The organism is Pseudomonas sp. JQ170C, assembly GCF_035581345.1.
Classification (GTDB): Bacteria; Pseudomonadota; Gammaproteobacteria; order Pseudomonadales; family Pseudomonadaceae; genus Aquipseudomonas.
Window position 1 is genome coordinate 2,121,646 of the sequence record NZ_CP141608.1, and the last position, 56,577, is coordinate 2,178,222.

General features: G+C 62.5%; 52 protein-coding genes and 1 riboswitch (2 of these 53 cut by a window edge). Of the genes, 14 read left to right on the forward strand and 38 right to left on the reverse strand.

Translation table 11 applies throughout. The features are described 5' to 3' along the window. A protein-coding gene (locus U9R80_RS10020) for an autotransporter family protein (RefSeq protein ID WP_442964969.1) crosses the window boundary here: on the reverse strand, positions 1 to 2,505 show its 5' portion. The gene continues 144 nt to the left of window position 1, outside the view; 2,505 of the gene's 2,649 nt are visible here — the first part of the coding sequence; its start codon is at positions 2,503 to 2,505; its stop codon lies off the left edge, out of view. A gap of 432 nt (positions 2,506 to 2,937) precedes the next feature. On the opposite strand from U9R80_RS10020, the gene U9R80_RS10025 reads away from it, so the two are divergent. Beyond that, positions 2,938 to 3,360, forward strand: coding sequence for a PA0061/PA0062 family lipoprotein (locus U9R80_RS10025; protein ID WP_301841405.1), 423 nt, complete (start codon positions 2,938 to 2,940; stop codon positions 3,358 to 3,360). A 6-nt stretch (positions 3,361 to 3,366) separates the two neighbouring features. Here the strand turns inward: U9R80_RS10025 and U9R80_RS10030 are convergent, their stop codons facing one another. After that, entirely contained in the window at positions 3,367 to 5,598 is a 2,232-nt protein-coding gene (locus tag U9R80_RS10030) for an LTA synthase family protein (protein WP_301841403.1), read from the reverse strand. Positions 5,599 to 5,847: 249 nt separating this feature from the next. Here U9R80_RS10030 and U9R80_RS10035 point away from each other — a divergent pair, with 249 nt between their 5' ends. Next, entirely contained in the window at positions 5,848 to 6,744 is an 897-nt protein-coding gene (locus U9R80_RS10035) for a hypothetical protein (protein ID WP_301841401.1), read from the forward strand. Between the two features lie 66 nt (positions 6,745 to 6,810). Here the strand turns inward: U9R80_RS10035 and U9R80_RS10040 are convergent, their stop codons facing one another. The 5 genes from U9R80_RS10040 to yghU form a co-directional block, all read right to left on the reverse strand. Next, a complete protein-coding gene (locus U9R80_RS10040; RefSeq protein WP_301841399.1) occupies positions 6,811 to 7,848 on the reverse strand; it encodes an ABC transporter substrate-binding protein in 1,038 nt (345 codons plus the stop codon). Between the two features lie 352 nt (positions 7,849 to 8,200). Further along, complete coding sequence (locus U9R80_RS10045) at positions 8,201 to 8,425, reverse strand: hypothetical protein (protein ID WP_301841397.1); 225 nt, start codon at positions 8,423 to 8,425, stop codon at positions 8,201 to 8,203. A gap of 26 nt (positions 8,426 to 8,451) precedes the next feature. Further along, positions 8,452 to 8,661, reverse strand: coding sequence for a hypothetical protein (locus tag U9R80_RS10050; RefSeq protein ID WP_301841396.1), 210 nt, complete (start codon positions 8,659 to 8,661; stop codon positions 8,452 to 8,454). Between the two features lie 185 nt (positions 8,662 to 8,846). Beyond that, entirely contained in the window at positions 8,847 to 9,488 is a 642-nt protein-coding gene (locus tag U9R80_RS10055; protein ID WP_324804859.1) for a histidine phosphatase family protein, read from the reverse strand. Positions 9,489 to 9,513: 25 nt separating this feature from the next. Continuing rightward, positions 9,514 to 10,353 carry a glutathione-dependent disulfide-bond oxidoreductase gene (gene yghU, locus U9R80_RS10060; protein WP_301841394.1) on the reverse strand — a complete coding sequence of 280 codons (840 nt, stop codon included), beginning with the start codon at positions 10,351 to 10,353 and terminating at the stop codon, positions 9,514 to 9,516. 224 nt (positions 10,354 to 10,577) lie between these two features. Here yghU and U9R80_RS10065 point away from each other — a divergent pair, with 224 nt between their 5' ends. Then, positions 10,578 to 12,026: a sensor histidine kinase gene (locus U9R80_RS10065; RefSeq protein ID WP_301841392.1), complete on the forward strand. Its 1,449-nt coding sequence runs from the start codon at positions 10,578 to 10,580 to the stop codon at positions 12,024 to 12,026. Between the two features lie 63 nt (positions 12,027 to 12,089). Here U9R80_RS10065 and U9R80_RS10070 read toward each other — a convergent pair whose 3' ends face one another. From U9R80_RS10070 to U9R80_RS10085, 4 genes are all read right to left on the reverse strand, one after another. Then, positions 12,090 to 13,442, reverse strand: a complete 1,353-nt coding sequence (locus U9R80_RS10070) for a glutamine synthetase family protein (RefSeq protein WP_301841391.1) — start codon at positions 13,440 to 13,442, stop codon at positions 12,090 to 12,092. Positions 13,443 to 13,465: 23 nt separating this feature from the next. Then, positions 13,466 to 14,023 carry a helix-turn-helix domain-containing protein gene (locus tag U9R80_RS10075; RefSeq protein WP_028944292.1) on the reverse strand — a complete coding sequence of 186 codons (558 nt, stop codon included), beginning with the start codon at positions 14,021 to 14,023 and terminating at the stop codon, positions 13,466 to 13,468. A 12-nt stretch (positions 14,024 to 14,035) separates the two neighbouring features. Then, entirely contained in the window at positions 14,036 to 15,325 is a 1,290-nt protein-coding gene (locus U9R80_RS10080) for an NAD(P)/FAD-dependent oxidoreductase (RefSeq protein WP_301841390.1), read from the reverse strand. Between the two features lie 118 nt (positions 15,326 to 15,443). Next, on the reverse strand, positions 15,444 to 15,893 hold the full coding sequence (locus tag U9R80_RS10085) for a multidrug/biocide efflux PACE transporter (protein ID WP_301841388.1): 450 nt from the start codon (positions 15,891 to 15,893) through the stop codon (positions 15,444 to 15,446). A gap of 92 nt (positions 15,894 to 15,985) precedes the next feature. Between U9R80_RS10085 and U9R80_RS10090 the strand changes: the two genes are divergently transcribed. Further along, entirely contained in the window at positions 15,986 to 16,849 is an 864-nt protein-coding gene (locus tag U9R80_RS10090; RefSeq protein ID WP_301841386.1) for a LysR family transcriptional regulator, read from the forward strand. Positions 16,850 to 16,875: 26 nt separating this feature from the next. On the opposite strand, the gene U9R80_RS10095 is transcribed toward U9R80_RS10090, so the two are convergent. Further along, entirely contained in the window at positions 16,876 to 18,063 is a 1,188-nt protein-coding gene (locus U9R80_RS10095) for a GGDEF domain-containing protein (protein WP_301841384.1), read from the reverse strand. 139 nt (positions 18,064 to 18,202) lie between these two features. Between U9R80_RS10095 and U9R80_RS10100 the strand changes: the two genes are divergently transcribed. The 3 genes from U9R80_RS10100 (at position 18,203) to U9R80_RS10110 (ending at position 21,387) form a co-directional block, all read left to right on the forward strand. Then, positions 18,203 to 19,090 (forward strand): LysR substrate-binding domain-containing protein, encoded by an 888-nt coding sequence (locus U9R80_RS10100; RefSeq protein ID WP_301841383.1) that lies wholly within the window; start codon positions 18,203 to 18,205, stop codon positions 19,088 to 19,090. Between the two features lie 93 nt (positions 19,091 to 19,183). Next, positions 19,184 to 20,296, forward strand: coding sequence for an agmatine deiminase (aguA, locus tag U9R80_RS10105; RefSeq protein ID WP_301841382.1), 1,113 nt, complete (start codon positions 19,184 to 19,186; stop codon positions 20,294 to 20,296). Next, positions 20,293 to 21,387 carry an extracellular solute-binding protein gene (locus U9R80_RS10110; protein WP_301841381.1) on the forward strand — a complete coding sequence of 365 codons (1,095 nt, stop codon included), beginning with the start codon at positions 20,293 to 20,295 and terminating at the stop codon, positions 21,385 to 21,387. The genes aguA and U9R80_RS10110 overlap by 4 nt, the downstream gene beginning before the upstream one ends. On the opposite strand, the gene U9R80_RS10115 is transcribed toward U9R80_RS10110, so the two are convergent. Together U9R80_RS10115 and U9R80_RS10120 are read right to left on the reverse strand one after the other, a co-directional pair. Further along, entirely contained in the window at positions 21,376 to 22,596 is a 1,221-nt protein-coding gene (locus tag U9R80_RS10115) for an amidohydrolase family protein (RefSeq protein ID WP_301841379.1), read from the reverse strand. The two genes, U9R80_RS10110 and U9R80_RS10115, sit on opposite strands and share 12 nt — an antisense overlap. Positions 22,597 to 23,566: 970 nt before the next feature. After that, on the reverse strand, positions 23,567 to 24,256 hold the full coding sequence (locus U9R80_RS10120; protein ID WP_301841378.1) for a GntR family transcriptional regulator: 690 nt from the start codon (positions 24,254 to 24,256) through the stop codon (positions 23,567 to 23,569). A gap of 470 nt (positions 24,257 to 24,726) precedes the next feature. Here U9R80_RS10120 and U9R80_RS10125 point away from each other — a divergent pair, with 470 nt between their 5' ends. Further along, on the forward strand, positions 24,727 to 26,256 hold the full coding sequence (locus tag U9R80_RS10125; RefSeq protein ID WP_301841377.1) for an NCS1 family nucleobase:cation symporter-1: 1,530 nt from the start codon (positions 24,727 to 24,729) through the stop codon (positions 26,254 to 26,256). A 24-nt stretch (positions 26,257 to 26,280) separates the two neighbouring features. Further along, a complete protein-coding gene (locus tag U9R80_RS10130; RefSeq protein WP_301841376.1) occupies positions 26,281 to 27,009 on the forward strand; it encodes an aspartate/glutamate racemase family protein in 729 nt (242 codons plus the stop codon). 60 nt (positions 27,010 to 27,069) lie between these two features. Here U9R80_RS10130 and U9R80_RS10135 read toward each other — a convergent pair whose 3' ends face one another. The 5 genes from U9R80_RS10135 to U9R80_RS10155 all read right to left on the reverse strand — a co-directional run bounded on the left by U9R80_RS10135 (position 27,070) and on the right by U9R80_RS10155 (position 31,031). Next, positions 27,070 to 27,495, reverse strand: a complete 426-nt coding sequence (locus U9R80_RS10135) for a glycine zipper domain-containing protein (RefSeq protein WP_301841375.1) — start codon at positions 27,493 to 27,495, stop codon at positions 27,070 to 27,072. Between the two features lie 53 nt (positions 27,496 to 27,548). Then, on the reverse strand, positions 27,549 to 27,794 hold the full coding sequence (locus U9R80_RS10140) for a hypothetical protein (RefSeq protein ID WP_301841374.1): 246 nt from the start codon (positions 27,792 to 27,794) through the stop codon (positions 27,549 to 27,551). Between the two features lie 423 nt (positions 27,795 to 28,217). Next, on the reverse strand, positions 28,218 to 28,496 hold the full coding sequence (locus U9R80_RS10145) for a hypothetical protein (RefSeq protein WP_324804867.1): 279 nt from the start codon (positions 28,494 to 28,496) through the stop codon (positions 28,218 to 28,220). Between the two features lie 493 nt (positions 28,497 to 28,989). Then, entirely contained in the window at positions 28,990 to 30,324 is a 1,335-nt protein-coding gene (locus tag U9R80_RS10150) for an ATP-binding protein (RefSeq protein WP_301840625.1), read from the reverse strand. Then, on the reverse strand, positions 30,321 to 31,031 hold the full coding sequence (locus U9R80_RS10155; RefSeq protein ID WP_301840626.1) for a response regulator: 711 nt from the start codon (positions 31,029 to 31,031) through the stop codon (positions 30,321 to 30,323). Before U9R80_RS10155 ends, U9R80_RS10150 begins: the two co-directional genes overlap by 4 nt. A 164-nt stretch (positions 31,032 to 31,195) precedes the next feature. On the opposite strand from U9R80_RS10155, the gene U9R80_RS10160 reads away from it, so the two are divergent. Both U9R80_RS10160 and U9R80_RS10165 read left to right on the forward strand, forming a co-directional pair. After that, positions 31,196 to 31,519, forward strand: coding sequence for a hypothetical protein (locus U9R80_RS10160; RefSeq protein ID WP_301840627.1), 324 nt, complete (start codon positions 31,196 to 31,198; stop codon positions 31,517 to 31,519). Continuing rightward, positions 31,512 to 32,219 carry a DUF3313 domain-containing protein gene (locus tag U9R80_RS10165; RefSeq protein WP_301840628.1) on the forward strand — a complete coding sequence of 236 codons (708 nt, stop codon included), beginning with the start codon at positions 31,512 to 31,514 and terminating at the stop codon, positions 32,217 to 32,219. Before U9R80_RS10160 ends, U9R80_RS10165 begins: the two co-directional genes overlap by 8 nt. Here U9R80_RS10165 and U9R80_RS10170 read toward each other — a convergent pair. Continuing rightward, complete coding sequence (locus tag U9R80_RS10170; RefSeq protein WP_301840629.1) at positions 32,191 to 34,020, reverse strand: SLC13 family permease; 1,830 nt, start codon at positions 34,018 to 34,020, stop codon at positions 32,191 to 32,193. The two genes, U9R80_RS10165 and U9R80_RS10170, sit on opposite strands and share 29 nt — an antisense overlap. Before the next feature lie 186 nt (positions 34,021 to 34,206). Between U9R80_RS10170 and U9R80_RS10175 the strand changes: the two genes are divergently transcribed. Further along, positions 34,207 to 34,557 carry a hypothetical protein gene (locus U9R80_RS10175; protein ID WP_301840630.1) on the forward strand — a complete coding sequence of 117 codons (351 nt, stop codon included), beginning with the start codon at positions 34,207 to 34,209 and terminating at the stop codon, positions 34,555 to 34,557. 3 nt (positions 34,558 to 34,560) lie between these two features. On the opposite strand, the gene U9R80_RS10180 is transcribed toward U9R80_RS10175, so the two are convergent. From U9R80_RS10180 to U9R80_RS10210, 7 genes are all read right to left on the reverse strand, one after another. Then, positions 34,561 to 35,259 (reverse strand): YoaK family protein, encoded by a 699-nt coding sequence (locus tag U9R80_RS10180; protein ID WP_301840632.1) that lies wholly within the window; start codon positions 35,257 to 35,259, stop codon positions 34,561 to 34,563. Positions 35,260 to 35,278: 19 nt separating this feature from the next. Then, the gene (locus U9R80_RS10185) at positions 35,279 to 36,364 is read right to left on the reverse strand and encodes a PAS domain S-box protein (protein WP_301840635.1); all 1,086 of its coding nucleotides are present in this window, start codon (positions 36,362 to 36,364) and stop codon (positions 35,279 to 35,281) included. 130 nt (positions 36,365 to 36,494) lie between these two features. After that, positions 36,495 to 37,466, reverse strand: a complete 972-nt coding sequence (locus U9R80_RS10190; RefSeq protein ID WP_301840637.1) for a PDR/VanB family oxidoreductase — start codon at positions 37,464 to 37,466, stop codon at positions 36,495 to 36,497. A gap of 59 nt (positions 37,467 to 37,525) precedes the next feature. Next, entirely contained in the window at positions 37,526 to 38,974 is a 1,449-nt protein-coding gene (locus U9R80_RS10195; RefSeq protein ID WP_301840639.1) for an NAD-dependent succinate-semialdehyde dehydrogenase, read from the reverse strand. Positions 38,975 to 39,025: 51 nt separating this feature from the next. Continuing rightward, on the reverse strand, positions 39,026 to 40,147 hold the full coding sequence (locus U9R80_RS10200; RefSeq protein ID WP_301840640.1) for an aromatic ring-hydroxylating oxygenase subunit alpha: 1,122 nt from the start codon (positions 40,145 to 40,147) through the stop codon (positions 39,026 to 39,028). A 195-nt stretch (positions 40,148 to 40,342) separates the two neighbouring features. Further along, complete coding sequence (locus U9R80_RS10205; protein ID WP_301840641.1) at positions 40,343 to 41,941, reverse strand: BCCT family transporter; 1,599 nt, start codon at positions 41,939 to 41,941, stop codon at positions 40,343 to 40,345. Between the two features lie 194 nt (positions 41,942 to 42,135). Beyond that, positions 42,136 to 43,227, reverse strand: a complete 1,092-nt coding sequence (locus U9R80_RS10210) for a tartrate dehydrogenase (RefSeq protein WP_274116380.1) — start codon at positions 43,225 to 43,227, stop codon at positions 42,136 to 42,138. A 98-nt stretch (positions 43,228 to 43,325) separates the two neighbouring features. On the opposite strand from U9R80_RS10210, the gene U9R80_RS10215 reads away from it, so the two are divergent. After that, on the forward strand, positions 43,326 to 44,240 hold the full coding sequence (locus U9R80_RS10215) for a LysR substrate-binding domain-containing protein (RefSeq protein ID WP_301840643.1): 915 nt from the start codon (positions 43,326 to 43,328) through the stop codon (positions 44,238 to 44,240). 110 nt (positions 44,241 to 44,350) lie between these two features. Here U9R80_RS10215 and U9R80_RS10220 read toward each other — a convergent pair whose 3' ends face one another. The 10 genes from U9R80_RS10220 to U9R80_RS10265 form a co-directional block, all read right to left on the reverse strand. Continuing rightward, on the reverse strand, positions 44,351 to 46,492 hold the full coding sequence (locus U9R80_RS10220; protein WP_301840644.1) for a TonB-dependent receptor: 2,142 nt from the start codon (positions 46,490 to 46,492) through the stop codon (positions 44,351 to 44,353). A 107-nt stretch (positions 46,493 to 46,599) separates the two neighbouring features. After that, positions 46,600 to 46,805: riboswitch (cobalamin riboswitch) on the reverse strand. A gap of 104 nt (positions 46,806 to 46,909) precedes the next feature. Continuing rightward, positions 46,910 to 47,467, reverse strand: coding sequence for a GNAT family N-acetyltransferase (locus U9R80_RS10225; RefSeq protein WP_301840645.1), 558 nt, complete (start codon positions 47,465 to 47,467; stop codon positions 46,910 to 46,912). An 83-nt stretch (positions 47,468 to 47,550) separates the two neighbouring features. Then, positions 47,551 to 47,895 (reverse strand): carboxymuconolactone decarboxylase family protein, encoded by a 345-nt coding sequence (locus tag U9R80_RS10230; RefSeq protein WP_301840646.1) that lies wholly within the window; start codon positions 47,893 to 47,895, stop codon positions 47,551 to 47,553. Between the two features lie 180 nt (positions 47,896 to 48,075). Next, on the reverse strand, positions 48,076 to 48,975 hold the full coding sequence (gene lpxO / locus U9R80_RS10235; RefSeq protein ID WP_301840647.1) for a lipid A hydroxylase LpxO: 900 nt from the start codon (positions 48,973 to 48,975) through the stop codon (positions 48,076 to 48,078). Between the two features lie 137 nt (positions 48,976 to 49,112). Next, on the reverse strand, positions 49,113 to 50,012 hold the full coding sequence (locus tag U9R80_RS10240) for a MurR/RpiR family transcriptional regulator (RefSeq protein WP_301840648.1): 900 nt from the start codon (positions 50,010 to 50,012) through the stop codon (positions 49,113 to 49,115). An 89-nt stretch (positions 50,013 to 50,101) separates the two neighbouring features. Further along, the gene (locus U9R80_RS10245) at positions 50,102 to 50,866 is read right to left on the reverse strand and encodes an ABC transporter ATP-binding protein (RefSeq protein ID WP_301840650.1); all 765 of its coding nucleotides are present in this window, start codon (positions 50,864 to 50,866) and stop codon (positions 50,102 to 50,104) included. Between the two features lie 19 nt (positions 50,867 to 50,885). Further along, a complete protein-coding gene (locus U9R80_RS10250) occupies positions 50,886 to 51,998 on the reverse strand; it encodes a succinylglutamate desuccinylase/aspartoacylase family protein (protein ID WP_301840652.1) in 1,113 nt (370 codons plus the stop codon). A 10-nt stretch (positions 51,999 to 52,008) separates the two neighbouring features. Then, complete coding sequence (locus U9R80_RS10255; protein WP_301840654.1) at positions 52,009 to 52,707, reverse strand: ABC transporter permease; 699 nt, start codon at positions 52,705 to 52,707, stop codon at positions 52,009 to 52,011. Between the two features lie 13 nt (positions 52,708 to 52,720). Beyond that, positions 52,721 to 53,410: an ABC transporter permease gene (locus U9R80_RS10260; protein ID WP_301840656.1), complete on the reverse strand. Its 690-nt coding sequence runs from the start codon at positions 53,408 to 53,410 to the stop codon at positions 52,721 to 52,723. A 23-nt stretch (positions 53,411 to 53,433) separates the two neighbouring features. Next, positions 53,434 to 54,210, reverse strand: a complete 777-nt coding sequence (locus tag U9R80_RS10265; RefSeq protein WP_301840657.1) for an ABC transporter substrate-binding protein — start codon at positions 54,208 to 54,210, stop codon at positions 53,434 to 53,436. 189 nt (positions 54,211 to 54,399) lie between these two features. On the opposite strand from U9R80_RS10265, the gene thpR reads away from it, so the two are divergent. After that, positions 54,400 to 54,951: an RNA 2',3'-cyclic phosphodiesterase gene (gene thpR / locus U9R80_RS10270; protein WP_301840658.1), complete on the forward strand. Its 552-nt coding sequence runs from the start codon at positions 54,400 to 54,402 to the stop codon at positions 54,949 to 54,951. A 1,478-nt stretch (positions 54,952 to 56,429) separates the two neighbouring features. Here thpR and U9R80_RS10275 read toward each other — a convergent pair. Continuing rightward, on the reverse strand, positions 56,430 to 56,577 hold the final stretch of the coding sequence (locus tag U9R80_RS10275) for a TonB-dependent siderophore receptor (RefSeq protein ID WP_301840659.1). Its footprint extends 2,294 nt past the window's final position; the window shows 148 of its 2,442 coding nt (coding positions 2,295-2,442); its start codon lies beyond the right edge, outside the window — the gene reads right to left on this strand; its stop codon occupies positions 56,430 to 56,432.

The window sequence follows — 56,577 nt, forward strand, 5'->3', positions numbered from 1 at the left end:
CGATTGGTGATCGCTTTTGATCCGATCGACGTCATCGTAGGTCACCGTGTCGCTGCCACCATAGGTACGCCAGGCATTGGCTCGCACGTAAGGTTCGATGGGCGTGTCCTGCACCCGGTAACGCCCCTTCAGGCGCACACCCAGACGACCAGTCCAGTAGTCCTGGGCATCGAATGACACCTTGGAAATCCCGTCACTCTGGCTGTCCAGATCTATCTGCTGATTGATGACCTGAACCTGCGGCTCCACTACCCATCGCTCGCTGATCGCAATCGGATAACCAGCTTCTGCCGACAACGCCAGTGCGTGACCTCTGCTGTCCATCTTTACGCCACGATTGGATTTGTTGTCACCATCAAAACGGGTGCCCATGGCTACCAGATCCACGTACCAGCCTGGGGGCGCAGTCAATGTCCAGTAGGTACCGAAGTGGTCGCCGTCGAGTTTGACTCGGCCGGAATGACGGTCCTGGAAACCCTCGGCAAAGCCTTTGACGTCACCGTGCAGGCGGCTGCGGCCCATGAACAGCCCGAAGCGCTGGATCTGCCCGCCGCGGGTAAGCGCGGCGTACAGGTCATGGCCCACCTGGTAGCCCTTGGTGGAGCCGTCGAAGCTCGGTGACACGGTACCTGACCAGCTTTTGTCGACGTCACTGCCATAAGTACGGCCCCAGCCGGCTGGTGCGGCGCCGGTTTCGCTCAGGAGGCTTTGTTCGCCTTGGCGGTCATGGAAGGTGCCCAGTGCTTGCAACGTCATCAACTGCGCCGTCGGCACCACTACCGAATACACCGGCACCTCCAGGCGATACAGCGGAATCGGGTCGGCGCCGGCAATGGCGCTCGGCAGGGCTGGAGTGGTGAGGGCAGGGGCCGGTGAGCGTTCGGCAGACGCCTGGGTCGGTGCTGGGGCAGCGGGCTCGACCGGCGCGACGGGCTGCGCTGTTGGCGGTTCCACCGGCGGTTCATCCGGCGCTACCACGGGCGTTACCGGGGGAATCGGCGCAACCGGCACCACGGCTGCCGGTGCCGGCGCAGGGGGCGGCAGCGCTTGCGGCGACACGGCCACCACGGAAGAGCGCAGATACCAGTTGTTTTCCGAGCCGGCGGTGACACCCCCCTTGAACAGGTAGTATTCATAGGCCCCGGCGGACAGCGAGCCGTTCAACGCAAAGGCATCGGTGCTGCTGACCGCACCGTTGAGCGCCTGAACGACTTCGATCCCGTTTTGTTGGGTCAGTCCGCCAAGACCGCCCAGGTTGGTCACGGTCAATTGTGTAGTGCCGCTGAGGGTGCCGTTGGAGACCACCAGTCTGTCGCTGGCCGAGCGGTCGTCACCGAGAACCGTTTGCAGCCACAACCGGCCACTGTCACCGACGTAATTACCGTGAACTGTCAGCGAATCCGTGGCGCTGTTACTGCCGGTGGTCATGTCGATGGTGCCGGTGTTATTGAGGGTTGCCAGTTGACCGGCGGTGTAGGGGCGGATACTGCCTTGGGTGACGGCCAGCACGCTGAGGGTGTCGATGGAAAGCGTGCCGGTATTGCTGCCACTGTCGCCAAGAAAGAAGTTCCCGGCCAGGTCGAAGTGCGAGTTGTTTCTGAGGTTGACGGTTTCCCAGCCGATAAAACGGGACGCCGTGGCGAAGGTAGTGCTGTCGAAGGTCAATTGATCACTGCCCAGGCCTGCGTCGATGGACGGCGTCGCGCTCAGTAGGCTTTCCGTCAGGCCGCTGAGCAACGCCGTGTCGTTACCGTCGCCCATCAGCACGGCAGATTTGATCTGGCCACCGTTGAGCCAGTTGAACGTGTCGTTACCGACGCTGGCGCGGATCTCGCCGTTGATGATGCCGCCACTGACGGTGATGCTGTCGTCGCCGCCACTGGTGCTGATATTGCCGCCGATGGTGCCGCCGGAGACTTCAATCCTGTCGATGTCGAATCCGGTGACGAGGTTGCCGAGGATCGCGCCGCCAGACATGACGTAGACGTTTTTTTCCAGCTTCATGTCTACCCGGCCGATGGTGCCCCCCGTTTGCTGTGCCACGTCGCCGTCCTCAAAGGCGTCGATAATGGTGCCGCCGGTCATCAGGAAGGTGTCACGGCTATCTCCCTGAGCGAGGGACTGAATTTGCCCGCCGGTCATTACAAAGTCGTCGATACCATTGCCTTGCCGAACAGCGCCGGTCACGGTGCCTGCACTGATTTGGAAGCGATCGGCACCGTCGCCTTGGTCGATCGTTCCCACTACGAGTCCGGAGTGCATAGTGATCAGGTCCACGCCCGGGCCGAAGCTGATATTGCCGTTGACGGTGCCGGAGCCAGTTGCGGGAAACACTAGTGTGTTGTTGCCAAGCAGGTCGACAAGACCTGCATCACTGCTGCCGCTGTCACAGGCGTAGGTCGTGTCCCCTGCATCAGCCGTCAGGGTACAAGCAGCTTGCACCTGTTGCACTGCCAGACTAAGAAGCGACAGCGCTCCCGCTTGAAGGAGTCCATTGTTCCCCATACGCAGTATACGGTGCATTAGGAATCCTCTTGCTCGGTATTGTTGTTGTATTGAACAAGCATTGACTGTGTCGTGTTGCTTAGTGCGTGGGTATGTTTTGGGTGTAAGTAAGCTCCGGGTGTAAATATGTTTAGAGCGTGAGTGCGGTATCTGCAAGTGGCTGGTTGTTGTGGTTCGTGTGTAATGCGAGGCGTGTTTGAACTATTGTGAATAATTATAAAGTAGTAGTGCGCGGAGTTTATTGTGGCTGGGTGCATGTCTGGGCAGGTCAAGTATCAAAATTGACTAGTCGTTAAGTAGGTAGAAACTACCGCGCATCCGGCAGCGTGCTAGTGCAGTTCAGCCGATGGGTGGTGGGGTAATGACAAATAAAGTGTCTGAACCGTCAGTGTCTCCACTATTCTGAATAGATAACCCCTTGGGGTATTTATCATGCGCAGGATAGTGCTGTTACTCGCCGCCAGTGCCATTGCAGGTTGTCAAACCCCGATTCCCGTTGCCGATCCGCAGATGGCCTGGGTCGATTTCTCTACACCCTTTCCCAACGACAGATTGCTGCTGGCCGAGCGCCTGGATAAGCAGCGCCTGCGCGACGGGCGCTTTTTCCAAGTCAGCCCCGGCAGTCATGAATTGATCGTTCGCTTCGACTTTGAAGTGGCCGGTGGCGGGGGCATGGGCATGATGGGCGGCCCCTCCGTACGTGTGTGTTACCTGACCGTCAATTACGCCCATTTTGAAGCGGGTCAACGCTATGTCCTCGAGGGCCGTTCGATTGCCTTCACCCCCGAGGCCCGGTTGTACAACGCCAAGCGCGAGATTGTCACCGAGCTCAGCGATTTCTATTGCCTCATGTGAGGCGACTCAACTTGAGTGGGCACGGAGTTCTTCGGAAAGCTCGTCCACACTCTCCGGTTGCCCAGTCGACTCGGTAATTACACTGAAGTCACTGACCTCAACGGCGCCCAACCCATAGCCAAGCAGGTGGAACGAGAACGCCTTGCGCGATTGCGGGTTGTCGAAACTGAAATCCATCTCCAGCGGCTTGTCGGCGGTCACGAGCATTTCGGCGGGCAGGCCCAGTGGCACATCCTGCTCCAGCTCCTTGGCCTTGAGCAGGATGTAGGCGTTCTGCTGGGGGTCTACCGAGCGTACTGTCAGGCGCACCCGCGTCTGTGAGCCCTTGGGCATTTCCAGGTACTGGGCACCAATCAGGTTATCGGCCCAGTCGTCCCTGATCTGCGCTTGAAGCGGGATGATCGCGGGGCTGCCGAACTGGTAGTGCTGATTCAGCGGCGTGCGCAGCAGTGATTGATCGAGGGCGGTAGCGCGCGCCGTGACCAGCCGGGCGCGTGAGCCGCCGTACTGGCCAACGAGGGTCTTGCGCTCAGCGATGAAACCTTCGCTTGCGTATTGCTGGCAGCGTTGCTGGAAGTCGCACTCGGCAAAGGTGCCCTGGCCATCGTGGTAGCGCAGCTTGCCATTGGTGTACGACATGATTTCGCGGCCGCTCGCATAGTCGCGAAACAGCGAGCGCCCGCTCAAGGCTGCGGGGACGGGCAGGGCGAAATAGTCGAGTATCGACGCGCTCAGGTCGACGTGGCCGTACACCCCGGATTTCACAGAGGGCAGTTGACGCTGCTCGGGCGCAAGCATCAGGTTGAAACCCCACGATGAGGCCAACCGCACACCGTCGATGCCGTGGGATTCGTCCGAAGTAATGACCACCAAGGTGTCTTGCAACACGCCCTGGTTTTCCAGGCCGGTGAGAAACTCGCCCAGGGCGTCATCCAGATAGGCAACGGCGGCCTGTTTGGCGGTGTCGTAGCGTTGCAGGTAGTCATCGGGCGCCGAGTAGGGCTGGTGGGTGCCGACAGTCAGCAGGGTCAGCATCCAGGGCTGCTTGTGCTTTTTCAGCTGGCCGACGTAGTCCAGGGCACCCTCGAAGAAGGCCTTGTCATCCTTGCCCCACGGGAACTCCAGGTAGTTGCTGTTGGTGAACCACTCAAGCCCCAGGGTGGTGTCGAAACCGATGTGCGGCATGATCTTGTCTTTGGCCATGAAGCGCAGGCCAGCGCCCTGCAGGTAATGCGTGGTAAAGCCGTTCTGGTGCAACTGAGCGGGCAGGCACGCCTGGTTGCGCTCATTCTGGGTCAGCATCTCGACACCTTTGGGGGTGCCGTTGTCGAGCTTGTCGTAATCGCCGCAGAGCATTGCATACAGGCCGCGGATGGTCTGGTGGCTGTGCAGCACATAGTCCGGGGTGTTCATGCCGCGTTCGGCCCAGCGGCTGAGGTTGGGCATGAGGTTTTCCTGATAACTGCTGTGCAAGGCCTGGCGGTTGACCCCGATGTAGGCCCCGGGAATGCCTTCCAGCGCGATGATCAGTACGTTGCGTGCGCTTCCCGGTGCCGCGAGCAGTTTGTGTCCATCCAGATCCAGCTGGGTGAGCCCCGCCATGTTCGGTGCGACGTCGACAACGTCACCCTCCAGCCATTCCTGCGCGCGGATTTGCACGTCGCCAACGCTTGCGGCCAGCAACTGATGGGGGAGGTTGTACACGTACCACTGGTCTGCGTCAGTGGGGTGCAGGTGCTGGGTGCCCCAATGGGTCATCAACAGCAGTAGCGGCGCAGCCCACGCGCGGCGCGGCAATCGCGGCGCGGGGGTGGAGCGTCCCAGCCAATGCGTTGTCAGCCAAACCACCAGCCCCAGCAGGAGGGTGGCTGCGAGCCAGGGTTGGGCGAAACCACCGCCGCTGGAGTTTTCCAGAAATTGCGGGTCGATCAGGTAGTGCAGATCCGACACCGTTGGCAGCCTGCCCACGGCGCTGACCAGCTCGACTGTACCCAGCGTCATCAGCCCCCATGCCAGCAACACCGGCAGCGCTTGCCACCAGGCACGGTTGTGCAACAGCACAATGAGCAGGCTGGCAATCCCCAGGTCTGAAACAAAACCGAGCGGGCTGGACCACCCCAGTGCCACGCGCAGGCATAAGGGGATGACCAGCACCAGCCCGGTGAGGGCCACAAGGCGCGCACTAGGGTGCTGAAGCAGGCGGCGGATGACGTTCACAAAAAAAGACCTTCCAATCATCAAAACTTCACATAAGTATGCGCAATGGTATCAAGCTATGTGAAAGTTATCCGGGAAAATCATTAGTCCGCTCGGAATTTGCCGGCGCCGCTCTGCCCGGGCCCCGAAAGAACACCCGGTCGACGCTGGGAAGCCATTCAAGATAATAAGAATCGTCCTATATTTCGCATTGTTACAACGGGGAGGTGGACGGCGTAATCTGGAAATATAAGGATTTTGGCTTCGTCAGCATGGATGCTTGAGGGATATATGTTATCTGATAAAGAAAACATGGCAGGTGAGCTGCTCAAGAAAAGGTTTCGGCGTAAAAGGGCTGAACGCATCAATGATGCGATGGTCCAGCAAGGCGCTCTTTGGTTTGAGAATTTCATTACCAATCATTCGCTGCTGGATATTCTTGCCGTCTTGATTCCCGGCGTGAGGTTCGGGAATGGAGTAAGCAGCTTTAAGGATTTGGCCAATGACAATTACCGCTCAATCCTGCACGCCCTAGGTACGCTGGAAAAGGAAGAAGCGTCGTTCTTTGACGCGTTCATACAGTCCAGTTTTTATGCGTGCCACGCCACCAATAGCCCCGACGTCGTCAACGCTCAAAACGACTTGATCCTGTATTCAAGGCGTAAGCTGATTGAGAACAAGGTGGCCTTCCCGGGAGAGAATACTCACCGCAGCGATAGGCTGGGGCTTGCCAATGACGATAATGTTTTCTTCTCGCTGGAAATCGGCCTGTCGCCCAAGAAAAATCCACTGGAAAGCGCAGGCAGTCGATTCGGCAGCAGGGTGTATAAAATTCCGCTCCAACACCCTGTTTTTTCGTCCTCATCCATGGTGCTGTTGGACCAACTTGAGATGGATGTCCCAAATTGCTACATACCCGGGCTCAGCTGGGAGGCGAATAGGCTAATGGAGCGTCGATCCTATACCCGAAGGTCGATCTGCTTTTATGGGCGTCAATCATTACCCGCACTGGCACTGTCGATCATTTCGCTTGCCAGGCTGCTTGCAGAAAACGACAGAATGGTCCTGCTGAGTTTCAGATCGCAAAGCGATCTCAACGATGTGATCCGTTACCTGTTCCGGGTGGAAATCAGGGTCCCGCGAATGCTGGGGCTCCGATTTGGCAGCTACCACAAGTTCCAATTTTGACAAATAAGAAAAGCCCGCGCAGTGGCGGGCTCGAATGCTATTGCTGACACGACGACTCTTCAGGCCTCAGCGCGAAGCCCAGGCGTTGAAGCGTTGTTCCAGATGCTCGCCGTGGTCCGCCCAGAACAGTGCATCGACTGGAATCTGCTGGGCAAGGTTCTCGGGGGCGGTAGGCAGTTCGGCGATACGTGCCTTGTCAAGCAGCGCCATGCCTTGCAGGTTGGCAGCGCCGTAGTCGATGGCCTCGGCGAAGCTTTTCTGTTGCTGCGGCTCAAGCGAGAAGGCGATGAACTCGCGGGTTTTTTCCTGGCTGGAAGCACCGCGCGGTATCGCCCAGGAGTCGAATTCATAGAGCCCGCCCGACCAGACTATTTTCAGATCGTAGGTCTTGCGCTGCTCGGCCGAGAGGCGACCGTTGTAGACCGAACTCATGACCACGTCCCCGGCCGCGAGGTACTGCGGTGGCTGCGCACCGGCTTCCCACCACTGGATGTGCGGCTTGATCTGGTCCAGTTTGGCAAAGGCGCGGTCTTGCCCGGCCTCGGTCGCCAGCAATGTGTAGACCTCTCCAGGGGCTACGCCATCGGCGATCAGGGCGAATTCCAGTGTCGACTTGGCCAGCTTGCGCAGGCCGCGCTTGCCCGGGAATCGCTCGACGTCCCAGAAATCTTTCCAGCCGGTAGGCGTTTCTTTCAATTTGCTGGCGTTGTAGGCCAGTACGGTCGAGTAGACCAGGAAGCCAATGCCACAGGGCTGGATAGCGCCGGGAACGAAGTGCTCGGCGTCCAGGCCAATCTGGGCGGGGTCGAGTGTCTCGAACATACCTTCATCACAGCCGCGGGCAAGCTCGGCGGATTCGACTTCCACGGCATCCCAGGAAACGCTGCGGGTATCGACCATGGCTTTGACCTTGGCCATTTCGCCGTTGTACTCCCCGGAAATGATCTTGCTGCCGCTGGCCTGCTGCCAGGGTTTGTAGAAGGCCTTGACCTGGGCCTCCTTGTTGGCGCCGCCGAAGGACACAATGGTGAGGTCGGCCGCCAGGCCATGACTGGCAGCCATGATCCCCGTTGCCAGCGCTGCGAATTTCAGAGTTTTGATCATTATTGTTATCTCCTACTGTCCAAGGGTGATTGCACATCACTCAAGACACCGGGGCTAACCAGGCCTTCCCAGGCGAGAGACATCCGGGTCTCGTTGCGTTCGGCGCCAGATGGATTACGTGTACCACCCGGCAACGAACAATAGAGGTTTCCTATGGTCCATTTTCTTGCCGTGTAAGGTGGCATGGAACGAAAGGTAGAACAATTCTACTTTTTCTAATGTTTAGATCAGCGTTGAATAAACTGATCCGGCGGGCGGGTGGGGGCGATTCATTGTTGCCAGCATGCGGCACAACAAAAAGCCCGCCGAGGCGGGCTAATGCCGGGCGAAAAAGGGGAAAAGCCCAGCACCTTCAGTGTAGGTGGCTTTTCACCACAGGCGAGTGCACCGCGTCGGTCGATGCACTGATCTCCACGAGCGCGGCTTCAATGTGCTCCATGGCTTGGGCGATACGCAGCAGTGCTGGTTCCGGGTAGCCTTCAGAGCTCGGGGATATGCCCCGCATGCTGGTGGCCAGGGCCAATTGGGCATCAGCGAGTCGGGAGAGTAACGATAGGGTGCGTTTGTCCGAAACCATGGGCAGTCCTCCAGGCGTTCCAGGCCTCAATCATTCATCAGTTTTGCAACGCCACGGGTGATGAACTCCAGGTTGTCGTCCAGCTTGGCCAAGGCGTTGCGTATCTTGATCGAGCCTTCTGCGGGACCGTGCAGTTGCTCAATCCTGTTGGAGAGTTCCTCGACTGCTTCAGCGATGGCGAGCTGGTTCTCGTTGAGCTTGAAGATGATCGATGGAATGAGGTTGTTGGTAGACATGGCCTGGTCCTCCTGAGGTAACGCAAAGCCTAGGCTCTGGACGAAAAGCCTTGATACTCGGTGATCTGCGTTGAAAACAGCCTCGGAATGCTCATTTACAACCCGTAAAGTCGAGCGCGACTCCGACCGTTCCTCGGCTGTTTTCGCGTTGCCTGACCTTCGTCTCAAAACTTTTCATACAGAGCCTAGCAGGCAGTCAAACACCCGCTATGCCTTGCAAGTTGCCAGTCGCTCCCGCATGTGGCCCTGTGGATCTGGTAACCCGAGCAATTGGCCACAGGATTCGACAGCTCATACGCCCGATAGTCGTGCATGCAACCCGGCGCAACAGACTCGGCCTTGCCTTCAAGCAACCAGGCAACGGCATTGATGAACTGCCCATGTGAAAACACCGCGACGTCGCGGTGGCCGCTTACCAATGCAGCAAGAAAGTCCCGGGCACGCTGGATGAACTCCCTGAACGTTTCGGCGCCCGGGCCATCGCGGTAGTCGGGGTCGGCCCTGCGCCAATACGCCTGCACCCAGGCACGGCGCTCCATGGCCGTGGTGTTGGCGCAGCGAGTGGGCTCCAGGTAGGTGAACTCATGAATCGGCCACACCTGGAGCGCCGTCTCGGGAAACCGGCCCGCAGTGGCCTGAGCCGTGCAATGCGCCCTGTTAAAGGGCGACGTCACGATCAACCCGGGGGCCTTCAGAAACGACTGGGCAACCCGCCGGGCCTGCTCCACACCTCGCTCGGTCAAGGGGATGAGCGCCGGGTCGTCGGTGGCCGCACCTATGTTGGCCGCGCTTTCGCCATGGCGAATGAGCCGGACGACCTGCTGCAAGGGGGTGTGCTCTGCTGCCAAGGGCTTAGTCCAGGTCTGCTGCCTGATGCCGTTCTGGCACCTGGCTGGCTTCGTCTCCCCAGGTTCGGTTGACCCGCAAGCCACGGATAACCGCAGGTCGCTTGGCGATCTCCTGCGCCCAGCGCTGTACATGGGTGTATTCATGCACGCTCAAGAACTCGGCTGCCGAGTACACGTTGCCCAGCGCCAGTTGGCCGTACCAGGCCCATACGGCAATGTCGGCGATGGTGTAGCTGTCGCCGGCAAGGTACGGGCTTTCGGCCAGGCGGCGGTCGAGCACATCCAGCTGGCGCTTGGCTTCCATGGTGAAGCGGTTGATCGGGTACTCGAATTTTTCCGGGGCGTAGGCATAGAAGTGCCCGAAACCACCGCCCAGGTAGGGTGCTGCACCCATTTGCCAGAACAGCCAGTTCAGGGTTTCGGTGCGCCCGGCCAGGCTCTTGGGCAGGAAGCTGCCGAACTTTTCTGCCAGGTACAGCAGGATCGAGCCGGACTCGAACACGCGGATTGGCGGGTTTTCACTGCGATCCAGCAAGGCGGGGATCTTCGAGTTCGGGTTGATGGCAACGAAGCCGCTGGAAAACTGGTCACCCTCGCCGATGCGGATCAGCCAGGCATCGTATTCAGCCGCGCTGTGCCCCAGTGCCAGCAGCTCTTCGAGCAGGATGGTGACCTTCACGCCATTGGGCGTCGCCATCGAGTACAGCTGCAACGGGTGCTTGCCCACGGGCAGGGCCTTGTCGTGGGTGGGGCCTGCGACAGGGCGGTTGATATTGGCGAATTCGCCGCCATTGGGCGCCTCGTGCCGCCAGACCTTGGGGGGAACATAGGGTGCCTTGCTCATGTGACGAACCTCCTGGTGGGCAATGCAAAGGGGAAAAGTGTGCGCTCGACAGCATACCCCCGGCAATGGTGACAGGGGCAAAATAGAGCGCGCGCGGTTTCTTTCAGCGCTTCGATGCAGGCCAAATGATGTCGAGCTAGAGTGTAGGAAAAAGGTGGGTACGGGCTTGGTCGACGTTAGCCACAGCGCACGATCATTGCCGTTAACGTTGGCGAGCCGCTTCTATGAATGCAGCGTCATCCTGGTTCAAGCACCTGCCGTTTCGAGCACTCACACCCACTGCAGCCCCGGGGCAGTTCAATCTGCTGCGCTGGTTCTCGGTCATCAGCTTTATCATCATTGGCGCCGTGGCCATTGGCCTTGGCTCGCTGTCGACGCGCTTCTTGATGAACGAAAGCCTGGAGCGCGATGCCTTGCTGTCGGCCCAGTTCATCCAGGCCGTGGCCATCGGCGAGATCCGCCACCACGATCTGACCAGCATGCAAATGGGCGCCATTCTGGTCTCGCCGGTGTATGCCATGTTGAACGAGGAAACCCTGGGCAACCGGGCGCGGGCGCGGGCGGAGTTCCTCGATCACCTTGCCCACCTTCCCGACTCGCTGCTGGCCACCATCTACTCGCCCGAGCGGGTGGTGGTGTGGTCGACCAATCCTGCCCTGGTCGGGCGCAAGATCGTCGCTGATCCGGCCCTGGAGGCGGCGTTCACCACCAAAGGGCAGGTGTCGGCCAAGTACAACGAGGTCCAGCAGCAGCGTTTCGAGCAGCAGTTCATGCAGCCCCCGCGGGCGTTTTTCATCGAAAACTACATCCCGCTGAACGATGAGCGGGGCAATGTGCTGGCCATGGTCGAGATCTACAAAGAGCCGGTGGACCTGATCGAACGGGTCAACCGCGGTTTTCGCCTGATCTGGATGGCCACGGCGCTGGGCGGGCTGGCGATCTACGTGGGGTTGTTCTGGATTGTCTGGCGCGCTTCCAAGCTGCTGGCCTCGCAGCAAGACCAACTGGTGGCCAACAAGACCTACGGCGGGCTGGTCGAGATGTCGACGGCGGTGGCCCACAGCATGCGCAATCCGCTGGCGAGCATCCGCACCAGTGCCGAACTTGCCCAGGGGATACCCGGGCAGCCGGCGGGCAAGTACATCGACGACATCGTCAGCCAGGTCGACCGCATGTCGATCTGGGTACGGGACCTGTTGCTGTGCCTGCGACCGCTGCGCGGTGAATCGGAGCAGGTCGAGCTGATCGAAGCGGTGCAAGGCACATTGAAGGGGTTCGAACAGCAAATCGAGCGCTCGAAAATCCGCCTGAGCTTCGATCTTGTGCCGGTGCCCTTGGTGATCAGCCACCCGCTGTTGCTCGCCCAGGTGCTCAATAGCGTGATCGCCAATGCCATCGAGGCGATGCCCGAAGGCGGTCGTCTGCACATGGCGACCTCCCGGTCCGCCGACGGGCAAAAGGTCTACCTCGCCATCAACGACACGGGCAAAGGCATGACACGCCAGCAGGAAATGGCCGCCTTCAAGTCGTTCTACACCACCAAGCAAGGCGGGCTGGGCATCGGCCTGATCATGGTCAGGCAGATCATGGAGCGGTTCGGCGGAGAGGTTCAGCTCGACAGTCGCGAACAGGAAGGCACCCGGGTGTGCCTGTGCTTCAACGTCGGCGGGTGACATTTGCGGGGCAAGCCCGCTCCTGCCAGCCGGCAGGAGCGGGCTTGCCCCGCGATCAGTCACTCAAAGAAACCAGCGATACTCCCGCGCACTGATGTCATGCAAAAAGGCCAGATGGTCCTGGCGCTTGTTCTCGCAATACACCATCACAAACTCGCTGCCCAACCCTTCATTGACTGCCGGATGCTGGCGCATGGCGCTGACGGCGGTGAGCATGTCCTTGGGAAAGTCGATGCCACTGCTGCGGTCTTCATTGAGCGGGGCAATCGGTTCGCGGCCGGCGTCCAGCCCGTGTTCCATGCCGCTCAGGATGGCCGCCAGCACCAGGTACGGGTTGGCGTCGGCGCCGGCCAGGCGATGCTCGATACGCAGGTTGCGCGGGTCGGACTCGGGAATGCGGATGCACGCATCACGGTCTTCATAACCCCAGCTGGCACGGCTGGCGGCGTTGACCATGGCGCCATAACGGCGCATGGCGTTGTGGTTGGCGGCGAAGATCGGCATGCAGTGCGGCAGCAGCTCCAGGCAGCCGGCCACGGCATGGCGCAGGGGCTGCTGGTCATTGGCGGCGAGCAGGTTGTTGCCCTCCCGGTCGTACAGGCTGACATGCACGTGCATGCCACTGCCCGGGGCCTGCAGGTAGGGCTTGCTCATGAAGCTTGCACGCATGCCGTGCTTGAGCGCCACACCACGGGTGCTGCGGCAGAACAGGGCCGCCCAGTCTGCGGCGCGCAGGCCGTCATCACAATGACCGAAGTTGATCTCGAACTGGCCAGGGCCAAGCTCTGCGGTAATCACGTTGGCGTCCACGCCTTGCTCATTGGCCGCCTCGACCATCTCGCGCAAGACATCGGAATAGCGCGACAGGCGCTCGATATGCATGTTCGGCTGATCGTCGGCGTCATCGCTGAACGGGTCGCGAGGGAACTGCGGCAGGCCGTCCTTGAGGCTGCGATCGAACAGGTAGAACTCAAGCTCGAACGCCACCACCGGGCGAATGCCGCGCTGTTCAAGGCGCTGCAGCACCCGGGCGAGCACTTCACGGGGCTCGAATTCGACGGGCGAGGCGGTGCCATCGGAGCTGATCAGCATCTGCCCCAGGGGCTGGTTTTCCCAGCGCACCGGCTTGAGGGTGCCAGGGATCAGGCGCCGCGGTGCATCGGGGTCGCCGTCGTTGAAGCAGTAGTCGCCAATCGGGAACAGCCCGCCCTGAACACCCAGCAGCACGCAGTTCTGCGGCAGTTTCAGGGGGCTGCCGGCGGCGACTTTCTCAAGCATGTCGATGGGGTAGCGCTTGCCATAGAAGTGCCCGGGAATGTCCAGGCTGATCAGGTCGACATAGCGCACCTCGGGGAATCGGGCGCGAAATTCACGGACTTCAGTGAGCAAATCGGGAAAGCTTTTTGTTGTTGTCATCGAATGCGATCCTGCAGCGTTATTCAACGAAATACCCAGAGTACCCGGGTCGGTTGGTCGGTCAGGTTGGCGTAGCGGAACTGGCTGTGTGGCGGTAGCTGGAAACTGTCGTTGGGGTTCAGGGTCACGGGCGCTTCGCTGTCATCGAGCCACAGGCTCAATTGCCCTTCGAGCACGAAGCCGCCTTGCTCGGAACTGTCGTCCAGGTGGCCTTCGCCGCTGCTGGCGCCGGGCGCCAGGTGGCTTTCGAGCATGGAGAAGCCCCCGGTGAGCTTGGGCGAGACCAGCACGTCGGTAATGCCGCCGGCGTAGTACAGGGTGCGCCGCTCACCGGGGCGGGTGACCCAGTCCAGCTCCCGGGGTTTGCTCAGGTTGTAGAAGTAGGTGGTGGGCACATCCAGGGTTTCGCTGATCGCGGTCAGGTCGGCCACGGTGGGGCGCGACAGGCCACGTTCGACCTGGGACAGAAAGCCCACCGAGCGGTCGATGCGCTGGGCCAGTTCGCCCAGGGTCAGGTTGCGGTGCTTGCGCAGGTCACGGATCAGGATCGCCAGGCCTTCGATTTCATCCTGCATGTCCATGGTGCTGTCCTCTCAAAGGTTGTCGCGCAGGCGGTACCAGGCCTTGGCCGCCGCTTCCAGCGGGGCGGCGAGCAGGTCGCCGCCGGGGAAGCGGCCGTTGTCGATGGCCTGGTACAACGCCAGCAAGTCGGTATCGCCAAGAATGGCATCGCTGACGGCGCGGGCGCCGGCCAGGGTCGGCAGTACGCCATGCCCGGAAAAGCCCTGCAACCAATAGCGTTGGCCGCTGCTGCCGATGTCCGGGGTGCGCCGCAGGCTGCAGTCGATGTGCCCGCCCCAGGCGTGTTCGATGGCCACGCCGCGCAACTGCGGGAAGGCGCGCTCCAGCACCGGCCGGGTAGCGGCGGCCACATCCCGGGGAATCCCGCCCAGGTAAGTGCAGCCACCGCCGAACAGCAGGCGGTGGTCGGGGGTCAGGCGAAAGTAGTCGGGCACGAACTGGTTATCGATCACGCAGCTGTTGCGCGGCAGCAATGAGCGGGCCAGTACCGGGTCCAGGGGCGCGGTAGCCACCTGGTAGGAACCCACCGGCAGCAGGCGCTGCGCCAGTTGCCGGTCCAGGCCGTCGATGTAGGCATTGCAGGCCAGCACCAGCACGTCGCTGCGTACTTCGCCGTGTTCGGTGCGGGCCACAAAGCCGCTGGCGGTTTCGCGGTAGTCCAGTACCCGGGTCTGTTCATACAGGCGCCCGCCAGCGGCCTCGATGGCGGCGGCCAGGCCCTGGGCCAGTTTCAGCGGGTTCAGATGGGCGCCCTCAGGGTCATACAGCGCGGCCTGGTAGCGGGGGCTGTCGATCCAGTCGGGCAACTCGTCGCGGTCGATCAGGCGCAGCTTGTCGTAGCCCCACTTTTCCACGGCCTCGCGCTGGGCGTCACGCAGCATCCCGACCCGGCGCGGCAGCACGGCGGCCCACAGGCTGCCGGGTTGGTAGTCGATGTCAAAGCCGTGGCGCTGGGGCAGGGCGCGCATTTCTTCGGCGGCCCAGCACATGCTGTCCCACAGTCGGCGGGCACGTTCCTGGCCCAGGGCCTTTTCCAGGGGCGGCATGTCGCACGACCAGCCCAGCAACGCCTGCCCGCCGTTGCGCCCCGACGCCGCCCAGGCCACCCGGCTGGCTTCCAGGACCGTCACCCGCTTGCCGGCCAGAGCCAGACGCAGCGCGGTATGCAGGCCGCTGAAACCGGCGCCGATCACCAGCACTTCAGTGTCGAGGTCTTCGTGGAGGGGGGAGCGCAGCGGGATGGTGGTGGGGAAAGTGCGGGCGTAGTAGCTGGCGACATGCTGGGCGGACTGCTTGAACATGGCGGGCCTCGTGAATTTTTATTGGTATATTTTCATGAAAAACTACCAGATAAATTTCACGAATCCAACCCCTATCGGGTTTGGGTCGCCCGCCAGGCTGATGCATCGGCCACACGGCTTATTGCGTCTGCAAGGCTGCGGTCCGGGTTTTCACCAGGCGCTGGCGCAGCAGGTCGTAGGCCCAGTTGTAGGCCATGGTGTAGGGCAGCATGAAGACGAAGAAACCGATCTCCAGCGTGAACGCCTGCAACAGCGACAGATTGAGCATCAGCGCCGCAATCGGCACGCCGATCACCACAAAGCCGATCTCGAAACCGCTGGCGTGCAGGGCCCGGACCTTGACGGTACGGATCACCCGGTCAGCAGGCCACAGGCGGTCGAACACCGCGTTGTAGAGCATGTTCCAGAGCATCGCCACGGTCGAGAGCACCACCGCCAGGGTACCGACCTCCAGCATCGAGCGGTTCAGCAACCAGCTACCGATGGGGGCACAGATCAGCACGGCAATGGCCTCGAAGCCCACGGCGTGGACGATTCGCTCGGCAAAGGATTTGTTGGACGCAATCATGACAACACCTGAACGGTTGATTTCAATGGCGCGATTGTCATCGTTTTTTTGGGTATGTTAAAAATAGGTTCCATCGTAAAAAGCGATATACCATGCGCTATTCACCTGAAGCATTACAGGCCTTTGTTGAAGCGGTCGCCTTGGGCTCCTTCTCGGCGGCGGCGCGTAAATTGCGCAAGAGCCAATCCACCGTCAGCGCCGCGATTGCCAACCTTGAGGCCGACCTGGGTGTCAGCCTGTTCGACCGCCAGGCCCGTCACCCTGTACTGACCGAGGCCGGGCGCAAGGTGCTGGGCCATGTGCAGGAAATCCTCGCCGCCAGCGAACGGCTGGACGAGCTCAGCATTCGCCTGGCCGACAACGTCGAGCCGCGCCTGACCATCGTGCTGTCCGATATGTACCAACTGAGCCCGGACAATGACGTGATGCGCCAGTTCGAGCAGCGCTACCAGGATATCGAGCTCGAATGCATGATCGCCGAGGCGGGGGATGTGTTGAGTTTGCTGCAGAGTGGCCGGGCGCATCTGGGGTTGCTGGCGGCGCAGGCGAAATACCCGCCGGACATCGCCGTGCGGCGGTTGCCGGGGCAAGCACAGATGGGGATTTTTGTTGCCCGCGAGCATCCGTTGGCAAGCCTTGAGCGCCTGACCCAGGCCAACCTTGCCAGCCATCGCCAGCTCTACCTCAATACCTGGGCCGACAGCGAAAACAAACCACAGGGGCGGGTGTGGTCGGCGCCGGATTACCTGTTGCTGCTGGAAATGACCGAGCAGGGTTTTGGCTGGGCCGAACTGCCCCATGGGCTGGTGCAGCAGTATGGCCATGGGCAGCTGGTGGAATTGCCCCTGGCCGGTTGGCCGCGGCCCATTGCCGTGGACGCCGCGTGGTCGCGCCTCACCCCGCCGGGGCCTGCCGGCTTATGGCTGCTTGACTGGCTCACGCGTGATGCAACCTGATCAGCGATCGCGGGGCAAGCCCGCTCCTACAGGCGCCTGTAGGAGCGGGCTTGCCCCGCGATGACCTGTCCACCATAAAGCTCCACCCGATTACGCCCCTCATCCTTGGCCCGGTACAGCGCACTGTCGGCCATCGACAGCAGCCGCGCCAGGTCATGGCCGCCGCTATTGCCGACAATCCCGATACTTACACTCAACAACCCCGGCTCCAGCAGCGGCAACGCATAGAAGTGGCTGCAAATACGCTGCGCCACCCGCAACGCTTCCGCTTCATCGGTGTTGGCCAGCAAACACGCAAACTCCTCGCCACCAATACGGCCAAACACATCCCCTTGACGAATGCACTGGCTGGACACCCGGCTGAAGGCGATCAACGCCTGGTCGCCCGTCTGGTGGCCATAGTTGTCGTTGAGCTGTTTGAAGTGGTCCAGGTCGCACAGCAACAGCGCCACCGGCTCACCCCTGCGTGTGCAATCGGCCAACAGTTGCTCGCCACGGGCCAGGAACGCCCGGCGGTTGCCGATACCGGTCAGGGGGTCGGAGAAGGCCGCTGCCTTGAGCTTGAGCTCGGTGCGCTCACGCACCATCGCCAGGGTCACGTAGGCAATGCCGATGGCATACAGCATGGACTCGAACAGCATGAACGCGAAAAAGGTGGCCGTGGAGCCTGCACCGGAAAGGGCCTGCTGCAGGGAAATGCCCGGGTCATAGAACGCCCGCACGCCATAGAAGCCCGCGTGCATCAACGTCAGTAACAGGGCCGGCAGGTAGGAGACTTCCAGGCGCTTGCGGTTACGCCACAGCTCGAACACCGTCAGTGTGCTGTAGCCGCCCACCATCAGCGAATACACCATCACCCGGTGGGCCAGTTCGTCAGAGAAGCCTGGCGTGGTGCTCCAGGCTAACCACAACAACGGCCCGGCCACGATCCCGGGCACATGGGGCCGTCGCCCGCCAAACACGCGCAGGGCGGTCCAGTTGAAGGCGGCGCTCAGCAGCAGAATGATGTTGCCCAGCACCAGGGCAATGAAATCCAGCCCCATGCCACGCAGGCTCAGCAGGATCACGCCGAAGGCTGCGAGCACCAGCATCAGGCCCTGGTAGCCCAGGGTGCACTCGCGTGCCCCGTGGCGCCAGGCATGCAAGGTCAGTACACCCATCAAGGCGAAGATGAATGTGGCAACCAGCATCAGGGTCGGGATGCTCAACAGCACGTGTAACGCTCTCCATGCGGCCCCGGCGGGCGAATTCTGCGGCATGCTAACGGAGCAGGTAGTACTTTGCCAGCAATGGGCCGCCTGCCTTCGACCTTTGGCTTGCGCTATGCTGCCTGCCGATCCCGGAGCCTGCCCCATGCGTCGATTGCCATCACTGACTGCCCTGCGAACATTCGAGTGTGCTGCCCGCCACGGGCATTTCGGGCGTGCCGCCGCCGAGCTGTGTGTCACCGACAGTGCCGTGAGCCATCAGATTCGCCAGCTGGAAGAACAGCTGGGCGTCGAGCTGTTCGTGCGCCAGGGCCGCCAGGTACGCCTGAGCGCAGAAGCGGGGCGGCTGTTGCAGCAGTTGCAGCAGGCCTTCGAGCTGATCGGCAAGGCGTGCGACGAGCTACGTGATCCGGCGTCCCAGGCAGTGCTGCGCCTGGCGGTCACCGCCGAGCTCGCGCAAAAGTGGCTGGTGGCGCGGCTGGCCGATTTCAGCAGCCGCTACCCGCATATCACCCTGCACCTGCACGAGCAGCCCATCGATGCAGGCGCGCCTGCTGCCGATATTGATATCGCCATCACCTATGGCACCAGTCCGCTGGATGCCAGCACCCACTTCGTCCGGCCCTTGCCGTTGCTGCAGTTTTTTCCGGTGTGCAGCCCGGGGCTGTTCAACCTCGGCGGCCTCAAGCGCCCGCGTGACCTGGTGCGTCATTGCCTGCTGCATGACGATCAGGACGGCAAGACCTGGACCGCCTGGCTCGCCACCCATGCCGACGACGCGCAACCCGCACGTCACCTGTATTTCCCCCATGCAGCGCTGGCGCAGGAAGCGGCGGCGCTGGGGCAGGGCGTGGCCATGGGCGATAACCTGACCTGCCAGGCCGACCTGGTCAGCGGCCGCCTGGTGCGCCCCTTCAGCGCCAGTGTCACGGCCCTGGGCCAATATGCGCTGGTGTGCGAACGCCTGCGCCTGGAGCGCGGCGCGGTGGCCGACTTCATAGAATGGTTCACCGCTCAAATAGCCGAACCCTGAATTCAATTCATCAATCCGCAAGTTTTCATCGTTGGAAGCCTGGGCAGCGCCGGCGTAGCGTGCAGCTACACCCACCCGATGCAGAGGTCGCTCATGGCTCGTTCCCTCACCACCACTCCCAAGGCCGATGGTTTCCGCTTGCCCGGCGAATTCGAGCACAAGGCCGGCTGCTGGCTTGGCTGGCCCGAGCGTCCGGATGTATGGCGCAACGGCGCCAAGCCTGCGCAAAAGGTCTGGGTCGACATCGTCACGGCCATCGCCTCCAGCGAACCGGTCACTGTGTGCGCATCGGCGGCCCAGTACGCCAATGCCCGCCGCCTGCTGCCGCCCCAGGTGCGGGTGGTGGAGATGACCTGCAACGACACCTGGTTTCGCGACAGCGGTGCCTGCTTCGTGGTCAACGATGCCAGTGGCGAAGTGCGCGGTGTCGACTTTGAATTCAATGCCTACGGCGGGCTCGACGGCGGCCTGTACTACCCCTGGGACAAGGACGACCAGATTGCCCAGAAGATCCTCGAAATCGAACGCCTGGACCGCTACCGCGCGCCTCTGATCGCCGAAATGGGCGGTATCCAGAGCGACGGCCAGGGCAGTGTGCTGACCACCGAGCAATGCCTGCTCAACCGCAACCGCAACGCGCACCTGGGCAAGGAGGAAGTGACCCGGCGCCTGCAGGACTATCTGGGCGCCGAGCAGGTGATCTGGTTGCCGCGCGGTTGCAAGTTCGACGAGACCGATGGCCACATCGACGACCTGGCCTGCTTCGTGCGCCCCGGCGAAGTGGTGCTGCAATGGACCGACAACCGCGATGATCCGCAGTGGGAAATCTACCAGGAGGCCTACGACATCCTGCGCAGTACCCGCGACAGCCGCGGCCGTGCGCTCAAGGTGCACAAGTTGCCGCAGCCGGATGTACTGGAGTGGAAGGCCGAGGAAGCGGCCGGGCTGGACCAGGTCGACGGCACCCACCTGCGCCAGGTCGGAACGAAAATCTGCGCCTCGTATATCAACTACTACGCCGGCAACTCGGCCATCGTCCTGCCGTTGTTTGGCGATCGCAACGACACCGTCGCCCAGGCCACCCTGGCCGAACTGTTCCCAGGCCACCGCATCATCGGCATTGAGCACTCGCGCGAGATCCTCCTGGGTGGCGGCAACGTCGCCTGCATCACTATGCCTCAATACTCAGGAGCAAAAGCCTCATGAACCTGCGCGCCTGTGGTCTGGCCCTTGCGCTGGCATGCAGTGCGCAGGCCCAGGCCGCCGACACCCGGCAAGCGACGGTCAATCTGTATATCTGGGGCGAGTACCTGGCCCCGGATACCCTGGCCAACTTTGAAAAAAGCACGGGCATCCGCGTGGTGGCCGACCATTTCGATTCGCTGGAAACCGTCGAGACCAAGTTGCTGACCGGTCGCAGTGGCTACGACCTGGTGCTGACCGCTGGCCAGCACCTGTCGCGGGCGATCAGCAGCGGTGCCCTGCAGCCGCTGGACAAGGCGCGGCTGCCGCACCTGGCCGGGATTGGCGAAGAGTTCCGCCAGCACATGGCGGTGTTCGACCCCGGCAATCGCTACGCCGGCACTTACGCCTGGGGCACCACGGGGGTGGGGTACCAGCAGCAGGCGGTGGAGGCCAGGCTGCCGTCGGCACCCACCGACAGCTGGGCGATGCTGTTCGATCCCGAGGTGGTGTCGAAATTTGCCAGCTGCGGGGTGAGCCTGCTCAACGATCCCAACGAAGTGTTCGCCGCCGCCATGCGCTACCTGGGCCTGGACATCAACCAGCAGCGCATTGAAGACCTGCAACAGGCCGAGGCCCTGTTGCAGAAGGTGCGCCCGTACATCCGCTACTTTGACAACGACCGCAACATCAACGACCTGGCCACCGGCGAGACCTGCCTGGCGATGTCGTGGAACGGTAACGTCGCCATCGCCCAGCAGCAGGCGCAACAGGCCAGCAAGGACGTCACGCTGAAGTTCAGCATTCCCCGTGAAGGCACGCTGATCTGGCTCGACGCCCTGGTGATTCCCAAGGACGCCCCGCACCCCGAGGCGGCCATGGCCTTGATGGACTACCTGATGCGTCCGGAGGTGATCGCCCCGATCACCGACAACATCCAGTACGCCAACGCCATCACCGCCGCCGATGCCCTGGTAGCCCCGGCGATCCGCAACGCGCCCGCCACCTATCCGCCTGCCGAGGTACGGGCGCGGCTGTACAGCAAGAACGACAACGGCAAGGCGTTCAACCGGGCGTTGACCCGCGCGTTCAGCCGACTGAAATCAGGCACCTGAACCCGCTGCCCGCGCCGGATGCACATCGAACTGCAGCCCGACCGGCGCCGGGCACAGCTGACCATGGTGCACCAGGCGCCGCTCGGACGGGGCGGCGGCCACCGCGGCGGCTGCGTTCGGGGCCTTGATCACCACGAAGGTTGCCTCGTTGCCCACCGCCAGGCCGTAGTCACGCTTGTGCATGACCGCAGCGCTGGCGGTGGTCGCCATGGCCAGCGCTACATTAAGGTCTTCGTCGCTGTAGAAGCCGGAGCGATAACCGATGAGCATGGCGCGCTGAAGCATGTCGGCGTTGCCATAGGGCCACCAGGCGTCCTGGATATTGTCGTTGCCGGTGAACACGTTCACCCCGGCGGCGCGTAGCTGCAGCACAGGCGGGAAGGGGTGGTCACCCGGAGCGTTGGTCATGATCGAGACACCGGCCTGGGCCAGCGTTGCCGCCGTGCGCTGCACAACATCCCGTTCCACCTGGCTCAGGGCGTAGGCATGGCTGACGCTGACGCGTCCCTGCAGGCCGGCTGCGTGCGTACGTGCGGCGATGCGCTGCAATTGCTCGATGCCTTGCAGGCCAGGTTCGTGCAGATGGATATCGACCTTCACGCCACGGCGTTCGGCAATCCCGAACACCACGTCCAGTTGGCCCTCGGCATCGCCGTCCAGGGTGGTGGGGTCGATGCCGCCGATGACCTCGGCGCCGTCGGCGATGGCCGCCTCAAGCACATCGGCGGTACCCGGGCAGGACATCACCCCGGCCTGGGGGAAGGCCACCAGCTCGATGTCGACGATGCCGCGCCACTGTTCCCGGGCCTGCATCACCGCATGCAGATGGGTCAGGCCCGTGGTGGCATCGACATCCACATGGCAGCGCATGGCCACGGTGCCGAACGACACCGCCTGGCGAATCAAGGCATCGGCGCGGTCGACAATCGGCGGCGCCAGGGCCAGTTCGCGTTTCTCCACGGCCAGGCGTTCACGCAGGCTGGCGACGCTCTGGTGCGGGTGCCAGCGGTCGCCGACAAAGCTTTTGTCCAGGTGGATATGGCCGTCGACAAAGCCGGGCAGCACCACGTGCCCGCCGAGGTCGATGCGCTCTACACCCTCAAGGGGGCCAAGGTCAGCACCCAGGTGAGCGATACGGCCATCGGCGACGGCCAGGGAGAGGGGGCTGCCGTCGGCGGCGACGGCATTGATGAAAACACGATCAAACATTTCAGGACCTCATTGGCGCGCGCGCCCACCCTATAAAAAGGTTCTTCGTGGATTGTCGGGAAGGTTTGGATTGGATGGTGATGGTGATGGTGATGGTGATGGTGATGGTGATGGTGATGGTGAGCTTATCCATTTTGTGTGGTGGGGCCACTGGCCCCTTCCGCCCTTACGGCGGGTTCCTTTGGCAAACGCCCCAAAGGAACACAAAGGTCTCGCCCCACCAGGGGCCCTACGCTTCGCTACGGGTCCCCTCACTCCGGCGTCGCTACGGGGTATCGCGGCCTACGAGTTGCAAGCAACTCTACGTCTCGCGACTTCGGCTATCGCCGAAGGTGCTTCGCACTCACCCCTCCACGACACCTCCGCTCGGCCCTTCTGGTTAACGGGGCGGGTGGATCAAGATCAAGAGCACAATTCGCTGCGCTCTTGCTTTTGGACCAAGGTGAGTCAGTAGGCACCGCTCTTTTGCTTTTGCTTTTGCTCTTTTGCTTTTGCTCTTTTGCTTTTGATCTTGCTTTTGATCTACCTGCCCCGTTAACCAGAAGGGCCGAGTGGAGGTGTCGTGTAGGGGCTAGCGCGAAGCGCCTTCGGCCGTGGCCGAAGTTGCGAAGCGTAGACTTGGCGAAGCAAGTCGTAGCTCGCAATGCCCCGTAGCGACACCGTAGCGAGGGGACCCGAAGCGAAGCGTAGGGCCCCTGGTGGGGCGAGAATTTTTTGCTTACTTTTTTTTTCGACTGAAAAAAAGTAAGGCGCCGTAAGGGCGCAAAGGTGATTCAGCGCCGCCGTGGCCAATGGATAAGCTCACAAAAGCCACAAGCCACAAGCCACAAGCCACAAGCCACAAGCCACAAGCCACAAAGCCACACACAACATCAAACCCGTAAAACCGTGAAGATCCTATAAAAAGCCCTGGTGCATTTGCCAATTAAATATCGGGATCAATATCAGTTGGATCGTGAATGGCCAGGGTTCAGCCGCCCAGCAGATGCTTGAGCGGGTGGTAGTCGGCTTTCAAGGTTTGTGTGGCCTTGAGAATGGCTTCTTCGATACCCCGCAGGTGCGTGCACACCAGCTCAATGGCCGCCGTCTGATCGCCCGCTTCGAGAAACTCGATCAGGCGCAGGTGCTCATTGCCACGGCAGGCTTCGTGGCGCTCGTCGTCCAGGGTCGAGGCGTACAGCGAGCCGCGTTCGATCAACTTGCGGAACCAGTCCAGCAGCACCGGGTTGTCCAGCACCTCGGCCAGGCGCAAGTGGAACTCGCCGAGCAGGTTGACGTAGCGGGCGTGGTCGCCCGCATCGGCGGCGGCTTCTTCTTCGGCGACATGCAGGCGCAGGGGCTGCAGCACGCTTTTGTCGGTGCGTCGGCACAGCTCGGTGACGATACCGATCTCGATCAGGCGCCGGGTTTCAAACACCGAGCGAATGTCTTCGTCGCTGGGCAGTGACACCCAGGCGCCCTTGTTCAGTTCGGTGGAGACCAGGCCGTCGCCTTCAAGTTGCTTGAGCGCCGCGCGCACGGACGTGCGACTGACCTTGAACAGCTCCGCAAGCGACGACTCGCCCAGTTTCATGCCGGGGCGCAGGGTGCGCTTGCGGATCGCTTCGTGGACCCCCAGGTAGACACGCTCTACGGTCGATGCGGGGAGTTTTTCCGTCATTACCAGCTCCGATATTCCTTGATCGCACCAGCATGCCGTAAATGTGCTGAGACAAAAAGTTGCAGCGTGAAATTGTGCGCCCCATGGGTAGGAGCGGGCGTGCCCCGCGATTTCGTAATTGTGTACCAGCGTATCACTCAAGTGGATACACGTTTCGCTAAACCGTTACCACAATTCACATTTGTGTCACCCGGCCAATTGACCGTTCGATCAGGTAAATGGCCTCGAGACCCCCTCCGATGCAAATTTATAAATCATAAAAATCAATTATTTATGCGCAAAAGTGGGTGTCCGCCGGGTTTCATTCCAACCCCGTTTGGCACACATATTGTTCTGCCAAAATCGTAAGACAAAAATTGTATGCAATCTTTGTATGCATGGCGCCAAGGCGCCCGACAGCGGTCCCAACTCTTCAAATCCAACAATAATGTGTTGTAGCACCCATGTGCTGCAGCAGGAGCCCGGGGAACATGCAATTGGATACTTCCAAACATCTGGACAGTGCGTACCTGCCGCCCGACGCTGCCGTCTCTGCATCTGCCTCCGGGCACGGTGCCCTGAGTCCGAAGCTGCATAACGCTGACCTTGCCCCCACCAAAGCCGCAGGCCGGCGTTGGGGCGGGTACAGCATCTTCGCCTTGTGGACCAACGATGTGCACAACATCGCCAACTACTCCTTTGCCATGGGCCTGTTCGCTCTCGGCCTGTCGGGCTGGCAAATGCTGGCGGCCCTGGCGGTGGGGGCGGCGCTGGTGTACTTCTTCATGAACCTGTCCGGCTACATGGGCCAGAAAACCGGGGTGCCGTTCCCGGTGATCAGCCGCATGAGCTTCGGCATCTATGGCGCGCAACTGCCGGCCATCATCCGTGCGGTGATCGCCATTGCCTGGTTCGGTATTCAGACGTACCTGGCCTCGGTGGTGTTGCGGGTATTGCTGGTGGCGATCTGGCCGACCCTGGCCAGCTACGACCATAACGCCATCCTCGGGCTGTCGAGCCTGGGCTGGGCCAGCTTCGTCGCCATCTGGTTCGTGCAACTGGTGATCCTGACCTTCGGCATGGAGATGGTGCGCAAGTACGAATCCTTTGCCGGCCCGGTGATTCTCTCCACGGTGCTGGTGCTGGCGGTATGGATGTACCTGCGGGTGGACGGCAACCTGGCCTGGTCGGTGGGTGAGCCCCTGACGGGCGCGAAAATGTGGACCCAGGTGTTTGCCGGCGGCGCGCTGTGGCTGGCCATCTACGGCACCCTGATCCTCAACTTCTGCGACTTCGCCCGTTCCTCGCCGTGCCGCAAGACCATCCGCGTCGGCAACTTCTGGGGCCTGCCGGTGAACATCCTGGTGTTTGCGGTGATCAGCTTCGTGCTGTCCGGGGCGCAGTTCAGCATCGATGGCACGGTGATCGACAGTCCGACCCAGATCATCGCCGCGATCCCCGATAAAACCTTCCTGGTACTGGCGTGCCTGGCGTTCCTGATCGTCACCGTGGCGGTGAACATCATGGCCAACTTCGTCGCCCCGGCCTTCGTGCTCTCGAGCCTTGCACCGAGCCGCCTGAACTTTCGCCGCGCCGGCATGATCAGCGCCACCCTGGCGGTACTGATCCTGCCCTGGAACCTCTACAACAGCCCGCTGGTGATCGTCTACTTCCTCTCCGGGCTGGGCGCGCTGCTGGGCCCGCTGTACGGGATCATCATGGTCGACTACTGGCTGATCCGCAAAGCCCAGGTGCATATACCCGACCTCTACAGCGAAGCGGCCAACGGCACCTATCACTACACCCGCGGGATCAACTACAAGGCCATCGCTGCCCTGGTGCCTTCGGCCATTGCTGCGGTGATGCTGGCCCTGGTGCCGGCCTTCAGCGACCTGACGCCGTTCTCCTGGCTGTTCGGCGCGGCCATCGCCGGTGGCGTGTACTACCTGATCTCCGATCGCAAAAAACATTACGTGGACTGTTCTGGTGAGCATTTTGCCGTCGACAGCGCCCACCACTGAGCATCACGCACAAGGAAACGAGTCATGAGAATACTGGTCGTCAACGTCAACACCACCGCGTCCATCACCGACGCCATTGCCCGCCAGGCGCGCAGCGTGGCGTCGCCGGGCACCGAGATCGTCGGGCTTACACCACGCTTTGGCGCCGAGTCGGTGGAAGGCAACTTTGAAAGCTACCTGGCAGCCATTGCCGTCATGGAGCGGGTGCTGAGCTACGACCAGCCCTACGATGCGGTGATCCAGGCCGGGTACGGCGAGCACGGCCGGGAAGGCCTGCAGGAACTGCTCAATGTACCGGTGGTGGATATCACCGAGGCGGCTGCCAGCGTGGCGATGCTGCTGGGCCATCGCTATTCGGTGGTGACCACCCTGGACCGCACCGTGCCGCTGATCGAAGACCGCCTCAAACTTGCCGGCCTGGACAGCCGCTGTGCGTCGGTGCGGGCCAGTGGCCTTGCGGTGCTGGAACTGGAGGAAGACCCGGAGCGGGCCATCGAGTCGGTGGTGCGGGAGGCCGAGGAGGCAGTGCGGGTCGACAAGGCCGAAGTGATTTGCCTGGGCTGTGGCGGCATGGTCGGGCTGGAGGAGCGCATCCAGGCGCGTACCGGCGTGCCGGTGGTCGATGGCGTGACCGCGGCGGTGGCGTTGGCCGAGTCGCTGGTGCGCCTGAAGCTCAGCACCTCGAAGGTGCGTACCTATGCGCCGCCGCGGGCCAAGCAGATTCTGGGGTGGCCGCGGGCGTTGCTGGGCTGATAAAGCAGCGCGGGGCCAGCCCGCTCCTGGGGTAGGAGCGGGCTGGCCCCGCGATGGCTATCAGTGATGCTTGTGTTTGTTTTTATGCTTGTGCTTGTGTTTGTGGCCACTACCGGAGTCATGACGGTTATCGTCGGCGATGTTGTTACCCAGCGCACCGCCCGCGGCGCCACCCAGGCCCGCACCGATGGTCGAGCCGGTCTTGCCGCCCACCTGGTTGCCGATCACCGAGCCACCGGCCGATCCCAGGCCGCCGCCAATGGCCGCCTCGGTACGGTTGCCCTTGCGGGCCCCGACCGCACTGCCGGCCGCGCCGCCGACACCGGCACCAATGGCCGCGCCGGTGCTGCCACCGATCTGCTGGCCAACCATGTTCCCCAACGCGCCCCCCAGGCCACCACCGATGGCAGCGGTGCCGTCACCGGCAGCCAGGGCACTTTGGGAGAGCACAATGCCCAACGTCAGAACAGAAAGTGAAATACGCATGATGTGATCCTCAGGCAATACGGTTGTCAGTCAGGTGAACGGGCAGCTGGCGATCAATCGTCATCGTCGTCGTCATCATCGTCACGACCGCGGCGGCGGTCATTGTCGTAGTAGCGGGAGCGGTCGTCGTCGCGGTAGCGTTTGTCGTACTTGCGGTGGTCGCGGTCATCGTCCCAGTCTCGGGAGTAGCGATGGTCGCGGTCGTAGCGGTGATCGTCGCGGTCGTAATCGTGGTAGTAGCAGCCGGCTGTGGGCAGCACGGTGGCGATTACGGCGAAGCGGGCGATGTGTTTCAGCACTGTGGATCCTTTATCCGCGCTGCGGAGGGAAGTTAAAGGATCAGACCGGAAGTTCGGGTTTTTGTTTCAGATCGGCTGTAGGCGAAAAAGGCTTTTCACTGAATTCCGGGGATTGTGACTCTTGTGTTGGTGTTGGTGTTGGTGTTGCGGGCTGTGGGCTTATCCATTTCATGCGGTGAGGCTGACGGCCCCTTCCGCCTTTACGGCGGGTCCCTTTTGTCTTGGCAAAAGGAACCAAAACCGCTCGCTCCTACATACGGCCCTACGCTGCGCTCCGGGTTCCCTCCCTCCGGTGCCCTCCAGGGGCCTCGCGGCCTACGACTTGCTTCGCCAAGTCTACGGCTCGCGACTTCGGCTACGCCGAAGGGTGCTGCGCACCTGCCCCCTCCAGACACCTACGCTCGGCCTCCTGAAGTCGCGAAGTTACGGGCGGCGCCTGTACTGGCGCATCTTCGAGATCAACGTCCACTGCCAACAGACAGGCAGGAGCGGGCTCGGTGGGAACGGGCTTGCCCCGCGATAGGCCCCTGAGCCGTGCACATCCAGCTGCAACGCTGAAGCGGGATTACCGGCAGGCATGAATTTGTCGGCAAAATTCAAAATCCATCGCGGGGCAAGCCCGCTCCCACTGGCGGGTGATGGCCACGGCCTGGCCCCGTTCTTGATCTTGATCTTGATCTTGATCTTGATCTTCATATTCATGCACGAAGGTTCAGGCGCTGCAGAGTGCGACTTCAGGAGGCCGAGTGGAGGTGCCTGTAGGGGCCGTGCGTAGCACCTTCGGCGTAGCCGAAGACGCGAGACGTAGACTTGGCGAAGCAAGTCGTAGGCCGCGTGGCCCCGGAGGGCGCCGGAAGGAGGGGACCCGGAGCGAAGCGTAGGGCCGTATGCAGGAGCAAGCGGTTTTGGTTCCTTTTGCCAAGACAAAAGGGACCCGCCGTAAGGGCGGAAGGGGCCGACAGCGTCGCCACATGGAATGGATAATCTCGCAAGACCAAGACCAAGACCAAGACCAAGACCAAGACCAAGACCAAGACCAAGACCAAGACCAAGACCAAGACCAAGACCAAGACCAAGACCAGAATCACACTCCCCAGAACTCCCTGAAGAGCCCAAAAAAAAGGCTCACACAAGGTGAGCCAAACAACGTTCTGAAGGGAGAGCGCTACCGTAGCGAGACCCCATTAAGTCAGCGTTAACCGCGCGGCAGCTCGATGCGTGCCCGCAAGCCACCGCCAGGCTGGTTGCTCAAGGTCAACTCGCCGCCTTGTTCACGAATCACCGTGCGTGCCGCCGGCAACCCCAGGCCGACACCGCCGGTGTCGCGGTTGCGTGAACTTTCCAGGCGGAAGAAAGGCACGAATACCTCTTCAAGCGCCGCCCCAGGGATGCCCGGCCCCTGATCGCTGACGTCGATGAACAGGCTGTGGTTGGTACTGCTCAGGCGGATAGCGGGCGGGGTGGCATATTTGACGGCGTTCTCGATCAAGTTTGTAACTGCGCGTTTGAGTGCCAGCGGTCGCCCGAGGTAAACCAGGTTTTTCGGCCCCTCGAAAGGGAGCGCGATGTGCTGGTCGCCATAGTCGTCCACCAGGGTCTGCAGCAGCTCGGCCAGGTCAAACGGGGTGGCGGTTTCCAAGCGGGTCTCGTCGCGAAAGAAATTCAGCGCGGCATTGATCATGCTCTGCATCTCATCGACATCGCGAAACAGCTTGCGCTGTTGCTCGGCATCTTCAATGAACTCGCCACGCAGGCGCATGCGCGTCAGCGGTGCGCGCAGGTCATGGGAGATCGCCGCCAGCATCTGTGTGCGCTCGGCGATGAAGTGCTGGATCTGTGCCTGCATGGTGTTGAATGCGGTGATCGCCTGGCGCAGCTCATGGGGGCCTTCCAGGCGGATCGGTGGGGCGCGCAGGTCGCTGCCAAAGCGCCGGGCGGCGCGGGCAAAGCGCTGCAGCGGGCCGGCCAGCTGACGGGTGCCGATCCAGGCCACCAGCAAGGCGGCAATCAGCGCCAGGATGCCAATGATGGTGAAGCGCATGCCCAGGCTCAGGCCCCAGCTGCGGTAGGGCGGGGTGAAGGCCAGCCAGCTGTTGTCGCCCAGTTGCAGGACCAGCTTGTAGTGCGCCTCCGGGTCCCCCTCGGGCCAGTCGTCGGGCTTGTAGACCGCCAGCTGGCGGGGTCGGTTGGCCAGCAGTTGCTGCAGTTCCGGGGAGTCGCCAAGGGCCAGCGCCTCACCGGCGCCAGGCAGGTTCAGGGCTTCCCGGTGGGCGCTCCAGCGCACTTGCAGCATCGGGTTGCTGGCGGCCTGGGCCAGGTGTTCACGCTGGGCGGGTGGGGCCGCTTCGAGCACCCGGGTCACCACCGCCATTTGCTCGATCAGGCCGATCTGGCTCAAGGGCGGGCGCGCCCACACGCCTGCCAGCTGCACAAAGAGGATGTTCAACGCCACCGAGGTCAGCATGGCCGCAATGATGGTCAGGGCAATGCGCCGGCTGATGCTGTCGCGGCGCAGGTCCAGGCGGATCACGAGCGGCTGACCTTGGCGTCGAACAGGTAACCGCCGTTACGCACGGTACGGATCAGTGCCGGGCGCTTGCTGTCGGGTTCGATCTTGCGGCGCAGGCGGCTTACCTGCACATCAATGCTGCGGTCATACGCTTCATACCCCTGGCCCCGTGCCAGGTCGATCAGTTGCTCGCGGCTGAGGATGCGCTGGGGGTGTTCGAGAAACACCAGCAGCAGGTCGAACTCGCCGGCCGAGAGCGGCACCATCACCCCCTGTGGGGTACGCAGCTCGCGCCGGGTCACATCCAGCTGCCAGTCGTCGAAGCGGATCAGCGGCCGAGTTTCCTCGCTCTGTACTCGCAGCTGTTCCCCGGCCCGGCGCTGCACCGCGCGCAAGCGGGCCAGCAGTTCGCGGGCATCGAAGGGTTTGCCCAGGTAGTCGTCGGCCCCCAGTTCAAGGCCGACGATACGGTCACTGAGCTCGTCCATCGCGGTGAGCATGATGATCGGGATGCCGGTGTTGGCGCGCAGTTTCTGGCACAGGTTCAGGCCGCTTTCACCCGGCAGCATCAGGTCGAGGATGATGGTATCCGGACGCTGCTGTTCAATGGCCGCCCACATCGCCGTGCCATTGGCGGCAAGGTCGACTTCGTAGCCGTGCATGACAAAGAACTTCTTCAGCAGGGCACAAATTTCCACATCGTCATCGACGATCAGCAGTCTGCTCACGTTTGGGTCCAGAGGGGCCTGAAAAGTGCGTATCTAAAACCATTCTGCGCTGCCGGTCATTTATTTCAATCGCGCAACAAAGCTGCAGCGTCGATACAAAGCGGACATCTGCCAGCAAAAGCCCTGAGTGATCCTTTGCGTCGTCCAAAACAAGGGAATTTTCCATGCCGGCACAACACCCGATCGACGGCCTCGACTGCAGCCAGTCCCTGACCCTCGACCTGCGCACCCAGGATTTGTGGCGCAATGCGCTGCTCAATTACCAGGACTCGCGCCTGGAGCTGTGCAGCGAAGGGACGAACGTGATCCTCAGCCATTACTTCGAGCGCTACACCCCCACCAACAGCCAGTGGATGGAGTACAGCTACAAAGTCCCGCTGACCGAACTCGTGCACTGGATCATGGCCAGTGGGCAATTGAGCGTCGAACGCTCCGGAACGGCGCCCTGGCGTGGAAAAAAACAAAGTGGGAGCCCAACACATGCGTAAGCAAATGATCGCGCCAGCCCTGTGCCTGTCGCTGCTGATGGTCGGTTGCAGCCAGAACAAGGTTTCGCCCAAGGAGTATTCCGGTTTCTTGCGCAACTATGATCAGTTGCGCGAACTCAAGACCGCGTCGGGTGATTCGGTACTGCGCTGGGTCAGCCCCAACCTGCACATCGAGCGCTACAACCAGGTCTACATTGCGCCAAGCCGGTTCTACCCGATGCCCAAGCCCAGCGAGCGGATCCCGGCCTCAACCCTGGCCGCGATCACCACCTACTATGACGCTGCGCTCAAGCGTGAGCTGGGCAAGGTGCTGACGCTGGTCGAGCAGCCTGGCCCCAACACCTTGATCATTCGCCCGGCGATCACCTCGGTCGGCGCCCATACCCAGTCGCTGCACTTCTATGAGTACCTGCCGGTGACCCTGGTGGCTGCCGGGGTCAGCAGTGCCGTGGGGATCCGCGATCTGGACAGTGAGATTGCCACCGAAGCCGCGTTTCTGGATGGCGGTACCCGCGCGGTGGTAGCGGAAGTGGTCCGCAAGGGCACCGGCTTGCCGCTTGAGAACGACGATCAGGTGATGACCGCCGATAACCTCAAGGTGGTGCTCGACGGCTGGGCACAAGATTGGCGCCAGGCCGCCGAAATGCTCAAGCAGCAGAACACCGCTGCCTTCACAGCGGGAACACCCACGGCACCATGAACACGCTGACCACCATCACCAGCAAGGTGAAGGGCACCCCGACCTTGACGAAGTCGGCGAAGCGGTACTGACCGGGGCCGAGAACCAGAGTATTGACCGGCGATGAGACGGGGGTCATGAACGCCGCCGAGGCCGCCAGGGCGACGATCATCGCAAAGGGGTAGGGTGAGGCACCGAGCTGTTCGGCGGTGCTGATCGCCACCGGCGCCATCAGTACCGCGGTGGCGGTGTTGGAGATGAACAGGCCAATGATCGCGGTGATAGCGAACAGGCAGGCCAGGATCATGTACGGCCCGGCCTCGCCAAGCACCTGTACCAGGCCGTTCACCGCCAGGGCGATACCGCCGGTTTTCTGCAGGGCCAGGGCAAAGGGCAGCATGCCGACAATCAGCACCAGGCTTTGCCAGTGGATGGCCTTGTAGGCACTGTTCATGTCGATGCAGCGCCCGGCGCCCATCAGCAAGCAACCGATCAGCGCGGCGATGACATTGGGCACGACGCCACTGATCATCAGGCCGACCATCACCCCCAGGCTGATCAAGGCATAGGGTGCCTGGTTCAGGGCCGGGGCCACGTTGTCGACCTCTGCCGGCAAGCTCAAGACCAGGAAGTCCCTGGGCTGGGCCTGCAACTGGCGCACCGCCTTCCACGGCCCGATCACCAGCAGGGTATCGCCCAGCTTGAGTTTCTCTTCCACCAATTGCTCTTCGATGGCCGTTTGGCCGCGGCGCAGACCGACCACGTTGAGGTCCCAGCGTGTGCGGAAATTAAGATCCAGCACGCTTTTACCGATCAATTGCGAGCCGGGCACCACTGCCACTTCGGCCATGCCCACGGCGTGGGACTGGTCGATGAAATAGGCTGCCTTGAAGTGCAGGGGTTCGAGCTTCATGGTCTGGCACAGGCTGCGCAGGTCGTCGCGCGGGGCGAACAGGTCGAGCAGCAGCACATCGCCTTCGTGCACGGTGGTGCTGGAGTCGGGGCTGATCACCCGGGTGGTGAACTTGTGCTGGCGCTCGATACCGACCACGTTGGCGCCATGCACGGTGCGCAGTTTCAGTTCGCTCAAGCTGTGGCCGATCAGCGGCGAGCCGGGGCGTACCCGCAGGCGCCGTTCGCGGCCGGCCAGTTTATAGTCGATGACCAGGTCCAGCAGGGTGCGGCGAGTTTGCGGGCTGCCGTCCTTGCGGACTTCGCCGCTGAGCCAGTGGCGGGTCAGGAGCATATAGCCCACGCCCAGCGCAAGGATCACCAGGCCGAACGGGGTGAAACTGAAGAAGTTGAAGCCGGGCTCGCCGTGGCGCACCAGTTCGCTGTGCACCACCACGTTGGGCGGTGTCGCCACCAGGCTGAGCATGCCGCTGATCAAACCGGCGAAACTGAGCGGCATCATCAGGCGGCTGGGCGAGACTTTCATGCGGGCGGCAATGCTCAACACCACCGGAATGAAAATGGCCACCACCCCGGTGGAGCTCATCACCGAACCCAGCCCGGCCACGCAGACCATCAGCAGCACCAGCAAGCGCACCTCGCTGTTGCCGGCCCGGTCGGCCATCCACTCACCGATGCGGTAGGCAATGCCGGTGCGTACCAGGCCCTCGCCGATGACAAACAGCGCAGCAATCAGCACCACGTTGGGGTCGCTGAAACCGGCGAGGGCCTCCTGGACGCTGAGAATACCGGTCAGTGGCAAGACCACGATCACCAGCAGGGCAACCACATCCATGCGTGGGCGGTTGGCGATGAACAGGGCCACGCAGGTAAACAGCAACCCCAGCACCCAGAGCAGTTCGTCGTTCATGCAATCTTCCTGATACGTGAAGCTGCAAAGTCTGGCAGAAACTGCGTTTCGGTTTGTTGATTTATTACAGGCCCCTGTAGGAGTGGGCTTGCCCCGCGATAGTGATGTACCCGGCAACCTCGCAATCGCGGGGCAAGCCCGCTCCTACAGTGATACAGTCGGCGTTTTTTCTCACAGGGGTGTGTCATGCGGGTAGTTATGGCGGTGGTTGCTGCAGCGTTGTTGGCCGGGTGTGCGTCTTCGACCATGGAGGCGGCGCGGGCCAAGGCGCCGACCAAGAGCTTCAGCTCGGCCAAACCCGCCGACCGTGTGGCCGAGTGCATCCAGTTCGGCTGGCAGGACGAGGCGGTGTTCGGCGTTGACGCCAGTGGCTACCTGGAGCCGAACAAGCAGGGCGGCTTCACTGTTTACACCCGTGAGGCCGAATCGTTCGCCGACATCCAGTCCCAGGGTGCAACCAGCGCCGTCAGTTACTACGCGCAGAAAAACGACAGTGTCGCCCTGCGCCGCATGGCGGCTCTGGCCACCTGCCTGTAAGGCTCAACGCGGCATGTAGCGCAGTTGCCAGCGCCGGGGAATCTTCAACGAGATCAACCCCAGTGCGGCAGCCAGCCCGGCGCTGAACAGCAGGGCGGCAAGGTCGAAGGCCTGCTCCAGCAAGACACCGGCGATGGCGCCAACGAACATCCCGGTCCAGGGAATCAACTGCACCCGCCAGCCCTGCCGGCGCTCGCCCAGCAGCGCCCGGCCCAGGCCTCGGCCGAAACGCGACAGCGCGCCGGTGACGTAGGTCAGGCCGATCGGCAGGCCGTTCACTTCCTCGACCACCGCATTGATCATGCCCATGGCCGTCACCGCCGTGACCAGTGCCGGCAACTGCCAGCCCAGCGGCAGCAGGCCGGCCAGCGCCAGCAGGGCGGCGATCATCGACAGCAGCGGCCAGGGCCGGCGGCCACTGAGGCGGGCGATCACCACGCCCAGGGCGTTGCCCAGGACAAAGGCCAGCAACAGTGCGCCGATGCGCAGCACCAGGCCCCACTGACCTTCACCCAGCGATACCGCCAGGCGCGTGGTGTTGCCGCTCATGAACGAAACGAAATCGCCGGTGGCCATGAAGCCGATGGCGTCGGTCATGCCTGCCAGCACCGACAGGGCGGCGACGAAGTACAGCCCGACCTTGCCGCGCAGCCTGGCCGTTCGCAACGCCCGGGCTGAGGTGTACGAGGTTCCCGGAAGCATCCGCTGTCCTCCGTGCGGGTCACGCGTTCTGTTGGGCCAGGCGTGCTTCGAGGCTGGCGATGTGTGCTTCAAGGCGCTCGTGTTCGCGGCGTTCGTCACTGATGTCTTCAAACACGCTGATCAGGTGGTCCGGCTCGCCATCGGGGCGGCGCTGCAACGAGGTGCGGGCACGGACCCAAATGTAGCGGCCATCCTTGTGGCGCACACGCTTGTGCACCTCATAGCGGTTGATCTCGCCGGCCAGCAAGCGCTGCAGCAATTGCAGGTTGGCGCCCAGGTCGTCGGGGTGGGTAAGGGCCTGGAAGGTCATGTCGTAGAGCGTTTCGGCACGGTAACCGAGCAGCTCGCACAGGCTGTTGTTGACCCGCAGCCAGGTGCCATCGGGGTCGATGTAGGCCAGGGCGCCCCAGGCCAGCTCGAAGATCGCGCGAAAGCGCTCTTCGCTGTTGCGCAGCTTGGCTTCGGCGACCATGCGCTCGGTGTTGTCCATGCTGATGCCGACCATCTTCACCGAGCGCCCGGCACTGTCGCGCACCACGGTCGCGCGCGAAGAAATCCAGCGCTGTTCGCCGTCGGGGCGGGTGATGCGGAAATCACATTCGCAGCCGGTGCCCTCGGCCACGGCCTGGGCATACAACTGCTGCATGTGGGTGATGTCGTCTTCGGGCAGGTGCGCCCAGAAGTCTTCGTTGCGGGTGACCGGCCAGCCGTACACCTGTTCGACGTTGGGCGAGTAGGTGACCTCGTCGCTGATCAGGTTCCACTCCCAGGTGACGATACGCGCGCCTTCCTGGGCCAGCTTCATGCGGGTTTCGCTTTCCATGATCTCGGCGGTGTAGCGCCGGCGCAGGTCAGTCATCGGCAGCTCGACCACCTGATGCTGCTGGACGTTCTGCAGCGCCTCTTCGCCGTAGCGCAACCAGATCCAGTTGACCTTGAGGAACTCGGCCAGCTTGCGCAGGTTGTCGTAGTCGATTTCGCCGCCACGGGTCCATTTGTGCACTGCCGTGCGCGAGATTCCCAGGGCTGTCCCAACGGCTTGCAGGGTCAGCTTGTGATGCTCGAGCAGTTCCTTGAGGCGGAAGGCGAAACTGTTTTCCATCATGGGGCAGGGTGTCCTGATCGGGGCCAAGAGCCTGCCAGTATACCTAAGCTGTCAACTTTGGGTTGACGGTAAAGCGGTCGCGGGGCAAGCCCGCTCCTACTGTAGGAGCGGGCTTGCCCCGCGATAGCGATTACAAATCCAGCACCAAACGAGCCGAACGAGCCCGCGACACACACAGCATCATGCTCTGCTGCGCGGTTTTTTCGTCATCGCTCAGGTACTGGTCGTAATGCTCGGCTTCACCTTCCAGGATCGCCGTCTCGCAGGTACCGCACACGCCTTCACGGCACAGGCACTCGACCTTGGCGGCCTTGGATTTCTCAATGGCCTGGAGAATGCTCATGCCTTCTTCCACCTGCAACTCGGTGCCGGAGCGGGCCAGTACCAGGGTGAAGGCGCCGCCGGTAACCGGGGCGGCGGCGAACTGTTCCCAGTGTACGCGCTGCTCGGCGATGCCGGCCTTGGCGGCAGTGGCGATCACCGCGTCGATCAGCGGCTTGGGACCGCACACGTACAGGTGAGCATCGTCAGCCAGGCCTGCACACAGGGCGGCCAGGTCGAGCTTGCGGTCGAGGCTGTCGATGTAGAAATGGGTATTGCCCGCATGGGGGCCGCTTTCTAGGTGGTCCTGGAACGCACCGTGCTCGGGGGCGCGGAAGGCGTAGTGCAGTTCGTAGTCGGTGGCGCCGCCTTCGAGTTCATGCAGCTGGGCCAGGAACGGGGTAATGCCGATGCCACCGGCGATCAGTACGTGGCGACCGGCGCTGGGGTCCAGGGCGAAGAGGTTGTTGGGCGTCGAGATGGTCAACGAGGTGCCCACTTCTACCTGCTGGTGCATGAACGCCGAGCCGCCCTTGGACTGCTCCTCCAGGCGCACGCCGATCTGGTAGCTGCGGGTGTCGCGCGGGTCGCTCATCAGCGAGTAGGCGTTGCTGTACTGGCTGCCGTCGGCGCCCTGCATCTGCACGATGACATGGCTGCCACCGGTAAAGGCGGGCATCGGCGCGCCGTCTTCGCGGGCCAGGGTGAAGCGCTTGATCAGCGGGGTTGCCTGCTGTACGTCGGTGACCCGCACGCTGAACATTTCATATTTGTTGGCCATGATTCACCTCGACTGCAGGGGCACGCGGCAGGCCCTGCCGCGTCCCGGAACCGGTGCGCTCAGATGGCGAGGCACAGGTATTTGATTTCCAGATAATCTTCGATGCCGTACTTGGAGCCTTCACGGCCCAGGCCCGATTGCTTGATGCCGCCGAACGGCGCGACCTCGTTGGAGATCAGGCCGGTGTTGACGCCGACCATGCCGTACTCCAGCTGCTCGGCGACCTTGAACACCCGGGCGATATCGCGGCTGTAGAAGTAGGCCGCCAGGCCGTACTGGGTGGCGTTGGCCAGGGCAACGACTTCCTCGTCGGTGCTAAAGCGCACCAGCGCAGCCACCGGGCCGAAGATCTCTTCCTCCAGCAGCTCCATGCCGGGGCCGACATTGGCCAGCACGGTGGGCTCGAAGAAATTGCCGCCCAGGGCGTGGGCCTGGCCACCCAGTACCAGCTCGGCGCCTTTGCCCACGGCGTCGTCGATCAGGCTGCGAACCTTGGCCACAGCCTTGTCGCTGATCAGCGGGCCGATCTGTGTGCCTTCGGCGCTGCCGTGGCCGACGCCCAGCTGGCGAACGCGCTCGATGAAGCGTTCGCTGAACTGCGCGTAGACGCTGTCGTGGATATAGAAGCGGTTGACGCACACGCAGGTCTGCCCGGCATTGCGGTACTTGGCGATCAGTGCGCCTTCGACGGCGGCGTCGATATCGGCATCGCCGAACACGATGAACGGCGCGTTGCCGCCCAGCTCCAGGCTGACTTTCTTGATGGTCTCGGCGCACTGGCCCATCAGCAGGCGGCCTACCGGGGTGGAGCCGGTAAAGCTCAACTTGCGCACCGAAGGGTGGCCCGTGAACTGTGCACCGATGGCCGGGGCATCACCGGTGACCACACTGAACACGCCCGCGGGCACACCCGCGCGTTCGGCAAGCTCGGCCAGGGCCAGGGCGCAGAACGGGGTTTCGTTGGCCGGCTTGACCACCATGGTGCAGCCGGCGGCCAGGGCCGGGGCGACCTTGCGGGTGATCATCGCCGCCGGGAAGTTCCACGGGGTGATGGCGGTGCACACGCCGATGCCTTGCTTGATGACCAGCAGGCGCTTGTCATTGGAGGGGCTGGGGATCACGTCGCCGTAGACACGCTTGCCTTCTTCGGCGAACCACTCGACGAAGGAGGCGGCGTAGCGGATTTCACCCAGGGCCTCGTGCAGGGGCTTGCCTTGCTCGAAGGTCATCAGGCGGGCCAGGTCCTGCTCGTGTTCGAGCAGCAGCTCGAACCAGCGGCGCAGGATCTGCGCGCGGTCCTTGGCGGTGCGCGAGCGCCAGTCGGCCAGGGCGGCTTCGGCAGCCTCGATGGCGCGTACCGCTTCGGCACCGCCCATCAGCGGCACGTTGCCCAGCAGATTGCCGTTGGCAGGGTCGGTCACCGCCAGGCTGCGACCGTCATCGGCGTCGCACCAGTGCCCGGCGATATAGGCCTGCTGGCGGAACAGCTTGTTGTCGTTGAGATTCACGCAAGGTACTCCGAAGCGCGCGGCAGGCGGTGAGGCCTGCCGCGCCGGTTATCAGTCGTCGAGGTGGGCAACGGCGATCAGGTTGTGGAAGTGGGCGATGCCGTGCTCGCTCATGCCGCTGCGCTCGCGGTCGGCCATGATCCGGCCCTGGCCGCGGTAGCCGCGGGACTTCAGGCCTTTCTGCACGCTTTCTACCAGGCGCAGGTCTTCAGGGCGGAACACTTCGCGGTACCAGTCGATCAGCTTCTGCTGCTCTTCGGTGATGTCCTTGTTGAGGAAGTAGATGTCGTAGTGCTGCAGGGTGGTTTCGGCATCGACCGGGAACTCGTAGATCACGGTCATGAAGTTCGCTCCTGGCGGCACGTTGAACATGGTGCACGGCCAGGCCCAGAAGCCGGCGAACGAGGGGTCTTTGACCGACTCATCGAACTTGAACGACTGCTCCGACGGTTTGGCCAGGCCGTATTGCAGGGTCCAGTTGCCGTGCATGCTGTGGCTGTACTGACCCACGTCCACCGAGTCGGAGAAGCCTGGGTGGGCCGGGGCGCAGTGGTAGCACTCCAGGTAGTTGTCGACGATCGACTTCCAGTTGGCCGGGGTGTCGCTGACAAAGCGCGCGGCCAGGTGCAGGTCGTCGATCACGCCGCACGCTTCACGCATGCGCGCTTGCAGGCCTGGCAGCTGGTCTTCGACGCTGCCGGCGTCCATGTCCATATTGATGAAGATAAAGCCTGCGTATTCCTCGACGCGCAGCTGGACCAGGGTCGAGTTCTCTTTGTCGAAGTTCACCACGTTGTCGCAGTTGCGCGCGTGGGCCAGCTCGCCGTCGAGCTTGAAGGTCCAGGCGTGGTACGGGCAGGTGATGACGTTCTTGGCCTTGCCGCTGCCGCTGAGCAGCTGGTGGCCACGGTGCGGGCAGACGTTGTAGAAGGCGCGCAGCACGCTGTCGCGGCCACGGACCACGATGATGCTTTCGCCGATCACTTCACGGGTGATGTAGGCATTGTTCTCGGCGACTTCGCTACGGTGGCCGACGCAGATCCAGCTACGGGCGAAGATGGCTTCTTTCTCGTGCTCGAATACCGAGGCCTGGGTGTAGAAGGTGGCCGGAATGGTGAACGCCTCTTCGGCGTTGGCGCAGAAATCGGCGGGCAGGCGTTTGAAGTCATTCATGATCGGGTTCTCACAAGCTCGGTTTTTTAGTTATCAGTTAACGCGTATCTATCAGTTAACAAGTCAGGCAAAAAAATTTGGCCGTCTGCAGGAGCGCTTGTAGGAGCGGGCTTGCCCCGCGATACGATGTATCAGAAAGATCGCTATCGCGGGGCAAGCCCGCTCCTACAGCAAGCCTGCTCCTACAGGGTGTACTCAGTGCACGGCAGCAGCACTGCGGGGCGCTTTCTCCACCGGCTCTTCACCGGCCATGCGCGCCGCCTCTTCTTCGATGCGGAAGGCTGGCATCTGGCCGTAGTCCTCGAACATCCATTTGAAGAAGCCGTAGATCTTCACCAGCAGGATCACCATGAACGGGATCGCGGTCAGGACCACGGCAGTTTTCATGGTCGACAGCGAGGCCTTGGCAAACAGCATGGCCAGCGGCACCAGGGTCAGCACCACGCACCAGAACAGGCGATGGGTGGGCGTCGGGTCGTCGCCTTCGCGCAGGTTGCGGGTGCTGGTGGCTGCCACCGCATAGGCCGCGGCGTCCATGTGCGAGGCGCAGAAGATCGCCATGATGAACAGGTACACCCCCAGGAAGACCTGACCCCACGGCAACGCCAGCAGCAGGTGAGTCACCGCCGATTCGCCGCCTTGCTCGCTGAGCATTTTCGGTACGTCCACAGCCCCGGTGATGAACTGGTGCATGCTGTAGCTTTCCAGCGCGCCGAAGAAGAACCAGCAACCGAAGCTGCCGCCCATCAACAGGGCCAGGACCACTTCCTTGATCTGGCGGCCGCGCGATACGCGGGTCACGAACATGGCTACGCCCGGAGCGTAGGACACCCACCACAGCCAGTAGAACACCGTCCAGTTACGGGTGAAGGCACCGTCACCGGCAGGGTCGGTGAACAGGCTCATGTGCACGTAGTTCTGGATCATCAGGCCAATGGAGTTGGCCGTGTTGTTGATGGTGAACTGGGTCGGACCGACCAGCAGGACCACCAGCGCAAACACCAGGGCGCCGATGCAGACCATCTTGCTCAGGCGCTGCAAGCCACCGTCGATACCGATGTAGGAGCTGAGCGAGAACATCACCGCCACGCCGCCGATCACCATCAACTGCACGGTAAAGGTGTCCGGGGTGCCGGCCAAGTCATGCAGGCCGCGGGTCAGGGTCGAGGCGGTGAGGGCCAGCGACACGGTCAGTGCGCCCATCATGGTCAGCAGGAAAATCAGGTCGACGCTGCGGCCAACAGGGCCGGTGGCCTTGAAACCGGTCACCGCTTCGACGATCGAGGCCAGGTTCAGGCCGCTCTTCTTGCGCACGTGGAAGTGATAGGCCATCGCCAGCGAGGCCAGGGCATAGATCGACCATGCACTGACGCCCCAGTGGAAGAACGAGTAGCTGATGCTGTACTCGAGCGCCTTTGGGGTCGCGGCGGCGATGTTCAGGCCCGGGGTCTGGTAGTAGTAGGCCCACTCCATCACACCCCAGTAGAGGGTCGAGGACCCCATGCCGGCGCAGATGAACATGAACACCCAGGTGGCGGTGGCGTATTCAGGCTTGCCACTGCCCAGGCGGATGTTGCCGTATTTGCTGAAGGCCAGGTACAGCACGGCCAGGGAGCTACCGAACACCAGGACCTGGACGCTGGTACCGAAGGTGCGGGTAGAGAGCTCGAACAACTGGTTCGCCGCGCTTTCGGCCTCGGCCGGGAAGGCCGCAAGGCCAATCACGGTGAGCAGCACGGCTATCAGACTCACGGTGATCAGGAACACATCAATCTTTTTATTCTTGTGCGACATCATCGTCTCCTGGACGTTGGCGTACTTATATACCCGGCAGGCAACCGGGGTGTTGCGGTGTTGCTCCTTCCTTGGCTGTTAACTAAAAGTTAACGTGAATCTTTGGGTTAACAGATTTTGCATACAATCCGCTTCGCTCGCAAGAGGGGCGGGGCCGTTTTGTCAGACAATTCTGATAATCGGCCCCGCCGGCATCACGCCTCGATCAGGTCGGTGATCGCCTGGCCCACTTGCTGGGTGGATTTCTGGCCGCCCATGTCGCGGGTGGTGTCGCCCGCGGCGATAACCTGCTCGATGGCCTTGAGGATGTCGTCGTGGGCGGCGCGGTAGCGTGGGTCGCTGCCGTCGTTGCCGAGAAAGTCGAGCATCAGCGCGCCGGACCAGATCATCGCGATCGGGTTGGCGATGTTCTTGCCGTAGATGTCCGGGGCCGAACCGTGTACCGGCTCGAACAGCGACGGGAACTTGCGCTCGGGGTTGAGGTTGGCCGATGGCGCGATGCCGATGGTGCCAGCGCAGGCCGGGCCCAGGTCGGAGAGGATGTCGCCGAAGAGGTTGGAGGCCACCACCACGTCGAAGCGATCCGGCTGCAGCACGAAACGGGCGCAGAGGATATCAATGTGCTGCTTGTCCCAGCTGATTTCCGGATAGTTGGCAGCCATGGCGGCGGTGCGCTCGTCCCAGTAGGGCATGCTCACGGCCATGCCGTTGGACTTGGTGGCCGAGGTGACGTGCTTGCGCTCGCGGGTCTGGGCCACGTCGAAGGCGTACTTGAGGATGCGGTCGACACCGCGGCGGGTGAACACCGACTCTTGCAGCACGAACTCGTTCTCGGTGTTCTCGAACATGCGCCCGCCCAGGGACGAGTACTCGCCCTCGGTGTTTTCGCGGATCACCACAAAGTCGATGTCGCCCGGCTCACGGCCGGCCAGCGGGCACGGTACACCCGGGAACAGGCGCACCGGGCGGATGTTCACGTACTGGTCGAAATCGCGGCGGAACTTGAGCAGCGAGCCCCACAGCGAAATGTGGTCCGGGACCTTGTCGGGCCAGCCGACGGCGCCGAAGTACAGGGCGTCGAAGTCCTTCAGTTGCTCGAACCAGTCGTCGGGCATCATCTTGCCGTGGGCCAGGTAGTAGTCGCAGCTCGCCCACTCGAAGAATTCAAAGCTGATGTCCAGGCCGTGCTTGCGGGCAGCGGCCTCGACCACGCGGATACCTTCGGGGAGAACTTCGTTGCCGATGCCGTCGCCTGGAATGGCTGCGATTCTGAAAGTCTTGCTCATGGGGGCGCACTCGTTGTCTAGGGAACAGATGCGAGCCATGCTATAAGGGCTTTAATCAGAGATAATCTCGCCTTTCATAGATTCTTAGTGCACGAAACGTGAATAATCTACCGAGCCTCGACGACCTCAACATCTTTCTCCAGGTGGCCAAGCGCGCCAGCTTCGCGGCAGTGGCCGAAGAGCTGGGCATGTCCGCTGCCTTCATCAGCAAACGCATCCGCGTGCTTGAGCAGGACCTCGACGTGCGCCTGCTGCACCGCACCACCCGGCGGGTGACGGTGAGCGAGGAGGGCGAGCGGGTGTACCAATGGGCCCAGCAGATCTTCGATGCGGTGCAGCGCATGGGCGACGACATCAGCGCCCAGCACCGCGAGCCGGCGGGCCAGTTGCGCATTGCCAGCAGCCTGGGCCTGGGCCGTCGCTTCGTGGCGCCGGCCCTTTCGGAACTGGCCGAGCGCTACCCGCGCCTGGATATCCGCCTGGATGTGCATGATCGCTTGGTGGACCTGATCGAGGAGGGGGTCGACCTGGATATTCGTGTCGGCAACGTGATCGCCCCGAACCTGATCGCCAAGCCGTTGGCGAAGAACCGACGCGTGCTGTGTGCGTCCCCGGCCTACCTGGCGCGGCGGGGAACGCCCAAGGTGTTGGCCGAGCTTGCCAGCCACGATTGCCTGGTGATCAAGGAGCGGGATCATCCCTTCGGCATATGGCAACTCGAGGGGCCCAATGGCGAGGAAAGCGTACGGGTGACCGGCAGCCTGTCGAGCAACCATGGCGAAGTGGCGCACCAGTGGTGCCTGGATGGGCGGGGGATTTTGCTGCGTTCATGGTGGGATGTGCATGACAGCCTGGCCGAAGGGCGGCTGGTGCAGGTGCTGGGGGACTATCACCAGCCGGCGGATATCTGGGCGGTGTACACCTCGCCCTTGGCCAGCTCGGCCAAGGTGCGGGTGGCGGTGGAGTTCTTTCGCCAGTACTTTGCCGAACGCTACAGCCTGCCCTCCCTGTAGGCGCGGGCGTTCAACCGCCACGAAACACTCCTGTGGGAGCGGGCTTGCCCCGCGATAGCGGTCTCACTGTCACACCGCCTCGCGGGGCAAGCCCGCTCCTACCGGGTGTTTTAGAAGGTGTAATCCACGGTCGCGAAGTACGACCGTGGCTCACCCATGATCCATTGCTCGCCACTGTGCGCCACGGCCGCATATCGCCGGTCGAGCAGGTTGTTCAGCTGTAACCCAAGGCGCACATCCGGCAGCACCTGCCACCCCAGGTTGGCATCGACCACGGTAAAGCCCGGTACGGTCTGGGTGTTGGCGGTGTCGGCGTAGCGCGCATCGACGTAACGCACGCCCATGCCGGCATCCACGCTATGGCCCAGGCCTTTGTTCACCCATAGGTTGGCGGTGCGCCGTGGCACGTTTCTCGGGCGGTTGCCGGCACGCGACACCGTCTGGCCGCCCACCGTCTGGTCGAAGTCGTCGTATTTGGCGCGTACCACCGAGGCATTGGCCGAGACCTGCCACTGATTGGCCAGGGCCAGTTCCAGGGTCGCTTCCAGTCCGTCGGAGGTCTGCTGCCCGGCCTGTTCCTTGAGGTGGGTGACGGGGTTATCGACCAACAGCTTTTTCTTGACGATGTGGTAGGCCGCCAAAGTCCATTCGCCACGGCCGTCCCAGAACAATTGCTTGAGGCCGAACTCGGTCTGCCTGGCTTCGGTCAGGTCGAAGTTCTGCTGGCTCGGGCTGAGGGTGATCAGGTCGCTGACGCCGTCCTCGCTGGTGGAGTACTGGCCGTACAGCGACAGCTCGTCAGTCACGGCAAACACCAGGCCCGCGCGCCAGTTGCCTCCGCCCAGGCTGCGGTCGGTGCGGGTGTCGTTGACCAGGTTGTCGCGGTCGATGTGGTTCTGGTCGCGGCGGATGCCGGTCACCAGCGACCAGCGCTCCGACAGCTGGGTGCGGTTCTCCGCGAACAGGGCGAAGGTGCGGGTGGTGCTCCGGGATTGCGGGCGGGTCGGGTCCTGGCTGTGGAAGTAGCCCGGTGCCGGGTTCCAGGGGTCGATGTAGTCGCCGCCAATGTCGTTGTACGGCGAGTTGCTGTCGATGCCGAAGCGAATACGGTTGTACTCGGCGCCGACCACGGTCTTGCTGGCCAGGCCGAACAGCGAGTGATCGAAGGTGAAGCTCTGGCGGTCGCCGATCTGCTCCTGGTGGTGCTTGATCTCCAGGTAGCTGCCACGCTCCAGTTGCCCCAGGTCGCTGTGCCAGGTGTAGTCCTCGGCGTTGCGCCAGTGGCGGCGACTCTTGATGTAGTAGAGCTGGTTGCTGGCGCTGATCGACTCGCTGATGGCCCAGTCGGTGTTCAGGCGCGTCCATTCGTCGTGGTAGCGCTGTACGTCGTCGCGCACGTTGTAGTTCTTCTTGCGCAGGCTGTCGCGGGAATGGCCGTCGATCAGCGGTGTGCCGAAGTAGTTCATCGGCTCGGCATCGCCGCGCTCGTGGGCCAGGGTGAAGCTCAGGTCGTCGCTGGCATCGAAGCGCAACGCCGCGCTCATGGCCAGGCTTTTGGAGTCGCCACGGTCTACCCAGCCGTTGCCTTGCTGGTTGTTGAGGGTGACCCGGTAGCTCAGGCGCTCACTCAGCGAGCCGCCGCTGTCCAGGCCCAGTTGCTGGCGATCGTAGGAGCCGTAGCCCAGGCGCAGGTGGTTGCGGATGTCGCCGGCGAAGGGTTTTTTCGGGATCACGTTGATCACCGCTCCCGTGGCGCCTTCGCCGTAGAGCACAGACGCCGGACCCCGGATGATGTCGATGCGCTCGACCATCCATGGGTCGACCGGGAAGGTCAGGGTGCCGGCCCCGGTGTACATGCGCGAACCGTCGAACAGGGTCATCACCGAGCCGTGGCTGGTGAACCCACGGGCCGACAACGCGGTGTTGCCGTTGCCCGGCGTGCCCACCGAGGTGATGCCGGGTGAGCGAGTGACGGCGTCCTGCACAGTGATGTTGTTGCGACCGTCAATGGCCTCGGTACCCAGGCTGCTGGTGCTGGCCGGGGTGTCCATGGCGCTCAGGTTCAGGCGTGAACCGGCGGGCAGGGGTGTGGCCAGGCTGATCGGTTCGTTGTCGCTGGTGCTGGTGACGGCCGTCGAAGGCAGGGCCAGGGCAGAAGGGCTGTGTTCTTCAGCGAAGGCTGGCAGGGAGAGTGCCAGGCAGGGGGCCAGGGCATTGGCCGCCAGGGAGTGAAGCTTGGAATTACGGGACATGTCGTTCCACAGTCAACAGGAAGAATGAATCCCGGAGGGAACAACGCACGGAGGAATTGCGCGCGCAGGCGAACGCAACCCGGCCTGCGCCCGCCCACCGCGGGGTTGCCAAACAGAAGCTTCAGGCCGGTCTCCGGGCTTGCGAGGGTCATGAAGGCCTTCACCTTCCCATGCCGAGGCACAGTGGTGTTTTGAAGGCTTCGCTCGCTTACCGTTGCGGGGGCAGCGCCGGACTAGTCACGAACGTGACGCACCGGCTTCCCGTTTCACCCTGCGCACGGCGGCGCAGGACACCTGAAACTGGCGCGCATGGGAACACCGAATGCTTTTGCCGTCAATCCGTAGGAGCGGGCTTGCCCCGCGATGCGGTGTGTCTGAATGAATGCAATCGCGGGGCAAGCCCGCTCCTACGGATCATCAGCGGCCGCGTTTGCGCGATACCACGGCCTCGATGTTCTTGCGCCCGATCAGCTTCGGTTGTGCAGGTTCTTCCAGCCACTTGTACATCACCAGGCTGTCCACCAGCCCCAGCCGTGCATGGCGATACGCCCGCGGCAGGCGCCCGACGATTTCAAAGCCCAGCTTCTGCCACAAGGTCACGGCTGCTTCATTGCTCGACACCACCGAATTGAACTGCATGGCCAAAAAGCCCTGCTGGCGCGCCAACTGCTGGGAGTGCTCGCACATCAGGCGGGCCACGCCGCGACCGCGGGCGGCTTCGCAGACCATGTAGCCGCAATTGCTCACGTGGCTGCCGGGGCCGGCGGCGTTGGCCTTGAGGTAGTAAGAGCCGAGCAGTTGGCCGTCTTCTTCGGCCACCAGGGTGTGCAGGGGGGATTCCAGCCACAGTTCACGTGCCTGATCCAGGTTCAGGGCCGGGTCGAAGGCATAGGTTTCGCGGGCGCTGACGATGGCCTGGAAGGTCGGCCAGAAGTGTTCGAAATCAGCGGCGGTCATGGGGCGGAGGGTAATCATGGCGGTTCCTGGCAACGTGAACCGCGAGTCTGAAAGCGTTGGTGCCGGCATGCAACTGTTTGTGCAGGCCGGCACCGATGTGGTCAGTTATCGCCCTTGCCGACCGCATCCATCGCCCGCGCCGAATACACCAGCGCCGCGCCGGCATTCATGGCCACCGCCACGCCCAGTGCCTCGGCGATTTCTTCACGGGTCGCACCTTGCTTGACCGCCTGCGCCGAATGCACGGCAATGCAGCCGTCGCAGCGGGTCGTCACGGCCACGGCCAGCGAAATCAACTCGCGGGTCTTGGCATCCAGGTGGTTGGTCTTGGCCCCGGCGCCGCTGGCGGTCATATAGCCGTTGACCGTGTCGGGGGACAGTTGCTTGAGGTCGCCGATACCGGCCATCAACTGCTTACGGTAGGCGTCCCAGTCCATCATGCTCATCGTCTTCACCTTGTGCTGTTGGCAACATGAACAGTGAAGCTAGTTTTTTTATCGGCGGGGTGCCGTTGGTCGATGGGCCTGAACGGGTAGGACTTTGGGTGTAGGAGCGGGCTTGACCCGCGATAGCGATGTGTCTGGAAGATCGCTATCGCGGGGCAAGCCCGCTCCTGCACACACAGTTCAGATGTAGATGAATACCAGCACCAGCGCTGCCACTACCGCCCATTTCTCCAGGTAGTAACGGGTACGGTTGCGCTTTTTCATCGCCTTGCCACGCTCGCGAACCTTGTAGATGCGGGTGAACAGGCGGTTGATGCCGCCGGTCTTGTCGCCGGCATCGTTGGGGGCTGCCGCGGCAGCCATCACCTTGCGGCTGAACCAGCGGTTGAACGCGGTCGCCCAGCGGTACTTGAGCGGGCGCTCGACATCGCAGAACAGGATGATGCGGTTGTGCTCGGTCTGATTGCTGGCGTAGTGGATGTAGGTTTCATCGAACACCACCGCCTCGCCGTCGCGCCAGGCGTAGTTTTCACCGTCCACGCAGATGTAGCAGGCGTCATCGTTGGGGGTATCCAGGCCCAGGTGGTAGCGGTAGGAGCCGGCATAGGGGTCGCGGTGGCGAACCAGCTTGGAGCCTGGCGGCAGGGTGGCGAACATGGCCGCCTTGACCGTGCCGATGCCTTGCAGCAATTCGGTGGTGCGCGGGCACAGCTTCATGGCAGACGGGTGGCTCTCGCCGTACCACTTCAGGTAGAAGCGTTTCCAGCCACTCTTGAAGAACGAGTTGAAACCCACGTCGTCGTAGTTCTTCGAGCTTTTGATTTCACCGACATGCAGCAACTGCTGGGCCTCGGCGCGAATCTCTTGCCAGTTGTCCTGCAGCGGCTTGAGCTCGGGGAAGCTCTCGACCGGCAGGTACGGCTTGGCCGGGAGCTTGGAGAACAGGTAGAGGAAGACGTTTACCGGTGCCAGGAAACTTGAGTGGTCACCCAGCTGGCGGGTGACTTTGTGCCGCACCCGACCACGGAAATGGACGTAGGCAATCGAGAATACAAACAACAGAACAAGAAAAATTTTCATGGGCGGGTACTTGTCGATGAGGCGATGCGCCATGGCATAAGCCAGCCAGCATAAACAATCGTGACCGCAGTTTGTACTAAATGTTACCGATCAGGCGCCCGACATTAGTCCCACACGCAAAGGTTTGCTTTAACGATTTATCCGCGATTTTTGCCGGGCAAGTGCAAATAGGACATCACGCTTTCCGTCAGCTCTGTCGCCAGTTTCACCGCCTCTTTGTTGCGTGCCATGGCCCCGGCCACCAGCCCTTCGATCAGCGCCAGCACGGCAATATTGGAACTGGTCAGCACCGGGTGGTCGGCCGGCGCGAACAGGACGTGGCGGGCGATGGGGGCCAGGGGCGATGCCGGCGAGTCAGTGATGGCCAGTACCGTGGCGCCACGCTCAAGGGCAAAGCGCGACAGTTGCAGGGTGTCCTGGGAGTAGCGCGGCAGCGAAATGGCCAGAAGTACGTCCTGGTCGGTGATCGCCGCCAGGCGATAGGCCGCGTTCTCGTTGCCGCCCTCCATGCTGATGGCGCAGGCATCGGCACAAAAGGGCACCAGGGTCGAGGCGGCAAGCCCGGCCAGGTAGACGCTGTTGCCGAAGCCCAGCACATACACCTTGCGCGCCGCGATCAGGCTGCTGACGAAGGCCTCGAAGGTATCGGCCTGGTTGTTGCTGCTGGTGGTGGCCAGGTTGCTGGTCGCGCTCTGGATCTGCTCATGCAGGCCAAAGTCGCCATCGGGGCGCAGGGCCAGTTCATTGCGCAGCTTGTCCACCGGCGAGACCATCTGCTGCAAGGTCGCTACCAGTTCGGCTTTCATGCCGCTGTAGCCGCCCAGGTCCAGGGCCTTGGCCAGGCGGTTGACCGCGGCCGGCGAGGTGGCGGTGGCCTGGGCCATCTCTTCGATCGTCAGGGTCGCGGCCTTGAGGGGGTGGCGCAAAATGTAGTCGGCGACCTTGCGCAACGAAGGTTGCAGTTGAGCAAGGTTTTCCGACAGCTTGCGCATGACCGGCGAGGCATAGACAGTGGGGGTTTTCGAGTGGCGAGGCATCCGGCTGATGGTTCCCTGGCAGATGGACGGCGTGGCGTCAGTGTATCCGAAGCCACTCCCCGGCGCGCAGCCGGGAAGGGCGCAGGTGTTTACTTCAGGCTGCCGGCGAGGAACTGGCGCAACCGCTCCGATTGTGGGCGGGCCAATACTTCGCGAGGGTGACCGCGTTCCTCGACCAGGCCCTGGTGAAGGAACATCAGTTGGTTGGAAACCTCCCGGGCAAAGCCCATTTCGTGGGTCACCACGACCATGGTGCGGCCTTCCTGGGCCAGGTCCTGCATGACCTTGAGCACATCCCCCACCAGCTCCGGGTCCAGCGCCGAGGTCGGTTCGTCAAACAGCATCACGTCGGGTTCCATGGCCAGCGCCCGGGCTATCGCCACCCGCTGTTGTTCGCCGCCGGACATGTGCGCCGGATAAGCATCGCGCCGGTGGCTGACGCCGACCTTGTCTAGGTAGTGCTCGGCCTTGTCCCTGGTTTCCTTGCGGCTGGTACCCTGCACATGCAGGGGGGCTTCCATGACGTTTTCGATCGCGCTCATGTGCGACCACAAGTTGAAGTGCTGAAAGACCATGCTCAACCGCGCACGCATCCTTTGCAGCTGGCGCGGGTCGGCCGCCTTGAGGCCGCCCCGTGAGCAGGCGCGCAGTTTCAGCGCTTCGCCATTGAGCACAATCTGCCCGGCGTTGGGTTGTTCGAGCAGGTTGATGCAGCGCAGGAAGGTGCTCTTGCCCGAGCCGCTGGAGCCGATGATGCTGATCACGTCACCGGCCTTGGCCTGCAACGAGACACCTTTGAGCACGGCGTGGCTGGCGTAGCTTTTGTGCAGGTCCCGAATTTCCAGTTTGTTCATGGCGAGGTACTCGAAGGTGTCAGTCGCTGAGCAGGCGACCATGGCGAATGGGGGTGCTGCCGGCGACCTTGGCCAGCCACAGGCCGGGTTGGGCAAAGCGCAGGCGTTCGCGGGCGTAGAGAATGCCGTCGGTACTGGCCCTGACCACGCTGTGGCGATCACTGAGCGGGTCGATGACCTCGAACAGCGGATCACCGACGCGCACAGCGGCGCCGAGCGGTTGCAGGAAACTCACCACACCCGGGTGTTCGGCATAGGCGTACTGGGCCCCGGCAAACGGCGTGGCCTGGCAGCAGCGCGCCGGCGCCGCCGGCCATGGGCCGCTGATCAGGCCCTGGTCGGCGAGGTAGCCGAGAATCTGCTCGGCGCTGGCCTGGCAGTCATCGCGGTCGGTATCGGCCATGCCGCGCAGTTCGATGGTGGTCGCGACGCAGGCCAGGGGGATTTCGGCGTCGGGAAAGCGTTCGGCCAGTTGTACCCAGGGCACGGCGCAGGCCTCATCGAAGGCATTGCCGCCGGCGTCTTCGGCCAGCAACACCGCCCCCGCGCCCAGGCGCGCTGCCAACGTACGCAGGCGCGGCCAGTTCTGCGGCAGGGCGTAGAGCAACATGATCGACTCGAAATCGCAGTGCAGGTCCAGCACCAGGTCGGCATCGCACGCCTGCTGCAAGAGCAGGCGACGCAGGCCGTCGAGCTCCGATTGGGCCGCTGGCAGCTCGGCCAGGATCTGCAGCATGCTGCGGCGGATCTTGGCGATATTGCCGGGGCCATCGCTGTCGAGCTGTCCTTCCAGACGCTCGGCCAATGCCGCGGTCAACGCCGGGAAATCACGGTTGAAGTTCTTGCCGCTGTTGAACTCGAAGCGGCCCTGGTGCGTGGCCTGGAACATCTGGCCGATGCCGATCGGATTGGACAAGGGCACCAGTTCGATCACACCGCTCAGGCGGCCCTGGCTTTCCAGCTCGCCCAGGCGCCGCTTGAGTTCCACGGCCACGCGCATTCCCGGCAATTCGTCGGCGTGCAGCGCGGCCTGGATGTAGGCCTTGCGCGGGCCGCTGCCAAAGCGGAACAGGCTCACCGTGCGCTGTGTACCGCACGCACTCCAGGGCAGAACATGGTCTATTTGCTGCATTTGAAGCTCCTTAGTGCGCGCGCGGGGCGAGGTAGGCGAGCCAGCGGCGTTCGGCCAGCTTGAACAGGCGCACCAGCATGAAGGTCAGGGCCAGGTAGATCAGGCCGGCGGTGATGAACGCCTCGAAGGGCAGGTAGTAACGCGCACTGAAGGTCCGCGCGGCGCCGGTGATGTCGACCAGCGTGACGATGGACGCCAGGCTGGTGGTCTGCAGCATCATCAGCACTTCATTGCTGTACTGCGGCAGGGTCCGGCGCAGGGCCGAAGGCAGCAGGATTCGCCGGTACAGCGTCAGGCGCGACATACCCATTGCCCGAGCGGCCTCAATCTCGCCACGGGGGGTCGACTTGAGGCTGCCGGCCAGCAGTTCGGCGCTGTAGGCGCCGGTGTTGAGGGCAAAGGCCAGGCAGGCGCAAAACGTTGCGCTGGACAGGTACGGCCACAGCACGCTCTGGCGCACCGCCTCGAACTGGGCCAGGCCGTAGTAGATCAGGAACAGCTGCACCAGCATGGGGGTGCCCCGCATGATGTAGGTGTACAGCCAGGCCGGGTAGCGCAGCAGGCAGGTGCGCGACACGCGCATCAGCGCCAGCGGGATGGCCAGCACCAGGCCGCAGGCCAGGGAAATCACCAGCAGCTTGAAGGTCAGGACAATGCCGTTGAGGTACAGCGGCAGGTTCTGCCAGATCAGTGAATAGTCGAGCATCATCGCGAACGTCTCCTCACAGTTCGGCGGCTTTGAAGCCGACCGAATAGCGTTTTTCCAGCCCCCGCAGGAGCAGCAGCGACAGGCTGGTCAACAGCAGGTACAGCGCCGCCACGGTGAGAAAGAAGGTGAAGGGCTGATGGGTCGCATCGGCCGCGTTCTTGGCCTTGAACATCATGTCTTGCAGGCCGATCACCGAGATCAGCGCCGTGGACTTGGTCAGTACCAGCCAGTTGTTGGTAAACCCGGGGATCGCCAGGCGGATCATTTGCGGCACGCTGATCCGCCAGAACACCTGCGCAGCACTCATGCCATAGGCCGAACCGGCCTCGGCCTGTCCCCTGGGAATGGCCAGGAAGGCACCGCGAAAGGTCTCCGAGAGGTAGGCGCCGAAAATGAAGCCCATGGTGCAGACGCCGGCGATAAAGGGGTTGATGTCGATGTACTGCTCATAACCCAGTGCCAGCGCCAGGCGATTGACCAGGTCCTGGCCGCCATAAAAAATCAGCAGAATCAGCACCAGGTCGGGGATGCCGCGTACCACCGTGGTGTACACCTCGCCCAGCGTTGCCAGCCATTTCACCGGCGACAGCCGACACGCCGCGCCGATCAGGCCCAGGGTGATGGCCAGGGCCATGGCGCTCAGGGCCAGGTTGATGGTCAGCCAGGCGCCATCGAGAATGCTCGATCCGTAGCCGTGAAGCATGATGAAAGTCCTCGGCGGCAGGGTTATTGGCCGTAGATATCGAAGGGGAAGTACTTGCTTTGCACCTGCTGGTAGGTGCCATTGGCGCGGATTGCGGCGATGGCGGCGTTGAGCCTGGCCAGGTTGGCCGTGTCGCCCTTGCGTACCGCAATGCCGGCGCCGCGGCCGAAGTAATGCGGGTCGTTGATGTCGGGCCCGACCAGGGCAAACCCCTGGCCTGCCGGCGTTTTGATGAAGCTCTCTTCGGTGTTGACGATGTCGGCGAGGGTGGCGTCCAGGCGGCCGGAGACCAGGTCCAGGAAGGCCTCGTTCTGCGAGGCGTAGCGCACCACCTCGACCCCCTTGCTTTCGAGTTGCTCGGTGGCGAAGCGGTCATAGGTCGACGCGCGCTGTACCCCGACTCTATGGCCCTTGAGGTCCACGAAAGGGTCCTGGAGCTGACTGCCGGCCTTCATCGCGAACTTGCCTGGCGTGTGGTAGTACTTGTCGCTGAAATCGACCGATTTCAAGCGGTCGTCGGTGATCGACATGGACGACAGCACCGCGTCGATCTTGCGCACTTTCAACGACGGAATCATGCCGTCGAATTCCTGCACGACCCATTGGCACTTGACCTGCATTTGTGCGCACAGTGCATTGCCGATGTCGTAGTCGAAGCCTGCGATTTCACCTTGCGGGGTGCGGTAGGAGAAGGGCGGGTAGGCCGCTTCGATGCCGATGCGCAGGCTGCCTGGGTCGGCATGGGTCAGTGCGCTGCAGGCACACAGTGCCAATGCGCCTAGAAGTCCGGTCTTGTTCATATTCTTGACTCCGGTGGGTAGGGCGATACCTGCCAGCGCCGCTGTGGGCGACGGGTCAGGCGAACATAGAAATGACATGAATTATTTCAAAAATCAAATTCGTGAAAATATAAATATCAAGAAGTCGACTGACGGCAGTCAGGAGCAGCGTTAGACTGGGAATCTGCGAGTAGGTATGGGGGACGAGGCATGGAACAGAGTGGTCGTGAGTCGGGCGAGCCGTTCAAGCGGCTGTTTTTCGCCCTGGAGTGTGCGCCGACACAGCGTCGTGCCATTGCTCACTGGCGCAGCGAATTGGGCACGGGCTTGGGGCGGCCGGTGGCGTCGGCCAATTTTCACCTGACCTTGATGTTTCTGGGGTCGGTTGCAACGGCGCAGTTGCCGGCGGTCCTGGCGGCGGCTGCGCAGGTGAACGTGCCGCAAAAGCCGTTGACGGTGCTGCTCGACCGGCTGGAAGTCTGGCGCCCGGCGAAGGCCCTGGTGCTGGTGCCGACCCAGCCGCCCGGCGCCTTGCGCCAACTGGTCTATGGTCTGCAACAGGCGATGTTGCCGCTGGGTTTTGTCGATACCCCGCGCGAGTATCGGCCACACCTGACCCTGGCCCGCGACTATCACGGCCCGGTTCCCGAGGCGCAGGCAGCGGCAGACTTCAGCCTGCGCGTGCGGCACTTCACTCTGTTGGAATCGCGCAGGGGGCAGTACCTGCCACTGGCGCAGTGGTCGCTGGAGGCTCAGGCCTGAGGGTCTTGGATCGCGGGGCAGGAACTCGCCCCCTTCGGGTTTGATGTTGTTTGTGGCTTTGTGGCGTTGAGTGCTGGGGGATCCATTCGCGCTAGCCCCTCTACGACACCTCCGTTCGGCCCTTCTGGTTAACGGGGCGGGTAGATCAAGATCAAGAGCACAATTCGCTGCGCTGTTGCTGGCATGCGCTGGCTGTAGGAGCGGGCTTGCCCCGCGATGGCCCTCGAGTCGTGCACATCGGGTAGGACCATCACCGACCCCGCGATGAGGTGTTGGTGTCGGTGGTCTTATCCATTGGCTGTGGTGATGCTGATTCACCTTTGCGCCCTTACGGCGCCTTACTTTGGCAAACGCCCCAAAGTAAGCAAAGGGCTTGCCCCACCAGGGGCCCTACGCTTCGCTTCGGGTCCCCTCACTGCGGTGTCGCTACGGGGCATTGCGAGCTACGACTTGCTTCGCCAAGTCTACGCTTCGCAACTTCGGCCAAGGCCGAAGGCGCTTCGCGCTAGCCCCTCCACGACACCTCCGTTCGGCCCTTCTGGTTAACGGGGCGGGTAGATCAAGATCAAGAGCACAATTCGCTGCGCTCTTGCTGGCATGCGCTGGCTGTAGGAGCGGGCTTGCCCCGCGATGGCCATCGAGTCGTGCACATCGGGTAGGACCATCACCGACCCCGCGATGAGGTGTTGGTGTTGGTGGTCTTATCCATTGGCCAAGGTGACGCTGATTCACCTTTGCGCCCTTACGGCGCCTTACTTTGGCAAACGCCCCAAAGTAAGCAAAGGGCTTGCCCCACCAGGGGCCCTACGCTTCGCTTCGGGTCCCCTCACTGCGGTGTCGCTACGGGGCATTGCGAGCTACGACTTGCTTCGCCAAGTCTACGCTTCGCAACTTCGGCCAAGGCCGAAGGCGCTACGCGCTAGCCCCTCCACGACACCTCCGCTCGGCCCTTCTGGTTAACGGGGCAGGCAGGTCAAGATCAAGATCAAGATCAAGATCAAGATCAAAAGCCAAAGCCAAAGCCAAAGCCAAAGCCAGAGACAGAGCCAGAGCCGTATTGGTTGGTTCACCGCGGCCCAAAAGCAAGAGCGTAGCGAATTGTGCTCTTGATCTTGATCCACCCGCCCCGTTAACCAGAAGGGCCGAGCGTAGGTGTCATGGAGGGGTGAGTGCGAAGCACCTTCGGCGATAGCCGAAGTCGCGAGACGTAGACTTGGCGAAGCAAGTCGTAGGCCGCGATACCCCGTAGTGACACCGCAGTGAGGGGACCCGGAGCGAAGCGCAGGGCCCCTGGTGGGGCAAGAATTTTTTGCTTACTTTTTTTTCGACTGAAAAAAAGTAAGCCGCCGTAAGGGCGGAAGGGGCCAGTGGCGTCACCCCACAAAATGGATAAGCTCACCGGCACCGGCACCGGCACCGGCACCGGCACCGGCACCGGCACCCAAGCCAACCCCCCCCCCGACAATCCGTGAAGAACCTTAAAACTGCGGCGTGTACTTCACAGAAAACATGAAATTGCGCGGCTCGCCGAAGTTGTTGTTGCCACTGAGCTGGTTGTAGGCCGCCACGTAGTAGCGCTTGTCGAAGAGGTTTTTGCCATTGAGCGCCAGGCTCACTTCAGGTGTC

Coding starts and splice junctions, on each gene's coding strand:
- U9R80_RS10130 (WP_301841376.1), top strand. CDS start 26,281: ATGAGAATACTGGTCGTCAACGTCAACACCACCGCGTCCATCACCGAC.
- U9R80_RS10170 (WP_301840629.1), bottom strand. CDS start 34,020: ATGAACGACGAACTGCTCTGGGTGCTGGGGTTGCTGTTTACCTGCGTG.
- U9R80_RS10040 (WP_301841399.1), bottom strand. CDS start 7,848: ATGATCAAAACTCTGAAATTCGCAGCGCTGGCAACGGGGATCATGGCT.
- U9R80_RS10180 (WP_301840632.1), bottom strand. CDS start 35,259: ATGCTTCCGGGAACCTCGTACACCTCAGCCCGGGCGTTGCGAACGGCC.
- U9R80_RS10085 (WP_301841388.1), bottom strand. CDS start 15,893: ATGATTGCGTCCAACAAATCCTTTGCCGAGCGAATCGTCCACGCCGTG.
- U9R80_RS10245 (WP_301840650.1), bottom strand. CDS start 50,866: ATGAACAAACTGGAAATTCGGGACCTGCACAAAAGCTACGCCAGCCAC.
- U9R80_RS10120 (WP_301841378.1), bottom strand. CDS start 24,256: ATGACGGAAAAACTCCCCGCATCGACCGTAGAGCGTGTCTACCTGGGG.
- U9R80_RS10030 (WP_301841403.1), bottom strand. CDS start 5,598: ATGATTGGAAGGTCTTTTTTTGTGAACGTCATCCGCCGCCTGCTTCAG.
- U9R80_RS10160 (WP_301840627.1), top strand. CDS start 31,196: ATGCCGGCACAACACCCGATCGACGGCCTCGACTGCAGCCAGTCCCTG.
- U9R80_RS10185 (WP_301840635.1), bottom strand. CDS start 36,364: ATGATGGAAAACAGTTTCGCCTTCCGCCTCAAGGAACTGCTCGAGCAT.
- U9R80_RS10090 (WP_301841386.1), top strand. CDS start 15,986: ATGCGCTATTCACCTGAAGCATTACAGGCCTTTGTTGAAGCGGTCGCC.
- U9R80_RS10145 (WP_324804867.1), bottom strand. CDS start 28,496: ATGAATATGAAGATCAAGATCAAGATCAAGATCAAGATCAAGAACGGG.
- U9R80_RS10035 (WP_301841401.1), top strand. CDS start 5,848: ATGTTATCTGATAAAGAAAACATGGCAGGTGAGCTGCTCAAGAAAAGG.
- U9R80_RS10045 (WP_301841397.1), bottom strand. CDS start 8,425: ATGGTTTCGGACAAACGCACCCTATCGTTACTCTCCCGACTCGCTGAT.
- U9R80_RS10240 (WP_301840648.1), bottom strand. CDS start 50,012: ATGCCTCGCCACTCGAAAACCCCCACTGTCTATGCCTCGCCGGTCATG.
- U9R80_RS10110 (WP_301841381.1), top strand. CDS start 20,293: ATGAACCTGCGCGCCTGTGGTCTGGCCCTTGCGCTGGCATGCAGTGCG.
- U9R80_RS10255 (WP_301840654.1), bottom strand. CDS start 52,707: ATGATGCTCGACTATTCACTGATCTGGCAGAACCTGCCGCTGTACCTC.
- U9R80_RS10210 (WP_274116380.1), bottom strand. CDS start 43,227: ATGAGCAAGACTTTCAGAATCGCAGCCATTCCAGGCGACGGCATCGGC.
- yghU (WP_301841394.1), bottom strand. CDS start 10,353: ATGAGCAAGGCACCCTATGTTCCCCCCAAGGTCTGGCGGCACGAGGCG.
- U9R80_RS10260 (WP_301840656.1), bottom strand. CDS start 53,410: ATGCTTCACGGCTACGGATCGAGCATTCTCGATGGCGCCTGGCTGACC.
- U9R80_RS10135 (WP_301841375.1), bottom strand. CDS start 27,495: ATGCGTATTTCACTTTCTGTTCTGACGTTGGGCATTGTGCTCTCCCAA.
- U9R80_RS10265 (WP_301840657.1), bottom strand. CDS start 54,210: ATGAACAAGACCGGACTTCTAGGCGCATTGGCACTGTGTGCCTGCAGC.
- U9R80_RS10205 (WP_301840641.1), bottom strand. CDS start 41,941: ATGTCGCACAAGAATAAAAAGATTGATGTGTTCCTGATCACCGTGAGT.
- U9R80_RS10250 (WP_301840652.1), bottom strand. CDS start 51,998: ATGCAGCAAATAGACCATGTTCTGCCCTGGAGTGCGTGCGGTACACAG.
- U9R80_RS10225 (WP_301840645.1), bottom strand. CDS start 47,467: ATGATTACCCTCCGCCCCATGACCGCCGCTGATTTCGAACACTTCTGG.
- thpR (WP_301840658.1), top strand. CDS start 54,400: ATGGAACAGAGTGGTCGTGAGTCGGGCGAGCCGTTCAAGCGGCTGTTT.
- U9R80_RS10220 (WP_301840644.1), bottom strand. CDS start 46,492: ATGTCCCGTAATTCCAAGCTTCACTCCCTGGCGGCCAATGCCCTGGCC.
- aguA (WP_301841382.1), top strand. CDS start 19,184: ATGGCTCGTTCCCTCACCACCACTCCCAAGGCCGATGGTTTCCGCTTG.
- U9R80_RS10115 (WP_301841379.1), bottom strand. CDS start 22,596: ATGTTTGATCGTGTTTTCATCAATGCCGTCGCCGCCGACGGCAGCCCC.
- U9R80_RS10200 (WP_301840640.1), bottom strand. CDS start 40,147: ATGAATGACTTCAAACGCCTGCCCGCCGATTTCTGCGCCAACGCCGAA.
- U9R80_RS10065 (WP_301841392.1), top strand. CDS start 10,578: ATGAATGCAGCGTCATCCTGGTTCAAGCACCTGCCGTTTCGAGCACTC.
- lpxO (WP_301840647.1), bottom strand. CDS start 48,975: ATGAAAATTTTTCTTGTTCTGTTGTTTGTATTCTCGATTGCCTACGTC.
- U9R80_RS10070 (WP_301841391.1), bottom strand. CDS start 13,442: ATGACAACAACAAAAAGCTTTCCCGATTTGCTCACTGAAGTCCGTGAA.
- U9R80_RS10190 (WP_301840637.1), bottom strand. CDS start 37,466: ATGGCCAACAAATATGAAATGTTCAGCGTGCGGGTCACCGACGTACAG.
- U9R80_RS10080 (WP_301841390.1), bottom strand. CDS start 15,325: ATGTTCAAGCAGTCCGCCCAGCATGTCGCCAGCTACTACGCCCGCACT.
- U9R80_RS10050 (WP_301841396.1), bottom strand. CDS start 8,661: ATGTCTACCAACAACCTCATTCCATCGATCATCTTCAAGCTCAACGAG.
- U9R80_RS10025 (WP_301841405.1), top strand. CDS start 2,938: ATGCGCAGGATAGTGCTGTTACTCGCCGCCAGTGCCATTGCAGGTTGT.
- U9R80_RS10100 (WP_301841383.1), top strand. CDS start 18,203: ATGCGTCGATTGCCATCACTGACTGCCCTGCGAACATTCGAGTGTGCT.
- U9R80_RS10175 (WP_301840630.1), top strand. CDS start 34,207: ATGCGGGTAGTTATGGCGGTGGTTGCTGCAGCGTTGTTGGCCGGGTGT.
- U9R80_RS10125 (WP_301841377.1), top strand. CDS start 24,727: ATGCAATTGGATACTTCCAAACATCTGGACAGTGCGTACCTGCCGCCC.
- U9R80_RS10230 (WP_301840646.1), bottom strand. CDS start 47,895: ATGAGCATGATGGACTGGGACGCCTACCGTAAGCAGTTGATGGCCGGT.
- U9R80_RS10075 (WP_028944292.1), bottom strand. CDS start 14,023: ATGGACATGCAGGATGAAATCGAAGGCCTGGCGATCCTGATCCGTGAC.
- U9R80_RS10165 (WP_301840628.1), top strand. CDS start 31,512: ATGCGTAAGCAAATGATCGCGCCAGCCCTGTGCCTGTCGCTGCTGATG.